At 65.6% G+C, this 56,734-nt stretch carries 51 protein-coding genes (1 of these 51 cut by a window edge); 15 read left to right on the top strand and 36 right to left on the bottom strand.

Annotation, left to right across the window (positions count from 1 at the left end; all coding sequences use genetic code 11):
• Positions 1-159: 159 nt before the first annotated feature.
• From ACWCIA_RS19090 to ACWCIA_RS19155, 14 genes are all read right to left on the bottom strand, one after another.
• Positions 160-2,922 carry a M16 family metallopeptidase gene (locus ACWCIA_RS19090; RefSeq protein WP_454165822.1) on the bottom strand — a complete coding sequence of 921 codons (2,763 nt, stop codon included), beginning with the start codon at positions 2,920-2,922 and terminating at the stop codon, positions 160-162.
• A 158-nt stretch (positions 2,923-3,080) separates the two neighbouring features.
• Entirely contained in the window at positions 3,081-4,655 is a 1,575-nt protein-coding gene (locus ACWCIA_RS19095; RefSeq protein ID WP_454165824.1) for a tetratricopeptide repeat protein, read from the bottom strand.
• 6 nt (positions 4,656-4,661) lie between these two features.
• Positions 4,662-6,914 carry a putative bifunctional diguanylate cyclase/phosphodiesterase gene (locus tag ACWCIA_RS19100; RefSeq protein ID WP_454165826.1) on the bottom strand — a complete coding sequence of 751 codons (2,253 nt, stop codon included), beginning with the start codon at positions 6,912-6,914 and terminating at the stop codon, positions 4,662-4,664.
• A 7-nt stretch (positions 6,915-6,921) separates the two neighbouring features.
• Positions 6,922-9,075, bottom strand: a complete 2,154-nt coding sequence (locus ACWCIA_RS19105; RefSeq protein WP_454165827.1) for an HDOD domain-containing protein — start codon at positions 9,073-9,075, stop codon at positions 6,922-6,924.
• A 268-nt stretch (positions 9,076-9,343) separates the two neighbouring features.
• Entirely contained in the window at positions 9,344-10,621 is a 1,278-nt protein-coding gene (locus tag ACWCIA_RS19110; RefSeq protein ID WP_454165829.1) for a multidrug effflux MFS transporter, read from the bottom strand.
• An 8-nt stretch (positions 10,622-10,629) separates the two neighbouring features.
• On the bottom strand, positions 10,630-11,853 hold the full coding sequence (locus ACWCIA_RS19115) for a THUMP domain-containing class I SAM-dependent RNA methyltransferase (protein WP_454165831.1): 1,224 nt from the start codon (positions 11,851-11,853) through the stop codon (positions 10,630-10,632).
• 201 nt (positions 11,854-12,054) lie between these two features.
• On the bottom strand, positions 12,055-12,468 hold the full coding sequence (locus ACWCIA_RS19120) for a CopD family protein (RefSeq protein WP_454165832.1): 414 nt from the start codon (positions 12,466-12,468) through the stop codon (positions 12,055-12,057).
• Between the two features lie 13 nt (positions 12,469-12,481).
• Positions 12,482-13,747, bottom strand: a complete 1,266-nt coding sequence (locus ACWCIA_RS19125) for a glutamate-5-semialdehyde dehydrogenase (protein ID WP_454165834.1) — start codon at positions 13,745-13,747, stop codon at positions 12,482-12,484.
• 209 nt (positions 13,748-13,956) lie between these two features.
• Positions 13,957-14,970: a DNA polymerase III subunit delta gene (holA, locus tag ACWCIA_RS19130; protein WP_454165835.1), complete on the bottom strand. Its 1,014-nt coding sequence runs from the start codon at positions 14,968-14,970 to the stop codon at positions 13,957-13,959.
• 18 nt (positions 14,971-14,988) lie between these two features.
• The gene (locus ACWCIA_RS19135; protein WP_454165837.1) at positions 14,989-15,552 is read right to left on the bottom strand and encodes an LPS-assembly lipoprotein LptE; all 564 of its coding nucleotides are present in this window, start codon (positions 15,550-15,552) and stop codon (positions 14,989-14,991) included.
• 3 nt (positions 15,553-15,555) lie between these two features.
• Positions 15,556-18,198: a leucine--tRNA ligase gene (gene leuS, locus ACWCIA_RS19140; protein WP_454165839.1), complete on the bottom strand. Its 2,643-nt coding sequence runs from the start codon at positions 18,196-18,198 to the stop codon at positions 15,556-15,558.
• Between the two features lie 322 nt (positions 18,199-18,520).
• A complete protein-coding gene (locus ACWCIA_RS19145) occupies positions 18,521-18,847 on the bottom strand; it encodes a barstar family protein (RefSeq protein ID WP_454165841.1) in 327 nt (108 codons plus the stop codon).
• A 2-nt stretch (positions 18,848-18,849) separates the two neighbouring features.
• Positions 18,850-19,671: a 4-hydroxy-tetrahydrodipicolinate reductase gene (dapB, locus tag ACWCIA_RS19150; RefSeq protein WP_454165842.1), complete on the bottom strand. Its 822-nt coding sequence runs from the start codon at positions 19,669-19,671 to the stop codon at positions 18,850-18,852.
• Between the two features lie 5 nt (positions 19,672-19,676).
• Complete coding sequence (locus ACWCIA_RS19155; RefSeq protein ID WP_454165843.1) at positions 19,677-20,297, bottom strand: outer membrane protein assembly factor BamE; 621 nt, start codon at positions 20,295-20,297, stop codon at positions 19,677-19,679.
• Between the two features lie 79 nt (positions 20,298-20,376).
• Between ACWCIA_RS19155 and fur the strand changes: the two genes are divergently transcribed.
• A complete protein-coding gene (gene fur / locus ACWCIA_RS19160) occupies positions 20,377-20,811 on the top strand; it encodes a ferric iron uptake transcriptional regulator (protein WP_454165845.1) in 435 nt (144 codons plus the stop codon).
• Positions 20,812-21,038: 227 nt separating this feature from the next.
• Here the strand turns inward: fur and hrcA are convergent, their stop codons facing one another.
• Entirely contained in the window at positions 21,039-22,061 is a 1,023-nt protein-coding gene (gene hrcA, locus ACWCIA_RS19165) for a heat-inducible transcriptional repressor HrcA (RefSeq protein WP_454165847.1), read from the bottom strand.
• A 77-nt stretch (positions 22,062-22,138) separates the two neighbouring features.
• Complete coding sequence (locus tag ACWCIA_RS19170) at positions 22,139-22,855, bottom strand: HAD family hydrolase (RefSeq protein WP_454165849.1); 717 nt, start codon at positions 22,853-22,855, stop codon at positions 22,139-22,141.
• Positions 22,856-23,096: 241 nt separating this feature from the next.
• On the opposite strand from ACWCIA_RS19170, the gene ACWCIA_RS19175 reads away from it, so the two are divergent.
• Together ACWCIA_RS19175 and ACWCIA_RS19180 are read left to right on the top strand one after the other, a co-directional pair.
• Positions 23,097-23,684 (top strand): hypothetical protein, encoded by a 588-nt coding sequence (locus tag ACWCIA_RS19175; RefSeq protein ID WP_454165851.1) that lies wholly within the window; start codon positions 23,097-23,099, stop codon positions 23,682-23,684.
• A 14-nt stretch (positions 23,685-23,698) separates the two neighbouring features.
• Positions 23,699-24,346, top strand: a complete 648-nt coding sequence (locus ACWCIA_RS19180) for a hypothetical protein (protein WP_454165853.1) — start codon at positions 23,699-23,701, stop codon at positions 24,344-24,346.
• Between the two features lie 194 nt (positions 24,347-24,540).
• On the opposite strand, the gene ACWCIA_RS19185 is transcribed toward ACWCIA_RS19180, so the two are convergent.
• The 5 genes from ACWCIA_RS19185 to ACWCIA_RS19205 form a co-directional block, all read right to left on the bottom strand.
• Positions 24,541-24,717 carry a hypothetical protein gene (locus ACWCIA_RS19185; protein WP_454165854.1) on the bottom strand — a complete coding sequence of 59 codons (177 nt, stop codon included), beginning with the start codon at positions 24,715-24,717 and terminating at the stop codon, positions 24,541-24,543.
• Between the two features lie 350 nt (positions 24,718-25,067).
• Entirely contained in the window at positions 25,068-25,844 is a 777-nt protein-coding gene (rsmA, locus tag ACWCIA_RS19190; protein ID WP_454165856.1) for a 16S rRNA (adenine(1518)-N(6)/adenine(1519)-N(6))-dimethyltransferase RsmA, read from the bottom strand.
• Positions 25,845-25,865: 21 nt separating this feature from the next.
• Positions 25,866-26,918 (bottom strand): 4-hydroxythreonine-4-phosphate dehydrogenase PdxA, encoded by a 1,053-nt coding sequence (gene pdxA / locus ACWCIA_RS19195; RefSeq protein WP_454165858.1) that lies wholly within the window; start codon positions 26,916-26,918, stop codon positions 25,866-25,868.
• A gap of 4 nt (positions 26,919-26,922) precedes the next feature.
• Positions 26,923-28,344 carry a peptidylprolyl isomerase gene (locus ACWCIA_RS19200; protein WP_454165860.1) on the bottom strand — a complete coding sequence of 474 codons (1,422 nt, stop codon included), beginning with the start codon at positions 28,342-28,344 and terminating at the stop codon, positions 26,923-26,925.
• 44 nt (positions 28,345-28,388) lie between these two features.
• Entirely contained in the window at positions 28,389-30,605 is a 2,217-nt protein-coding gene (locus ACWCIA_RS19205; protein WP_454165862.1) for an LPS-assembly protein LptD, read from the bottom strand.
• Between the two features lie 95 nt (positions 30,606-30,700).
• Here ACWCIA_RS19205 and ACWCIA_RS19210 point away from each other — a divergent pair, with 95 nt between their 5' ends.
• From ACWCIA_RS19210 to ACWCIA_RS19230, 5 genes are all read left to right on the top strand, one after another.
• Positions 30,701-31,759 (top strand): aminoglycoside phosphotransferase family protein, encoded by a 1,059-nt coding sequence (locus tag ACWCIA_RS19210; RefSeq protein ID WP_454165864.1) that lies wholly within the window; start codon positions 30,701-30,703, stop codon positions 31,757-31,759.
• A gap of 20 nt (positions 31,760-31,779) precedes the next feature.
• On the top strand, positions 31,780-32,499 hold the full coding sequence (gene murU, locus ACWCIA_RS19215) for an N-acetylmuramate alpha-1-phosphate uridylyltransferase MurU (RefSeq protein WP_454165866.1): 720 nt from the start codon (positions 31,780-31,782) through the stop codon (positions 32,497-32,499).
• Positions 32,496-33,824, top strand: a complete 1,329-nt coding sequence (gene pepP / locus ACWCIA_RS19220; protein ID WP_454165868.1) for a Xaa-Pro aminopeptidase — start codon at positions 32,496-32,498, stop codon at positions 33,822-33,824. Before murU ends, pepP begins: the two co-directional genes overlap by 4 nt.
• Positions 33,825-33,837: 13 nt before the next feature.
• Positions 33,838-35,031 carry an FAD-dependent monooxygenase gene (locus tag ACWCIA_RS19225; protein WP_454165870.1) on the top strand — a complete coding sequence of 398 codons (1,194 nt, stop codon included), beginning with the start codon at positions 33,838-33,840 and terminating at the stop codon, positions 35,029-35,031.
• Positions 35,032-35,294: 263 nt separating this feature from the next.
• Positions 35,295-35,873, top strand: coding sequence for a hypothetical protein (locus ACWCIA_RS19230; protein WP_454165872.1), 579 nt, complete (start codon positions 35,295-35,297; stop codon positions 35,871-35,873).
• A 172-nt stretch (positions 35,874-36,045) separates the two neighbouring features.
• Here the strand turns inward: ACWCIA_RS19230 and ACWCIA_RS19235 are convergent, their stop codons facing one another.
• Genes ACWCIA_RS19235 through ACWCIA_RS19245 form a run of 3 tightly spaced genes read right to left on the bottom strand, consistent with a single transcriptional unit; the run spans position 36,046 to position 39,009 of the window.
• Positions 36,046-37,515, bottom strand: a complete 1,470-nt coding sequence (locus ACWCIA_RS19235) for an NAD(P)(+) transhydrogenase (Re/Si-specific) subunit beta (RefSeq protein ID WP_454165873.1) — start codon at positions 37,513-37,515, stop codon at positions 36,046-36,048.
• Complete coding sequence (locus tag ACWCIA_RS19240) at positions 37,512-37,856, bottom strand: NAD(P) transhydrogenase subunit alpha (RefSeq protein ID WP_454165875.1); 345 nt, start codon at positions 37,854-37,856, stop codon at positions 37,512-37,514. The genes ACWCIA_RS19235 and ACWCIA_RS19240 overlap by 4 nt, the downstream gene beginning before the upstream one ends.
• Before the next feature lie 13 nt (positions 37,857-37,869).
• Positions 37,870-39,009, bottom strand: a complete 1,140-nt coding sequence (locus ACWCIA_RS19245; RefSeq protein WP_454165877.1) for a Re/Si-specific NAD(P)(+) transhydrogenase subunit alpha — start codon at positions 39,007-39,009, stop codon at positions 37,870-37,872.
• Between the two features lie 246 nt (positions 39,010-39,255).
• Between ACWCIA_RS19245 and ACWCIA_RS19250 the strand changes: the two genes are divergently transcribed.
• The 3 genes from ACWCIA_RS19250 (at position 39,256) to ACWCIA_RS19260 (ending at position 42,962) form a co-directional block, all read left to right on the top strand.
• Positions 39,256-39,753, top strand: coding sequence for an NUDIX hydrolase (locus tag ACWCIA_RS19250; protein WP_454165879.1), 498 nt, complete (start codon positions 39,256-39,258; stop codon positions 39,751-39,753).
• A 1-nt stretch (position 39,754) separates the two neighbouring features.
• Positions 39,755-40,858 (top strand): tRNA 2-thiouridine(34) synthase MnmA, encoded by a 1,104-nt coding sequence (gene mnmA / locus ACWCIA_RS19255; RefSeq protein ID WP_454165880.1) that lies wholly within the window; start codon positions 39,755-39,757, stop codon positions 40,856-40,858.
• A 388-nt stretch (positions 40,859-41,246) separates the two neighbouring features.
• A complete protein-coding gene (locus ACWCIA_RS19260) occupies positions 41,247-42,962 on the top strand; it encodes a methyl-accepting chemotaxis protein (RefSeq protein ID WP_454165882.1) in 1,716 nt (571 codons plus the stop codon).
• Positions 42,963-43,014: 52 nt separating this feature from the next.
• On the opposite strand, the gene ACWCIA_RS19265 is transcribed toward ACWCIA_RS19260, so the two are convergent.
• Complete coding sequence (locus ACWCIA_RS19265; RefSeq protein ID WP_454165883.1) at positions 43,015-44,826, bottom strand: sensor domain-containing phosphodiesterase; 1,812 nt, start codon at positions 44,824-44,826, stop codon at positions 43,015-43,017.
• A 233-nt stretch (positions 44,827-45,059) separates the two neighbouring features.
• Between ACWCIA_RS19265 and ACWCIA_RS19270 the strand changes: the two genes are divergently transcribed.
• On the top strand, positions 45,060-45,776 hold the full coding sequence (locus ACWCIA_RS19270; protein ID WP_454165884.1) for a helix-turn-helix domain-containing protein: 717 nt from the start codon (positions 45,060-45,062) through the stop codon (positions 45,774-45,776).
• Here the strand turns inward: ACWCIA_RS19270 and ACWCIA_RS19275 are convergent.
• From ACWCIA_RS19275 to ACWCIA_RS19285, 3 genes are read right to left on the bottom strand one after another with little or no spacing between them, the layout of a single operon-like run.
• The gene (locus ACWCIA_RS19275) at positions 45,763-46,161 is read right to left on the bottom strand and encodes an ANTAR domain-containing response regulator (RefSeq protein ID WP_454165885.1); all 399 of its coding nucleotides are present in this window, start codon (positions 46,159-46,161) and stop codon (positions 45,763-45,765) included. The two genes, ACWCIA_RS19270 and ACWCIA_RS19275, sit on opposite strands and share 14 nt — an antisense overlap.
• Positions 46,162-46,216: 55 nt before the next feature.
• On the bottom strand, positions 46,217-46,993 hold the full coding sequence (locus ACWCIA_RS19280; RefSeq protein WP_454165887.1) for a 5'-3' exonuclease: 777 nt from the start codon (positions 46,991-46,993) through the stop codon (positions 46,217-46,219).
• Positions 46,994-46,997: 4 nt separating this feature from the next.
• Positions 46,998-47,669 carry a glutathione S-transferase gene (locus ACWCIA_RS19285; RefSeq protein ID WP_454165889.1) on the bottom strand — a complete coding sequence of 224 codons (672 nt, stop codon included), beginning with the start codon at positions 47,667-47,669 and terminating at the stop codon, positions 46,998-47,000.
• A gap of 135 nt (positions 47,670-47,804) precedes the next feature.
• On the opposite strand from ACWCIA_RS19285, the gene ACWCIA_RS19290 reads away from it, so the two are divergent.
• Entirely contained in the window at positions 47,805-48,674 is an 870-nt protein-coding gene (locus tag ACWCIA_RS19290) for a DUF72 domain-containing protein (RefSeq protein WP_454165890.1), read from the top strand.
• Between the two features lie 60 nt (positions 48,675-48,734).
• Here ACWCIA_RS19290 and ACWCIA_RS19295 read toward each other — a convergent pair whose 3' ends face one another.
• From ACWCIA_RS19295 to ACWCIA_RS19315, 5 genes are all read right to left on the bottom strand, one after another.
• Positions 48,735-49,274 carry an REP-associated tyrosine transposase gene (locus ACWCIA_RS19295; protein WP_454165892.1) on the bottom strand — a complete coding sequence of 180 codons (540 nt, stop codon included), beginning with the start codon at positions 49,272-49,274 and terminating at the stop codon, positions 48,735-48,737.
• A gap of 130 nt (positions 49,275-49,404) precedes the next feature.
• Complete coding sequence (locus tag ACWCIA_RS19300; RefSeq protein WP_454165894.1) at positions 49,405-49,944, bottom strand: REP-associated tyrosine transposase; 540 nt, start codon at positions 49,942-49,944, stop codon at positions 49,405-49,407.
• An 82-nt stretch (positions 49,945-50,026) separates the two neighbouring features.
• A complete protein-coding gene (locus ACWCIA_RS19305) occupies positions 50,027-50,290 on the bottom strand; it encodes a DUF6587 family protein (RefSeq protein WP_454165896.1) in 264 nt (87 codons plus the stop codon).
• A gap of 1 nt (position 50,291) precedes the next feature.
• Positions 50,292-52,172, bottom strand: a complete 1,881-nt coding sequence (gene feoB / locus ACWCIA_RS19310) for a ferrous iron transporter B (RefSeq protein WP_454165898.1) — start codon at positions 52,170-52,172, stop codon at positions 50,292-50,294.
• 3 nt (positions 52,173-52,175) lie between these two features.
• Complete coding sequence (locus tag ACWCIA_RS19315; protein WP_454165900.1) at positions 52,176-52,433, bottom strand: FeoA family protein; 258 nt, start codon at positions 52,431-52,433, stop codon at positions 52,176-52,178.
• 197 nt (positions 52,434-52,630) lie between these two features.
• Between ACWCIA_RS19315 and ACWCIA_RS19320 the strand changes: the two genes are divergently transcribed.
• Both ACWCIA_RS19320 and bfr read left to right on the top strand, forming a co-directional pair.
• The gene (locus tag ACWCIA_RS19320; RefSeq protein WP_454165902.1) at positions 52,631-52,843 is read left to right on the top strand and encodes a (2Fe-2S)-binding protein; all 213 of its coding nucleotides are present in this window, start codon (positions 52,631-52,633) and stop codon (positions 52,841-52,843) included.
• Between the two features lie 106 nt (positions 52,844-52,949).
• Positions 52,950-53,420 carry a bacterioferritin gene (gene bfr, locus ACWCIA_RS19325; protein ID WP_454165903.1) on the top strand — a complete coding sequence of 157 codons (471 nt, stop codon included), beginning with the start codon at positions 52,950-52,952 and terminating at the stop codon, positions 53,418-53,420.
• A gap of 171 nt (positions 53,421-53,591) precedes the next feature.
• On the opposite strand, the gene ACWCIA_RS19330 is transcribed toward bfr, so the two are convergent.
• The 3 genes from ACWCIA_RS19330 to ACWCIA_RS19340 form a co-directional block, all read right to left on the bottom strand.
• Positions 53,592-55,232 (bottom strand): CehA/McbA family metallohydrolase, encoded by a 1,641-nt coding sequence (locus ACWCIA_RS19330; protein ID WP_454165905.1) that lies wholly within the window; start codon positions 55,230-55,232, stop codon positions 53,592-53,594.
• 112 nt (positions 55,233-55,344) lie between these two features.
• Positions 55,345-56,415 carry a sugar-transfer associated ATP-grasp domain-containing protein gene (locus ACWCIA_RS19335; protein WP_454165907.1) on the bottom strand — a complete coding sequence of 357 codons (1,071 nt, stop codon included), beginning with the start codon at positions 56,413-56,415 and terminating at the stop codon, positions 55,345-55,347.
• 108 nt (positions 56,416-56,523) lie between these two features.
• On the bottom strand, positions 56,524-56,734 hold the final stretch of the coding sequence (locus ACWCIA_RS19340) for an outer envelope protein (RefSeq protein ID WP_454165909.1). 662 nt of this gene lie beyond the right edge of the window; 211 of the gene's 873 nt are visible here — the last part of the coding sequence; its start codon lies off the right edge, out of view — the gene reads right to left on this strand; it ends in the stop codon at positions 56,524-56,526.

Consider the following 56,734-nt stretch of genomic DNA (forward strand, 5'->3'; position numbering starts at 1 on the left):
GAGTCTGGAGGACATTTGGGAACTCTCTTTCCAGGGCATCGCACACTCCATTTGTTGGCTGTGCAATGATCATAAAAGTGTTACCTATGTCTCTAGACAGGTGTTACCTATGTCTCTGTGCTAAACAGAGAGCCCACCCTACAACATCAACATCAGGGCTTACCTCACCGGCTTGCCATCCTGATCCAGCACCACGACCTCTCCCCAGCCCAGCGCACGGATCCCCGCCTCCACCTTGCGCAGGTCGCCGATCACCATCCAGGTCACCTCGTCCGGCTTGACGAACTTGCCCGCCGCCTGGCCCAGCTGGGCCGGGGTCAGGGCCTTCAGGTTGGCCGAATACCCGCTCCAGTAGTTCTCCGGCAGGCCCAGGTTGACGCTGGCCAGCGCCGCGCCCTCGAGCGCGCCCAGGGTTTCGAAACGGCCGGCCAGGCGCGAGGTCATGTTGCGCATGATGCTCTCGTACTCGGTCCCCACCAGCGGACGCTCGCCCGCGACGCCTTTGACTTCCTTCGCCACTTCGCGCATCGCCTCGATCGTCTTGTCGGTCTGCACCGGCGCGATCGTCATGAAGCTGCGCTGGCCGCGCACCTCGGTGAGGCGCGCGCTGGTGCCGTAGCTCCAGTGTTTATCCAGGCGCAGGTTGCGGTTCAGGCGCGAGGTCGCGATGCCGCCGAAGTTGTGCATCACCGGCTCGATGGCCAGGTCTTCCGGCTGGCCGTAGGGCAGCGACAGGTGGGCGGCGACGATGGTCGATTGCGGCGCGTCCGGCTTGTCGATCAAATACACCTTGCGGCCGGGAGCAGCGGCGGCAGCGGCGCGCATCTGCTTGGCGGGCGCGGTGCCGGCCGCCCACTTGCCGAACGAGGCTTCCAGCGCCGGCAGCAGCTTGTCCATCGTGGTGTCGCCGGCGACGATCAGGGTCGCGCTGCCCGGCTTGAACCAGGTCGCGTGCCAGTTGGCGAGATCCTCGCGGCTGATGCCCTGCACGCTGGCCGTCGTACCGCTGGCCGGCTTGCCGTAGGCGTGCTCCTGGCCGTACAGCAGGCCCGGGACCAGGCGCGTGGCCAGGCTGGTTGGCTGCGCCTTTTCCTGGCCGATCTGGGCCACGCGGCGGCCCTTCTGCAACGTGAACTGGTCTTGCGGGAAGCTCGGCGCCAGCGCGGCATCGGCCATGATGGCCAGCGAGGGCGCGAGGTTGGCCGACGTCGCCTGCAGGCGCACCAGCGACTGGTCGGCGCCCGTACCGGTCGACAGGCGCGCGCCGAGGTTTTCCAGCGCGTCCGACAGCGCAAAGGCGTCGCGCGTCTTCGTGCCCTTGTCCAGCAGGTCGAGCGCCAGCGAGGCGGCGCCCGCCTTGGCCAGGGTGTCGGAAGCGACGCCGGCATCCACGGCCAGCGTCGCGTTGACGATCGGCGCCGTGTGGCGCTCGAGCAGGATCACTTGTAAACCGTTCTTCAGCTGGGCGCGCTGCATCGCCGGGAACTTCACGTCCGGCGCGTCGCCCAGGCCTGGGAGCACCTTGCGGTCGAGCGTCGACTTGACGGCGGCCAGTTTGGCGAACGGACGCACGGTCATCGTGTAGTGGTGGGCGCGCAGCCAGCGGTTGCCGGCGGCTTTTACTTCAGCCGCATCGGCCTTCGCCAGCTGCTCCAGGCGCGTCAGGTAGGCGTCGGGCGAGCCGCCATAGGTCTGGCTCTCGGCCAGCACGTCCGACCGGCCGCCGAAGCCGCCCAGGCGTTCCAGGCTGCGCGAGAAGTCGGACAGGGTGCGGGTTTTGACGCGCGCCAGTTCGGCGTTGGTCGGGCCCTTCTCCAGCAGCTCGGCGACGATGGCGTCCATTTCGCGTTCCACCGCCAGCGGATCGGTGCCCGGCTTGACGGTGACGACGATGTTGAAGGTGCCGCCCAGCTCCGCATCATTCACGTAGGTGCTGACACTCGTGGCGAAGTTCTTCTCGTAGACCAGGCGCTTGTCCAGGCGTGCGCTCTTCGAGCCGGCCAGCACTTCGGCCAGCAGGGACAGGCGCGGGGTGTCGGCGTCCTTCCATGCCGCCACGTGCCAGCTGCGGTAGATGCGCACCTGCGGCACGTGGTCTTCCATCTCGTCGCGGATGTTGCGGTCCAGGGTCGGGATCCACTGATCGGTGCGCGGCAGCGGCGGGCCCGGCGGGATCGCGCCGAAGTACTTGGTGACCAGCTCGAGCGCCTTTTCCGGCGTGATGTCGCCGGCCAGCGAGATCACCGCGTTGTTCGGGCCGTAGTACGTCCGGTACCACTCGCGGATGTCTTCCAGCGAGGCGGCCGACAAATCTTCCATGCTGCCGATGGTCGACCACGAATACGGGTGCGAGTACGGGTACATCTTGGCGCCGATCTCGTTGCGCACGCGGCCATAGGGCTGGTTTTCTCCTTGCCGCTTTTCGTTCTGCACCACGCCGCGCTCGCGCTCGAGCATCTCCTTCGAGATGTAGTTGCCGAGGAAGCCCATGCGGTCCGATTCGAGGAACAGGGTGCGTTCCAGCGCCGACACCGGCACGTCCTCGAAGAAGTTGGTGCGGTCGGTGTTGGTGGTGCCGTTGCGGTTGTTCGCGCCGAGGTCGTCCATCGCCTCGCGGAAGCCGTGCGGGTAGTTCTCGGAGCCGTTGAAGAAGAAGTGCTCGAACAGGTGGGCGAAGCCGGTCTTGCCGCGTTTTTCGTTGCGCGAGCCGACGTGGTACCACATGTTCACGCCGACCACCGGCACGCTGTGGTCCTCGTGCACGACCAGGGTCAGGCCGTTCGGCAGCACGAATTTCTTGTAGTCGATGGTGTAGGCCTTGCGGTCGAACGCAGGGGCCTTGGCGGCAGGGGCGGCGTGCGCGGGCAGCGCGGCGGTCGAGGCGAAGGCGAGCGCCAGCGCGGCGAGCAGGGGTTTGTTCATGGGTCTCCGGGGGAATGGTGTAGTTGTTGTGCGCGGTATTTTAACCGTGGGGTGCCGAGATCAGGATGGGTTTTGGATATGCATACGAGCGCCGACTGCGAGGGACGTAGGGTGGACGGGTCTCCCGTCCACGCGTTCAACCAGCTCCAGAACAGCCCTTAAGCCGCTTCCCGCATCAACCCCTGCACCTGCGCCAGCTGCTCCGCCGTCATCCTCCCCGCCACCCGCTTCAGGTACGGCCCCGCCGCCGGCACGCCGCTCGCCGCCGCGCGCGCCAGCCACTCGTAGGCCTCGATGAAATCGCGCATGGCGCCCTGCCCGGTCGCGTACATCACCCCGAGGTTGAACTGCGCCCGTGCGTGGCCCTGGCGCGCCGCGCACAGGTACCAGAAGTGAGCCGCCTCGTAGTCGCGCTCGGCGCCGTGGGCGCTGTCGTAGCGTAGGCCGAGCGCGAACTGGGCCAGCGCGTGGCCGGCGTCGGCCGCTTTGCGGTACCAGCGGGTCGCTTCGACCGGGTCGACCGTGTCGGCGCGGTCGAGCAGGGTCGCCACCATGTGCTGGGCCGGCACGTAGTCCTGCTCGGCCGCGCGCAGGTACCAGCCGAGTGCGCGCGCCGCGTCCTGGCGCACCCCGGCGCCGTTCTCGTAGCGCAGTCCCAGGTCGAACTGGGCGCGCAGGTGGCCCTGCTCGGCCGCCTTCTCGTACCAGGCGACGGCCTGCGCCGGATCCTGCTCGACGCCGCTGCCCACATCGAAGAGCTGCGCCAGGTGGTACTGCGCCGCCGGCAGACCCTGGTTCGCCGCTTGCCGGTACCAGTGCGCGGCCTGCACCGGATCGCGCTCGACGCCCTGGCCGTGCTCGTAGCGCAGCCCGAGGTTGTCCTGGGCGCCGGCGTGACCGCGCTCGGCCGCGCGGCGGAACCAGGTCAGGGCCTGCGCTTCGTCGCGCGCCACGCCGTGGCCGCTGTCGAGGATCAGGGCGAGGTTGAATTGGGAACTGGCGTGGCCCTGGGCGCCGGCGCGCTCGTACCAGGCGATCGCCTGGCGGCTGTCCTGTTCGAGGTCCTGTCCCTTGTCATAGCGCAGCGCCAGGTTGAACTGGGCCGGCGCATGGCCTTGCGTGGCGGCGCGGCGCAGCCAGTCGAGCGCCTGGGCGGGATCGCGCTCGACGCCCTGTCCGCTGTCGTAACGCAGCGCCAGTGCGAACTGGGCGCGCGCATAGCCCTGCTCGGCCGCACGCCGGTACCAGCCCAGCGCCGCATCGAGGTCTTGTGCCACGCCCTTGCCGCCGTCGTACATCATGCCGAGGTTGTGCTGGGCGCCGGGGTCGCCCTGTTCGGCCGCCTGGCGGAACCAGTGCAGCGCCTGGCCGACGTCGGCCGGCACGCCCTGGCCTTTGGCATACAGCCAGCCGAGGTTGTACTGGGCCGGGGCATAGCCCTGTTCGGCCGCCATGGCATACCAGCGGATCGCCTGCTCGGGGTCCTGGGCCACGCCCTGTCCCTTCTGGTACATGACGCCGAGGTTGTACTGGGCCTGGGTGTAGCCGGCGGTGGCGGCCTTGCGGTACCAGGCCACGGCCGTTTCCTCGTCGCGCGCCACGCCCTGCCCGTTCGCATACATGAAGCCCAGGCTGTGCTGGGCGCTGGCGATGCCGCGCTCGGCCAGGCCCTTGATGCGCAGGTACTCGGCCGTGTGGCGTTCGCCCGTGGCGGGCGCGCTTGCGCTATGCACGATGGATCAGGCGCGAAGCGCGTGCACCACCGGCCGCGCGGGAGCCGAAGCCGGCACCGAAGCCGGCACGGAAGCTGGCACCGACGCGGCCTGGGCACGCAGCACGCCGATAAAGCTCGACAGCGAAATCGGGCGGTAAAACAGGTAGCCCTGCATCGTCTCGCAGCCGTTGGCGCGCAGGTAGTCGGCCTGCGTCTCGGTCTCGACGCCTTCGGCCACCAGGTTCAGGTTCAGGCCGCGCGCGATCGAGATGATCGCCAGGATCACCGGATAGTGGCCCTCGGCGTCGTGGATCTCCTGCACGAAGGACTGGTCGATCTTCATCGTGTGGATCGGGAAGCGGTGCAGGTAAGACAGCGACGAATAGCCGGTGCCGAAATCGTCGATCGCCACCGACACGCCGAGCTGGCACAGTTTGTTGAGCTGCTCGATCGCGTACTGCGGATTGCGGATGCAGATGTTCTCGGTGATTTCGACCTCGATCTGGCCGGGCGAGATCCCGTAGCGCACCAGCGCCCCGCGCATCTTCTCGAAGAAGTCGCCGCGGTCGAGGTATTGCGGCGACAGGTTGAGCGACAGTTTCACCTCCTGCCCACCGGCCAGGTTCCACTGCAGCATGTCGCGGCACAGGGCGCCGATCATCCAGTCCGAGATCGGCAGCATCAGGCCGTTCTCTTCCGCGAAGGGCAGGAATTCGCCGGCCGACAGCAGCCCGCGCGTCGGATGGTTCCAGCGCATCAGCGCTTCGGCCCCGACGATGCGCCCGCTGGTCGAATCGATCTGCGGCTGGTAGTACATCTCCAGCTCGTTGTGCTCGAGCGCGCGGCGCAGCGCATGCTCCAGCGCGATCTTCTGGTGCGACACGTCGAGCATCGAGTCGTGATAAAAACTGTGGCCGTTCTTGCCCAGGGCCTTCACCTGGTACATCGCGATGTCGGCATGGCGCAGCAGCTCGTCGATCGATTCGCCATCGCCGGGATAGATCGCGATGCCGATCGAGGCCGAGATGTGCACTTCGTGGCCGTCGAGGTCGAACGGGCGCTGCAGGCTCTCGAGGAACTTGTCGGCGATCAGGCGCGCGTCGTCGCGGTCGCGCAGCTCCGGCAGCACGATCGTGAATTCGTCGCCGCCCTGGCGCGCGATGGTGTCGCCGCGGCGCAGGCAATCCTTCAGGCGCACGGCGGCCTGCTGCAGCAGCTCGTCGCCCTTCACATGGCCGAGCGTGTCGTTCACCAGCTTGAAGCGGTCGAGGTCGATGAACATCACGGCCAGTTCGGTCTGCTTGCGCTTGGCCTGGATCACGGCAAGACCCAGGCGGTCCTTGAACAGGATCCGGTTCGGCAGGTCGGTCAGGATGTCGTGGTAGGCCTGGTAGGAGATGACCTCCTCGGCGCGCTTGCGGTCAGTGATGTCGCGCGCGACGCCATAGGTGCCGAAGAACTCGAGTTTTCTCACTTCGCCGTCGGGCACGTGCATGCCGATCGAGTTCAGCGAGATCGTCATCAGCGTGTTGTTGAAGGTGCGCTCGCCGCTATTGCTCTTGGCGCCCCTGCACTTGAGGCGCAGTTCGACGTTGCGCGAGGCGCGCTCGTCGACGCGGCGCTCGTTGAAGACATAGCGCGCGCGTTCCAGGTCTTCGTCGTGCACCAGGATCGAGTAATGCTTGCCGATCAGCTCATCGCGCGAGAATCCCAGCAGCTGGTAGGCGCGGTCGTTGACGAAGGTGAAGCGGCCTTCGTGGTTCAGCGTGTAGATGATGTCCGGCGAGCTGTCGACCAGGTAGCGGTACATCTTCTCGGAGTTCTCGAGCTGGTTCGCGATGCGCATGTTGGCGGAGGCCAGGCGGCGCTGCTCGAGCGCGTTGCCGACCGTTTTCAGCAGTTCTTCGCGGCTGTAGGGCTTGCGCAGGTAGTCGTAGGCGCCGCGTTTCAGGGCGCCGATGGCGGCCTCGATTCCCACTTCGCCGCTCATCACGATCACGTCGGCGCCGACTCCGCGCTCGTTCATGAAGTCCATGATCTCGTGGCCGCCGATGTCGGGCAGGCGCAGGTCGAGCAGGACCAGGTCGAAGCGGAAGCGCGACAGGTGGGCGATGGCCTCGGTGCCGGAGCTGGCCGTGGTCAGGTGGAAGCCGCGGTCGCGCAGCAGCTCGTAGAGGGAAGACAGCAGGCGCGGCTCGTCGTCGACCAGCAGCAGGTGTGGCTGGTCTTCGGTATCGGCATGCCAGGCGGGATCGCCACCGGCGCAGTACTCGTTCATGATGACCTTAAGCAGAACCGATTGCGCGCACCGGGATCGCCGGGGCAACGCTGGCGCCGGACCAGGCCGGCAGCAGGATTTCAAATGCAGTGCCACCGCGGCCGCTGCGGCAGGCGATCTGGCCGCCCAGCTTTTTCACCAGGCCGTGCACGATCGACAGGCCGAGGCCGCGATGGGCGCCGTCCTTGGTGCTGCGCACCACCGAGAACAGGTTGTTCATCACGTCCGGCGACAGGCCCGGGCCGGTGTCGGTCACGGCCAGTTCCAGGTACAGCTTGCGCTCGCGGTGGACGATGCCGCGGTTGACGATCTCGATGCGCCCGCCGCCGCTGGAAGCCAGCGCCTCGACCGCGTTCTTGACGAGGTTCACCAGGATCTGCTTGAGCAGGTCGGCTTCGCCCTCGACCAGGCGCGCTTCCTCGTTCATGCTGGTGGCGATCTGCACGCTGGCCGGCACGAACTGGCCGGCGCGGAACAGGCGCACCACGTCGTCGACGACCTTGGCCACGTCGAGCGGACGCGGGCCGCTGGCTTCGGGCTTGAGCTCGGCCAGGCTGCCGATCAGCTGGCCGACGCGGTCGATCTCTTCGTTCAGGACCGACATTTCGGTGGCGACCGGTTCCTGGCGCGCGAGTTTACTGTCGAGGACACTCAGGTAGTTCTTGATGATCGACAGCGGGTTGTTCACCTCGTGCACCACGCGGCGCGACGCTTCGCGGTATTCCTCGGCGACGCTGGCCAGCTGGCGCCGCGCGTTGCCCTTCTCGAACAGCGCGGTCTCCAGGGCGCTCGCCGCCTGTGCGCCGAAGGACTGCATGAAGCGCTCGCGCTTCTGGCAATCGGCCAGCTGCCAGCTGGCGATGCCGCCGACCATCACGCCCAGGCAACGCCCGCCCGCCACCAGCGGCAGGCAGACCATGCTCTCGGTGCCGAGCATGCGCAGCAGCTGCTCTTCGGGCAGGGCCAGGGGGGCGGAATCGCGCCGGATGTAGGCCGTGCGGCGCTGCTGCACCGCTTCGGCAACCTGCCCTCCCTTACCCAATGGGATCGCGAACTCGGCGATGCGCACGCTGGGGCCGCCGGGGGCGCCGACCAGCATCTGGCCGGTCGGGTTCTCGAGCAGGATCACGGTATTGTCGAAATCGAACAGGATGCGCGCCGAGCGCGTCATCGATTCGAGCAGGCCGCCTTCTCCCTGCTGGCGGGCGAAGGTCTGGCCGACCTCGGACACCAGCACCAGGTTGCGCACCTCTTCCTGCAGGCGCTGCTGGACCGGGTCGAGGGCCGGCGCGGCAAAGGCCGGCGGAGTCGGGATGTCGTCGGCGCCGGCCAGGTCGATGCCGAGGTGGACGGCGGCCTTGTCGACCTGGCGCGCGCTCGACGTCAGCATGGCATCGAGCTCGCTTTCTTCGATGCCGCACAGCGCGGCGGCGTCGAGCAGCGCCTGGCTGTCGTCGGCATGGCAGGCCATCACATGGGCCAGGCGCACGATGCGGATCAAAGGATGCGCCGCTTCCAGGCGCTCGCTCGACTCGTGGTGGTACAGCACCGCGTCGGCCAGGAAGGAATCGAGCTGCCAGCGCTCGACCAGCCAGGCGCCGGCTTCGGCGTGCGTGATCTGCAGCGTGCGCTGCTCGACCGCGCACAGGTCTTCGTCGTCGCGCGCGGTGAAGTTAAAAGCGTATTCCTTCGGCGCGGTGGCCAGCAGGGCCAGGCGCCCGACGTTGTGCAGCAGGCCGCCGAGATAGGCTTCTTCAACGTGCGGATAGTCCATGCGGCGCGCGATGTCGCGCGCGAGCACCGCGGCGGCCAGCGAGCGCTTCCAGAAGGCGCGCAGGTCGGTGCTGCCGGAATGCGGGAAGCTGTTAAAGGTCTGGAACACCGAGTCGCTGATCACCAGCGTCTTGATCATGTCGGTGCCAAGCGCGACGAGCGACTGCTCGAGGTTCACGCCGCGGCCGTTGCGGTGGTAGGCCGAGCTGCTGGCGGTGGCCAGCAGCTTGCCGGTGATACCGGCGTCGTTCGCGATCAGGGCGGCCAGCTCCGGCATGCCGAGGTCGTCGGCCTGCAGGTGCCCGAGCAGCTTGATGAGTATCTGCGGCATCGCCGGCAAACGGGCGATCAGCAGACGATTGCGGATATCCTGGTCTGGTTGGTGCATTGTCTCAAGCGAGGACGCCACTGAACGAGGTTGTGGGGTGGCGTCCCCTCGGGGCTACCACGACATGACATTCATGCAATCTTTGGAACAGAGACTGCTTCCCGCTTCTGTTCCATTGTAAAAAAGTCGTCTTAGCATATATACATTTCTGATCGGGAACAATACTTTCAATCAAAAGTATGTTTCACACCAGAAGATTGATGCATATAGGGTACGTTTTATTGCATAAAAGACATATCAGACGTATAACATAACCCGTCGTTCTTGCTCAAGCGCCCCGTGCCTTCATGCGGCGGTACTGGCGCGCGATCAGCCACAAGCCCAGCGACATCACGGCGAACCCGGCCTGCCCCAGGGCCAAGGCCAGCACCGAGTGCGACAGCATCGGCGCGATGATGCCGGCCACGATAGCCCCCATCAGGGTCGTGATGAAGGACTGGCAGGAGGCGGCGGTGCCGCGGATGTGCGGGAACAGGTCGAGCGCGAGCAGCGTCGCGCCCGGCGAAATGAGCGAGCTGCCGAAGGTGAAGACGAACATCGGCAGCACGGTCCACGGCAGCGCCGGCGGCTGCAGGAGGTGGTAGCCGACGTTGAAGGCGACGGCGCTGAGCATGAAGCCGAAACCGATCCAGATCTGGCGCGGGAAACTGAATTTGCCGGCCATCCGGTTGGCCGCCATCGAACCGAGGAAGATGCCGCTCACGGTGGGCACGAACAGCCAGGCGAACTGCGAGGGCCCGAGCCCCAGGTGCACCGGCAGCAGCACCGGCGAAGCGGTAATGTACAGGAACAGCCCGGCGAAGTTGAGCGCCGTGATGCCGGCCTTCATGTGGAACAGGAAGGAGCTGAAGATGGCGCCATAGCTCTGCGCCAGGAAGCGCGGATTGAAGGGCTGGCGCTCCGTTTTCGGCACGGTTTCCGGCAGGTGCTGCCAGCACACCCAGCCCAGCACTACCGTATAGCCGAACAGCGCGAGGAAGATCGCGCGCCAGTCGAACCAGGTGACGATCCAGCCGCCCAGCACGGGCGCCAGCGCCGGCGCGATCGAGAAGATCATCGTCACCATCGACAGCAGCCTCGCCGCCGGCGCGTCGGAATACAGGTCGCGGATGATGGCGCGCCCGACCACCACGCCGGCCCCGGCCGAGACCCCCTGCATGATCCGGAACACCCACAGGTAATGCACGGTCGAGGCGGCCGCGCAGCCCAGGGTGCCGATCGCGAAGACGACCAGGGCGACCAGGATCACGTTGCGCCGCCCGAAGGCGTCCGACAGCGCGCCGTGCCACAGCACCATGCCGGAGAAGGCCAGCATGTAGGCGGTGAGCGTCTGCTGCACCTCGATCGAGGACGCCGCGAGGCTGGACTGGATCTGCGGGAAGGCCGGCAGGTAGGCGTCGATCGAGAACGGGCCGAGCATCGACAGCGCGGCCAGCAGCGTGGCCAGCCCGCCCGCCGACAGCATGACGATCTTGTGCGGCGCCGGCAGCGGCACCGGGATCACGGGGTCTTTCGGCAGCTGGTCGGGTTCGGTCGGAGGCAGCATGGCGGTGTTTACTCCGCGCCCGGTGCCGAATCCTGCTTCGGTTTCGCTTCCTCGCGGCGGTTGTAGCCGGCCACCATGTCGAAGCGGAACAGGCGGCACTCCAGGGCGCCGTTGAAGAACGGCGTCTTGCGCGCTTCCTTCAAACGCAGCAGCTTGGGCAGCGACAGGTCGGCCGTGAACAGGAACACGGTCCAGCCGGCGAAACGCTGCTTGAGCGTGGTGCCCAGCGCCGAGTAGAAACTCACCGCCATCTCGTCCTGCGGCACGGTCGAGTCGCCGCGCACGCCGATGCGCTCGCCGTACGGAGGATTGGTCAGCAGGATGCCGGGGCCCGGGACCGGCGGGCTCACGTGCTGGGCCTCGATCTGCTTCAGGGGCACGTCGAACAGGATGCCGGCGATCTTCAGGTTGTGGCGGGTCATCGCGACCATGTCGCCCGAGATGTCGGAACCGAAGATGGTCGGCTCGCTCGGCAGCGGATTGGCCTTGATCGCGGCCTTCATCTCCTGCCAGGCTTCGCGCTCGAAGTCGGCGAACTGCTCGAAGGCGAAACGACGGCGCGCGCCCGGCGGAATGCCCTGCACCATTTGCGCCGCCTCGATCAGGATCGTGCCCGAGCCGCACATCGGGTCGAACAGGGGGACGCCCGGCTTCCAGCCCGACACGCGCAGCATGCCGGCAGCCAGGTTCTCGCGCAGCGGCGCGTCGCCCGTTTCTTCGCGCCAGCCGCGCTTGAACAGCGCTTCGCCCGAGGTGTCGAGGTAGATGATGAAGTTGCGCTGGTCGAGGAAGCCGACGATGCGCATGTCCGGCTCGCGCGTGTCGACCGAGGGACGCTTGTTGAACTGGTCGCGGAAGCGGTCGCAGATCGCGTCCTTGATTTTCAGCGTCGTGAATTCCAGGCTTTTCAGGGGCGACTTCACGGCGGTGACGTCGACGCGGATCGTGTGGTCCACGCTGAACCAGTCTTCCCAGGGCTGCTCGAGCACGAGGTCGTAGATGTCGTTCTCGTTCATGTAGCTGCGCTGGCCCATGCGCATGAGCACGCGCGACGCGATGCGCGAGTGCAGGTTGATGCGGTAGGAATCGACCAGCGTGCCCGAGCAGTGCACGCCGCCCGGCACCTGGTTGTGGACCTTCAGCGTGGGGCTGTGCGCCTGGGCGATTTCAGTCAGTTCTTCGGCCAGCGCCGCTTCCATGCCGCGCGGGCAGGGGCAAAAATAGGAGGTCATGGGGGTACCCTTTGTCCGTTAGTAAAAAATAATGAGGCCGAAAGCGCCTGCGCTTTCGGCCAAGGTGTTCGATTGTTTGCGGCCCGAGTGTCGAGCCGGCGATGTTCAAATGGTGAGTCCGCGCGGGCACAAGTGCCCACCCTACGTAGGGTGGACGGCTTTGCCGTCCACGCGTTCAACGCACGCTCGCACGCCGCGCTATCAGAACGGCTTCACCACCACCAGAATCACGATCAGCGCCAGCAACACGACCGGCACTTCGTTAAACCAGCGGAACCACGTATGGCTGCGTTTATTCACGCCCGCCTCGAATTTCTTGAGGATCGAGCCGCAGGCATGATGGTAGCCGATCGCCAGCACCACCAGCGCCAGTTTCGCGTGCAGCCAGCCGCCCCGGATGCCGAAGCCCATCCACAGCCAGACGCCCAGCAGCACCGCCGGCACCGCCAGGATCGTCGTGAAGCGGAACAGCCGGCGCGCCATGCCCAGCAGGCGGGCGGTCGCGCCCTGCTCGGTTTCCTGGGCCAGGTTCACGAAGATGCGCGGCAGGTAGAACAGGCCGGCGAACCAGGAGGCGATGAAGATGATGTGGAAGGCTTTGATCCAGAGGTACATGGGTTCCTTGTGCTTAGCTGCGGATTTCGCCGTGACCGAACACGACGTATTTGAGTGAAGTCAGCCCTTCCAGCCCGACCGGCCCGCGCGCGTGCAGCTTGTCGTTCGAGATGCCGATCTCGGCGCCCAGGCCGTATTCGAAACCGTCGGCGAAGCGGGTCGAGGCGTTCACCATCACCGAAGCCGAATCGACTTCGCGCAGGAAGCGCAGCGCCGCGCTGTAGTCTTCGGTGACGATCGCCTCCGTATGCTTCGACGAATAGCGGTCGATGTGGTCCATCGCTTCCTCGATGCCGGCGACGACCTTCACGGCCAGGATCGGCGCCAGGTATTCGGTGCTCCAGTCTTCCTCGACGGCGGCGCTCAGATGCGGGTAGCCGGCAAGGATCGCGCGCGCTTCCTCGTCGGCGCGCAGCTCGACATCCTTGGTCTTGTAGAGCTCGGCCAGCTGGGGCAGCACCGTCGGCGCGATCGCGCGCGACACCAACAGGGTCTCCATCGTGTTGCAGGTGCCGTAGCGGTGGCATTTGGCGTTGAACGCAATCGGCAGCGCTTTCGCCAGGTCCGCCTTGTCGTCGATGTAGACGTGGCAGATGCCGTCGAGGTGCTTGATCATCGGGACCGTCGCTTCCTCGATCAGGCGCGCGATCAGGCCCTTGCCGCCGCGCGGCACGATCACATCGACGTATTGCGGCATCGTGATCAGGGTGCCGACGGCGGCGCGGTCGACCGTGTCGACCACCTGCACGCTTTCCACCGGCAGGCCGGCCTTCTGCAGGCCTTCGGTGACCAGCTTGGCCAGGGCGCGGTTGCAGTGGATCGCTTCCGAGCCGCCGCGCAGGATGGCCGCGTTGCCGCTCTTGATGCACAGGCCGGCGGCGTCCACCGTCACATTCGGGCGCGCTTCATAGATGATGCCGATCACGCCGAGCGGCACGCGCATCTGGCCGACCTGAATCCCGCTCGGGCGCGACTTCATGTTCGAGAGCTCGCCGATGGGGTCGGGCAGCGCGGCGATCTGGCGCAGGCCGTCGACCATGGTCGCGATCGCGCTTGGCGACAGGGCGAGGCGGTCGAGCAGCGCCGGGGCCAGGCCGGCGTCACGGGCGGCGTCGAGGTCGCGCGCGTTGGCGTTCGAGAGCGCGGCGGCATCGCGTTCGATGGCCTCGGCAATCAGCAGCAGGGCACGGTTGCGGGTGGCGCCATCGGCCCGCGCCATCGCGCGCGAGGCCGCGCGGGCGTTGCGGCCCAGCGTGTGCATGTAATCGGTGATGTCCATCGTGTCGGTTCCAGTTGCGTTAAGCATGTAGCGTGATGCGTTTTCGACGTGCAGATGTGCAGATGTGCGTTGGAACGTCTCCCGTAGGGTGGGCATGTGTGGTGCTGGCATCTAGCCAGCCCCACTGCCCACGCGGATGGTGCGAGCCTCTTGCAGAGCACCTGCAGGTCCAGGAACCGGTGCATACCGGCACAGGCCAACGACTCAACCTACCCCGCCACCTTCAACGCCAGCTGCAACATCGCATCCCACGCATCCCCGGCAAAGGCCCTGGCCCGCAATCCCTTGACCATCTTGTCCACCTGCGCCGCCTCCTGCAGGGCCGCTTCCAGCGTGGCCAGGGACACGCGCCGCAGCGCCGGTTCCATCATCCGCTCGCGCGGACCCCAGATCCGGTATTCCTTCATGAGCGCCCCGAGCGGCCGCCCCTGCGCCATCCCGGCTTTCAATTTTAACAGCGTGCGGATTTCTTCGGAGACGGCCCACAAGACCAGCGGCAGCGCCTCCCCTTCCCCCTTCAGGCCGTCGAGCATGCGCGCCAGGCGCGCCGGGTCTCCGGCCAGCATCGCTTCCGACAATTTGAAAACGTCGTAGCGCGCCACGTTCAGCACGGCGTCCTGCACCTGCTCGAAACTCAGCTTGCCCGGCTCGTGCAGCAGGCCCAGTTTCTGGATTTCCTGGTGCGCCGCCAGCAGGTTGCCTTCCACCCGGTCCGCGATGAAATCGAGCGCGCTGCGGTCCGCGCTCTGCCCCTGGGCGCCCAGGCGCATCCCGATCCAGCCGGGCAGCTGCGCGCGCTCGACGTTCGGGATCTCGATGTAGACCGCCGCCTGCTGCAGCGAGGCGACCCACGAGGCCTTGGCGGTCTGCCAGTCGAGCTTGGGCAGGGTGATGAGGGTCAGGTTGTCCGGGCTGAGGTCCTTGGCGTAGGCCTGCAGGGCGGCGCTGCCGTCCTTGCCCGGCTTGCCGCTCGGGATGCGCAGCTCGATCAGCTTCTTGTCGCCGAACAGGGACAGCGCCTGGTTGGCCGCCAGCAGTTCGCCCCACTTGAAGGTACGCTCGACGGTGAGGACGTCGCGTTCGGTATGGCCGGCCGCGCGCGCCGCGCGGCGGATTTTATCGGCCGCCTCCAGCGCCAGCAGGTGCTCGTCGCTGGTGATGACGTACAGCGGCGCCAGCCCTTTTGCCAGATGGGGCTCGAGCGCCTCGGGCCGTAATTGCATCGCTACTCCCTGGCCCGCTTATTGGGCAGGCCGGGCTGCCGGCGTCGCAGCCGGCTGCGCCGACAGCGCCCCGGCCGGCTTCACGGCCGCCAGGCGGCGCATGATCTGCTGCACCAGGTCGGACTGCATGTCGCGGTACAGCAGCTCTTCCTCGCCTTCCTTCGCCAGCACCGCTTCTTCGCTGAAGGTCAGGTTGCGGCGCAGGGTGATCTCGGTCGGGCCGAGCATCAGGTTGCCCCTGGCGTCGCGCAGCTGGAACACCAGCGTATAGCTCAGCAGGTACTCGCGCACGCGGCCCAGGTTGTTCAGCGACAGGATGGCCTTGTTCCGCCCTTCCGACAGCACCTCGAAGCGGGCCTCGGCGCCTTCCTGGGTCGGCATGATGACGACCCGGTCGCCGGCGCGCAGGTTGCGCTTGAGCTCATTGCCCAGCGGAGAGGTGTCCGGGAAGGCCAGGAAAATGCTCGCGAACGGCATGTTGTAGGCATCGGTCGAGCCGCGCAGCTTGAAGCCGCAGGCCGACACGGCCGCCGCCAGCAGCAGCGCGCCGGCCGCGCGTACCAGGAGAGTAGATACGCGCATGGCTTACACCACAATGTTGATGAGTTTGCCGGGCACGACGATGACCTTCTTCGGCGTGCCTTCCACGAACTTCTGCACCGCTTCCGATGCCAGCGCGGCCGCTTCGACCGCCGCCTTGTCGGCATCCTTCGGCACCTTGACGGAACCGCGCAGCTTGCCGTTCACCTGGATCATCATCTCGATCTCGGCCTGCTCCAGCGCCGCCGGGTCGACTTCCGGCCACTGCACGTCGAGGATGTCGCCGTACACCTTCGCATAGCCCAGGTCCTGCCACAGGGCGTGGGTGATGTGCGGCGCCACCGGATTGAGCATGCGCAGGAAGATCGACAGGCCTTCCGCGATCACCGCGTCGCCGGCCACGCCTTCGGCCAGCTTGCTTTGCTCCAGCGTGTTGAGCATCTTCATGCAGGCCGAGACCACGGTGTTGTACTGGATGCGTTTCAGGTCGTAGTCGGCCTGCTGCAGCAGCTTATGCACTTCGCGGCGCAGGGTCTTGTGGGATTCGTCGAGCGATCCCTGCTGCTGGCCGCCCAGCGCCGCCGCGATGCGCTCGCGCTGCGCGTAGCCGAAGGCCCAGACGCGGCGCAGGAAGCGGCTTGCGCCTTCGACGCCGCTGTCCGACCACTCCAGGGTCTGCTCCGGCGGCGAGGCGAACATCGTGAACAGGCGCGCGGTGTCGGCGCCGTACTGCTCGATCTGCGCCTGCGGGTCGATGCCGTTGTTCTTCGACTTCGACATCTTCTCGGTGCCGCCGATTTCGACCGGCTGGCCATCGGCCTTCAGGGTCGCGCTCTGCGGGCGGCCCTTGTCGTCGAAGACGAGTTCCACGTCGGCCGGGTTGAACCAGGTTTTTTTACCGGCCGCGTCTTCGCGGTAGTAGGTCTCGTTGAGGACCATGCCTTGCGTGAGCAGGTTGACGAAGGGCTCGTCGAACTTCACCAGGCCGAAGTCGCGCATGACCTTGGTCCAGAAGCGCGCATACAGCAGGTGCATGACGGCGTGCTCGATGCCGCCGATGTACTGGTCCATCGGCATCCAGTAATCGTTGCGCGCGTCGACCATGGCGTCGTTCGAACCCGGCGAGGTATAGCGCATGTAGTACCAGGACGAGTCGATGAAGGTGTCCATCGTGTCGGTCTCGCGGCGCGCGGGCTTGCCGCACTTCGGGCAATCGCACTTCAGGAAGGCCTCGTCCTTGCCCAGCGGGTTGCCGGTGCCGTCCGGGACCAGGTGCTCGGGCAGCACGACCGGCAGGTCGGCTTCCGGCACCGGCACCACGCCGCATTCGGCGCAGTGGATCATCGGGATCGGCGTGCCCCAGTAGCGCTGGCGCGAGATGCCCCAGTCGCGCAGGCGGAAGGTGACCTTCTTGTCGCCCAGGCCCTTTTCGGCCAGGTCGCCCGCGACCGCGTTCACGGCGGCGATGTAATCGAGGCCGTCGTACTTGCCCGAGTTGATGACGCGGCCGTTTTCCTTGTCGCCGTACCACTCCTGCCAGCCGTCGAGCGAGAATGCCTGGCCTTCGACTTCGACCACCTGCTTGATGGGCAGATCGTATTTTTTCGCGAACGCAAAATCGCGCTCGTCATGGCCCGGCACGCCCATCACGGCGCCGTCGCCATAGGTGATCAGGACGTAGTTGCCGACCCAGACCGGCAGCTGCTCGCCCGACACCGGGTGCGTCACGAACAGGCCGGTCGGCATGCCCTTCTTTTCCATCGTCGCCATGTCGGCTTCGATGACGGAACCGAGCTTGCATTCGGCGATGAAGGCGGCCAGCTCCGGATTGTTCCTGGCCGCGTGCTGGGCCAGCGCGTGTTCCGGCGCCACGGCGCAGAAGGTCACGCCCATCAGGGTGTCGGCGCGGGTGGTGAAGACGTACAGCTTGCCTTCGTTGATCAGTTCACCGGCGTCGTCCATCACCACGTGCGGAAAGGCGAAGCGCACACCGGTCGACTTGCCGATCCAGTTGGTCTGCATGGTGCGCACGCGCTCCGGCCAGCCCGGCAGCTTGTTGTCGACGAAGTCGAGCAGCTCCTCGGCGTAATCGGTGATGCGCACGTAGTACATCGGGATCTCGCGCTTTTCGATCGGCGCGCCGGAACGCCAGCCCTTGCCGTCGACGACCTGCTCGTTGGCGAGCACGGTCTGGTCGATCGGGTCCCAGTTCACGGTGCCGGTCTTCTGGTAGATGATGCCTTTCTCGAGCATCTTCAGGAACATCCACTGGTTCCACTTGTAGTATTCCGGCTTGCAGGCGGTCATCTCGCGCGACCAGTCGATGGCCAGGCCCATCGACTCCATCTGCCCGCGCATGTGCGCGATGTTCGAATAGGTCCACTCGGCCGGCGGTACGTTGTTCGCCATCGCGGCGTTCTCGGCCGGCATGCCGAAGGCATCCCAGCCCATCGGCATCAGCACGTTGTAGCCGTTCATCCGCAGGTAGCGGTACATCACGTCATTGATCGTATAGTTGCGCACATGGCCCATGTGCAGCTTGCCGGATGGATAAGGCAGCATCGAGCAGGCGTAGTACTTGCCCTTAGGGAAACGTGGATCGTGTTCGACGGCTTTATAGGCATCGATCGACTTCCAGTACGCCTGTGCGGCCTGTTCAACTTCGGCGGGACTATATTTATCTTGCATGATGTTCTGCGGACGGAATTTTGGAGGGTGGAGCAGAACATTATACTGGTTCATCTTGCACTGCGGCGAAGCGGGGCAGGATGAGGCGATAAGGGGCTGACTGGACGCCTTTTGCCGGCGCAAGCCAGAGGCGCTGACCGTAGGGTGGGCTGGAAACGCGTCAGTCTCCTGGCAGAATTCCTGGACGCCTTGGCGCGTACCGAACAGGAAGCCGAGCGCCGCCGGGCGCAGCGGCAGCGCCGGCATCACGTAGTGGGAATGGAAAGCAGGTCCGCCGCGCCCGGGTCCGATGAGGACGCCATGCCGGGCGGACGCAAATGATTTAACGAAGAACCAGTTCCAAGGCCGGCTTTTCGCCGTAGTCTTCGTAGCGCTCGTTGATGCCGCCGACGCAGAACACGATCTCGTCGACCAGGTCCGGCAGGCGGCCGCGCAGGCCGGCGCTGTCGGTGATGACGATTTCCAGCACCTCGTCCGGCTGCAGGCGGAACTTGGTCATGTTCTCGTCGTCGCGCAGGTAGCTCAGGCAGTCGACCCAGGTGTCGATGGTGTCGCCCGTCGCCGTGTGAAAGCCGAATGCGCGGCGGCTCTCGGCCAGGAAGCTCGCTTCGTTGACGATCGCCGCGCCGTTCAGTTCTGCCACTGCCATGGTTATCCTTTCACGCCCGTTTTCAGGCCGAGCACGTCCTGCATGTCGTACAGGCCGTTCGCCTTGTCGGCGATGAAGCGCGCGCCGCGCAGGGCGCCGTGGGCGTAGGTGACGCGGCTGCTCGATTTATGGGTGATCTCGATGCGCTCGCCGATGCCGGCAAACAGGACCGTGTGGTCGCCCACGATGTCGCCGCCGCGCACGGTGGCGAAACCGATGGTCGAGGGATCGCGCTCGCCGGTCACGCCTTCGCGGCCGTAGACGGCGCATTCCTTCAGGTCGCGCCCCAGGGCGTCGGCAATGACTTCGCCCATTTTCAAGGCGGTGCCCGATGGCGCATCGACCTTGTGGCGGTGGTGCGCTTCGATGATTTCGATGTCGTAGCCTTCGGCCAGGCTCTTCGCGGCCATTTCCAGCAGCTTGAGGGTGATGTTCACGCCCACGCTCATGTTCGGCGCGAACACGACGGCCGTTTTTTCGGCGGCCGCCTGGATCGCGGCCTTGCCGGCGTCGTCGAAACCGGTGGTGCCGATGACGATCTTGACGCCGTTCGCGGCGCAATACTTCAGGTGCTCGAGCGTGCCTTCCGGACGCGTGAAGTCGATCAGGCAGTCGGCGCCGGCCAGAGCGCGCGCGAGGTCGGACTCGATGGCGACGCCGGTCAGCTGGCCCGAAAAGGCGCCGGCATCCTGGCCGATGAAGGGCGACGCCGCCACGTCGAGGGCGCCGGACAGCTGGGCGTCGGGGGCGGCGGCGATCGCTTCGATCAGCATGCGGCCCATGCGCCCGCTGGCGCCGGCAACCGCGATTTTCATGTGATTCATAGCAATTACGGGGTGGTCGTGGACGTTGCTGGCTGTGCCGCCGTGGTCGGCTCGATCGGACGGACGGGCGCGGCGGCTGCCTTCTTCGAGGTCTTGATCGGGCCGGCGATGCGCGCGATGTATTCGCGTTCGGTCGGCAGGTTGCCGCCGTCGAAGCGCTCGACCACGCCGTCCTTGAAATACACGGTGACGCGGCTGGTGGTCAGTTCGCCGTTGCCGCGCGCGAGATAGAACGGGTAGTCCCAGCGGTCGGCGTGGAACATGTCGGTCAGCAGCGGCGTACCCAGCAGGAAGCGCACCTGGTCGCGGGTCTGGCCCACTTTCAGCTGGCTCAGCATTTCCTGCGAGACGAAGTTACCCTGCTGAATGTCCGGACGGTAAGGCGAGAAGATCCAGAGGAACTTCTGCAGCTTGGTGACCTGGGTCGTTTGCGCACCCGCATTGGCCAGCGCGGCCGACTTGTCGGCATCGGCTTCCACGGCTTGCGCGGACGTGCTCACCGGCGCGGCGGGCCGGGTCTGGTTGCGCCAGGATGCGCAGCCCGACAGCAGCAGCGTGCATGCAAGGCCTGCGGCAAGCGTCGCGCGGGCATAGGAACGATGAACAACGGCATCAATGACGCGCATAAGTAACCTCAAAACGTATTAGGCGGAGCTTCCAAAACGCTATATCATAAAGCACTCCGCCCATCTACGAGTAACAAACATGAGTAACAAACCGACCGACCTGAAGGCGAGCGGCCTGAAGGCGACTTTGCCTCGCCTGAAAATCCTCGAAATTTTCCAGAACAGCGAAGTGCGCCACCTGACGGCGGAAGACGTCTATAAAATCCTGCTGGCCGAGAACATGGACGTCGGCCTGGCGACCGTCTATCGGGTGCTGACCCAGTTCGAGCAGGCCGGCCTGCTCAACCGCAACCACTTCGAAACCGGCAAGGCGATTTATGAGCTGAACGCCGGTTCGCATCACGACCACTTGGTCTGCCTCGACTGCGGCCATGTCGAAGAATTCTTCGACGAGGAAATCGAATCGCGCCAGCACAAGGTCGCCGTCGAACGCGGCTTCAAGATCGCCGAGCACGCGCTGGCGATCTACGGCAATTGCGTCAAGCCGGCTTGCCCGCATCGGGGTAATAACTGATCGGGTTACTTCGCAATGAAGAACGGCGCCGAGGGCGCCGTTTTTTGTTGCTGCATAGTTGTAGGGTGGGCACCCCGTGCCCACGCGGAACGGTGAATGGCGGTAGCGTCAGCCACGGTATTGCGTTAACGCCCGTTTAAAAACACCCCGAAGAATACAAGCGTTAACGATGCACGGCGATCCAGTCAACAATGATCACCATTCCGCGTGGGCACGGGGTGCCCACCCTACGAATGACTCAGCGCATTCGACAGCAGCTTGGCCGTGATATCCACGATCGGGATCACGCGCTCGTAGGCCATGCGGGTCGGGCCGATCACGCCGAGGGTGCCGACGATCTTGCCGTTGACCTCGTAAGGTGCGGTGACCACGCTCATTTCGTCCATCGGCACCAGTTTCGATTCGCCGCCGATAAAAATCTGCACGCCGCCGGCCTTGCTCGACACGTCGAGCAGCTGCATCAGCCCGGTCTTTTGCTCGAACATCTCGAACAGCTGGCGCAGCGAACTCATGTTCGAGGACAGGTCGGACACCGACAGCAGGTTGCGTTCGCCGGAAATGACCATGCCGTCGCCCTGCTCGGCCATCGCCTCGGTGCCGGCTTCCACGGCCGTCTGCATCAGGCCGCCGATGTCGTCGCGCAGCTGGCGCAGTTCGCTGCCCAGGCGCCGGCGCACTTCGTCGAAGGTCAGGCCGGCGTAATTCTGGTTCAGGTAATTGGCCGACTGCACCAGTTGCGCCGGGGTGTAGTCGACCTCGGTCAGCAGCAGGCGGTTCTGCACGTCGCCGCGCGGGTCGACGATCACCAATAAAATGCGGCGCTCGGACAGGCGCAGGAATTCGATCTGCTGGAACACGGATTCGCGGCGCGGGCTCTGCACCACGCCGGCGAACTGCGTCAGGGACGACAGCATCTGCGCCGCGCTGGCAATGGTCTTTTGCGGTTGCTGGCAGGCCAGGCGCATGCGCTCGGGATCGACGCCGTGCTGTCCGTCCAGGTGCTGGACCGTCAGCAGGGTGTCGACGAACAGGCGGTAGCCGCGCGGCGTGGGCACGCGGCCGGCCGAGGTGTGGGGACTGGCGACGTAGCCCATTTCCTCGAGGTCGGCCATGATGTTGCGGATCGTGGCCGGGGACAGGTCGAGGCCCGAGATCTTCGAGAGCGCGCGCGACCCGACCGGCTGGCCATCGGCGATGTAGCGCTCGACCAGGGCTTTCAGGAGGGTTTGGGCACGGGGTTCAAGTTGCATGGGGAAGAAAACGGGCAGAATGGTTCTGTACCTATTATGCACGTTCGCCCGCGCTCTGTGCGCTCAGAGCGCCGCTCTCAGGCGTGTTCGCGCTTGAGCCAGGCAAGCAAGGCATCGAAGTCCGACACGATCGCATCCGGCTCGATGCCCTCCTCCAGGTGGCGCCGGCTGGCGGTGCGGTTCATCCAGACGCCCCGCATCCCGGCGCGCTGGGCGCCCTGCACGTCGAGCACCAGGTCGTCCCCGACATACACCGCCTCGTGGGGCGCCACGCCGAGCGCGTCGAGGGCGGCATGGAAGATCGCCGGGTCCGGCTTGGCGCGCCCGAAGGCCGGCGCCGACACCGAGGCGTGGAAATGGTGGGCCAGGCCGATCGTCTGCAGGTCGGCGTTGCCGTTCGTGACCGATCCGATCAGCACCCGCCCTTTCAGGCGCAGCAGGCCCGGCAGCACGTCGTCGTAAGGAATCACGGCATTGCGCGCGGCGAAGAATTCGATCATGGCCAGCTCGACTTTGGCCGCGTCCTCGCCGGCCTGTTCGAAGGCCGCCACCAGGCCGGCACGCCGCAGCGCGCCCAGGTCGAGCTGGAACTCGGGTTTTCTCGCCAGGAGCTCCAGGCGGGCCTGGCGCAGGCTGTCGATGGTGAAGCGCTCCGCCACCCGCGGCACGTTGTTGGCAAGCCACGCGAACAGGGTCTGCTCGGCCTGCAGGATCACGGGAGCGATGGGCCACAAGGTGTCGTCGAGGTCGAACAGGACGGCTTTGGGCCAGGGGCGGCGGTGGGAGGGCGTCATCGTGAGTGCGTTGAGGGGACCACCCAAGTGGGGGCGACCCAAGCATAGCGAGGCCAGCGGCGAAATGCAAACGCGCCCGGCTAGCGGACGGCCCCTGCGTGGAGAGGCGCGTTACACCGTGATACAAAGCGCAAAGAGCCCGGGCCTTGTCAAATGCTCTAAAATGATGGGCAAACTTCTACCGTGCGGCGTGGCGCACCCGCTTGCGCGCCAGCCCCTTCCCTTTTTATTTGGAGAAATGATGATTCGTTCCCCCCTGCGTGCCGGCATCGCGCTGGCATGCGCGCTGGGCCTGTCCGCCTGCGGCGGCGGCGACGGCGATATATATGTCGGCGGCCAGGCGACCGGTGTCACCAAGGCCGGCCTGGTGCTGACGCTCAATGGCGGCTCCGACCTCGAAGTCCCCACGTCCGGCTCTTTCCTCTTCAAGGACCTCGTGGAAACGGATTCGCGCTATGACGTCAAGGTCAAGAGCGTTCCGCCGAACGTCGAAAAAATCGAAGACTGCGTGGTGACCAACGGCACCGGCCGCGCCGTCTTCAACGTCTCCAACGTGTTTGTTACCTGCACGATCCGCAAATGGGACCTGGGCGGCTCGATCGTCGGCCTGGGCAACCGGACCGGCCTCGTGCTCGTCAACGGTACCGACCGTGTCGAGATCCCGGCGAATGCCACCGAATTCAAGATGGCCAAGGTATCGGAAGAATCGCCCTACGGCGTGACCGTGCTGCCGACGCCGGGCGGACCGAACTGTACCGTGGAAAACGGCAGCCGTGAAAAAATGCCATCGAGCAATGTCACGGACATCGTCGTACGCTGCACCCCATGATTCTGGAGGCTAATTTGAAGAAATCGACCCTGGCGCTGTCGGCGCTGACCCTGGCGCTGGCCGCCGGCCTGAGCGCCTGCGGCGGCGGCACCTCGACCTACACGATCGGCGGCGTCGTCACCGGCCTGGAGTATCCGGGACTGGTGCTGTCGAACAATGGCGAAGACCTGCCGATCGCGCAAGCCGGCTACGACGAAACGACGAACACGGCGACTGGCGTCGTCACGCGCACGCCGAAAAACGTCACCTACGCCTTCAAGAACCAGGTCGACTACGGCGATCCCTACGACGTCACCATCAAGGCTTCGCCTCCGCACCAGGTCTGCGTGCAGAACGGCGGCACCACCGATACGGCAGGCCGCCTGTCCACCATCAACGCCGTCATTTCCTGCGCGCTGGTCAGCAACACGATCGGCGGCACGGTGAGCGGCCTGACGGCAGAGGGACTCAAGCTGACCAACGGCAGCGCCAGTGCCCCTTTGACCGTGGCTGCGAATGCCACCAGCTTTATCTTCCCGGAAGAGGTGGTGTACAACCAGACTTATGGCGTGACGGTAGTGGAAGAGCCTGCTGGTCTCAATTGCAGTGTCACTAACGGTGCAGGCACCATGCAAGACGATCCGGTCAACAACATTGCCGTCGTCTGCACGCCGGAAGCCTAGGGACAGATATTCGCCACACGCATGTCGACCATTCCAAAAGAAAATTAGACTTATATGTTGTGGCGCAGCATAATGCTTCTGTCTCCTCCAACTCTCCTCAGAAAAGAATTGGATTTAGCCCGCCCGCAACGGCGGGCTTTTTTTTGCCCGCGTTTTCATTCCGTTGCCGGCAGAGCGCTTCAGCCGCCTCTGGTTCAGGCCGACAGGCGCTTGGCGCTGACCTTCACCACGGCCACTTTTTCGCTGCCGACCGCCACCATCGCATCGGCGCGCACTTGCGCCTTGTAGCTCTCGGCACTCGCATAGGTGCTGACGCCCACGACCAGTGCGGCAACGACGAACAGGGCTTCCATGTGTTTGAGGATGTTCATTTCAGTACTCCCTTGGGTGAGTGTTGTGCCCTGCGCCGAGTGCGTTTGGGCTTTCGATGGGAGTACTTTAGCAACCGGGTCGGAGGGCTTCCATCGGGTTGCGACGAACTGCAAAAAGCGCGCGATGAAGCGCGCGGAGGGGCGATATACCGTGTTTACGCACGATGGTGCGGTGCGTCACGGATGAGGTAGGGGCGTTATCTATCCGTAGGGTGGACTCCCGAGTCCACGCGTATGCAATAAATGAGCAGATGCGGCGTCAATCCGATCCGGCGACGTGGAGGTTCCCTGAAACGCTGCGACACGCATAAGTACGACCGCGTGGACTCGGGAGTCCACCCTACAAACCCTTACACCGGCTTGAGGATATTCGCCAGCGCCACGTATTGTTCCAGGCTGACCGTCTCCGGGCGGCTGCCCGGATCGATGCCGGCGTCGACCAGCTGCTGTTCGGTGAACATGCCGGCCACGCAGTTGCGGATCACCTTGCGGCGCTGGGAGAAGGCCTTCTGCACCACCGCTTCCAGGGTCGGGCCGTCGGCGGCGAGCGGGCGCCGGGTCGGGACCATGCGCACGATGGCCGAGTCGACTTGCGGCGGCGGGTCGAAGGCGGTCGGCGGCACGATGAACAGCAGCGCCATGTCGTAGCGCCATTGCAGCATCACCGACAGGCGGCCATAGGCCTTGGTGCCCGGCTCGGCCACCATGCGCTCGACCACTTCCTTTTGCAGCATGAAGTGCTGGTCCTCGACCAGGTGCGCGAACTCGGCCAGGTGGAACAGCAGCGGGCTCGAGATGTTGTACGGCAGGTTGCCGACCACGCGCAGCTTTTTCCCTTCCGCTACCGGAATCGACGCGTAATCGAATTTCAGGGCGTCGCCGGAATGGATGGTGAGCTTTTCGCGCGGATAGGATTTTTCCAGGCGCGCCACCAGGTCGCGGTCGAGTTCGACCACGTGCATGTGGTCCAGTTGCTTGAGCAGCAGCGCCGTCATCGCCGCCAGGCCCGGCCCGATCTCGACCATCGTTTCGCCGCGGCGCGGCTCGATGGCGTCGATGATGCTGTTCAGGACATGGTCGTCGGTCAGGAAGTTCTGGCCGAAGCGCTTGCGTGCGACGTGTTTCATTGGTGCTTTCGTTGAATAGGTTTAGGCAGCGGCGGCGCGACTGGCCGTGACCATGTGCACGGCGGCGCGGATCGCCTCTTCCATGCTGCCGCAGTCGGCCAGGCCGAGGCCGCGCGCGGCCAGGTCGAGCGCCGTGCCGTGGTCGACCGAGGTGCGGATCAGCGGCAGGCCGAGCGTGACGTTGATGCCGCGCCCGAAGGTCGCGTGCTTGAGCACGGGCAGCCCCTGGTCGTGGTACATCGCCAGCACGCAGTCCGCGTCCTGCAGGTATTTCGGCTGGAACAGGGTGTCGGCCGGATAAGGCCCGCGGGCGTCGATGCCGCGTGCGCGGGCGCTTGCCAGCGCCGGCTCGATGACCTCGATCTCCTCGCGTCCGAGGTAGCCATTCTCTCCCGCATGCGGGTTCAGGCCGGTCACCAGGATGCGCGGCGCGGCGATGCCGAATTTGGAACGCAGGTCGGCGTGCAGGATGTCGAGCACCTGCGCCAGGCCGTCCATCGTGATCGCGGCCGGCACGTCCTTCAGCGGCAGGTGGGTGGTTGCCAGCGCCACCCGCAGATAGGCTTGATCGTTGGCCGGCTGGCCCGCCAGCATCATCACGACGCGAGGCGTGCCGGTCTTCTCGGCCAGGTATTCGGTATGGCCGGAAAACGCGATGCCGGCGTCGTTGATCGTGCTTTTTTGCAGGGGCGCGGTGACGATGGCGTCGAACCAGCCTGCGCCCACGCCCTCGATCGCCAGGTCGAGCGTGGCCAGCACGGCGCGGCCGTTCTGGGCGTCGAGCCGGCCGGGCACCACGTGGGCGGCGAGCGGCACGTCGATCACGGCCAGGCGCTCGCGGCCGAAGTGCGGCAGGCCGCCGTTCCTCAGCGCCTGGGTCGACAGGGCCGACAGGCGGATGGCAGGGTCGATCAGGCTGGCAGTCAGCGCCAGGAAGGCGGCGTCGCCGACCAGCACGCAGTTGGCGGCCTCGCGCAGGGCCCAGGCCGCGCGGATGGCGATTTCGGGGCCGATGCCGGCAGGCTCGCCGACCGTCAGCGCCAGTGTCGGACGTGCGCCGAGCGGTGCCGCCACGGGATTACCCTTCCTCGCGGAACTCGACGTAGGCACGGTCGCGCACCTGGCGCGCCCAGTCCTCGAAGGCTTCGCCGAGCTTGCGCTCGCGGATCACCTGGCGCGCCTGCAGGCGCTCGCGGTCCTTCGACACGTCCTGGCGCTTGCGTTCCAGGACCTGGATCAGGTGGAAGCCGAAAGGCGTCTCGACCACGTCCGACACCTGGCCCGGCTGCAGGGCATCCATCGCGGCCGTGAATTCCGGCACGACGTCTTCCGGCTCCAGCCAGCCGAGGTCGCCGCCCTTGGCGGCCGAGCCGTCGACGCTGTTCTGGCGCGCCATGTCTTCGAAGGTGGCCGCCTTGCTGTCGATCCTGGCCTTGATCTCGGCCAGCTTGCGCTTGGCTTCCGCAGCCGGCAGGGTCGGCGTGGCCTTGAGCAGGATGTGGCGCGCGCGGGTCTGCTGCACCACCGCCTCGGTGGATTCCGTCTTGGCCAGGCTGCGCTTGTCGGCCATCTTGAGGATGTAGAAGCCGGTATTGGTCTTGATGACAGGGGTGACCTGCCCTGGGCTCAGCTTGCGCAGTTCGTTCGCGAACAGCGGCGGCAGGCGGTCCGCATCGCGCCAGCCGATGGCGCCGCCCTTCAGGGCGTCGGGCGCGTCGGAATAGGTGGTGGCCATCTTGGCGAAGTCGGCGCCGGTGCGCAGCTGGCGCATCACTTCCTCGGCGCGCGCGCGGCGTGCGGCGATCTGCTCGGGCGTGGCATTGGCCGGGATGCCGACGAAGATCTGCGACAGGTCCATCTCGACCTTCTCGGCGGCGGCGGCCTTCTCGGCGGCGAGGTAGGTGTCGACCTCGGCATCGGAGACCTGGATCTTGCTGTCGACCTCGTGCTCGCGCAGGCGCTGCATCATGATCTCGTTGCGGATCTCTTCGCGGAACTGGGCGAAGGTCATGCCTTCCTTTTCCATCTGGTTGCGCATGTCCTGGACCGACATCTTCTGGCCCTCGGCGATGCGGGCGATGGCGGCGTCGAGCTGGCGGTCGTCGACGCGCACGCCCATCTCGCGCGCGAGCTGCAGCTGGGCGCGCTCGACGATCATAGCTTCCAGCACCTGGCGCTCGAGGTCGGCCTGGGACGGCAGCTGGGCGTTCTGGGCGCGCAGGCGGGCCACGATCTGGCCGACGCGGTTGCGCAGTTCGTTGGTCGTGATGACTTCGTCGTTGACGACCACCTTGATGGAATCGATGACGTTGGCGCTGCTCGACGCCGGCGGCAGGAAACCGCTTCCGGGGGCAGCGGCTTGCGCCGGTGCCGACGCAGGCTTGGCGGCGGGTTGCGCTGCGGCGGCGGCAGGCGCCGTCTGTCCAATGGCGGCATTCGCCGTGAGCGCGCACAGCAGCGCCGCTGCGAGCTTAAGGTGATGCAAACGGGTAGTACGCATAATCTGGGGGGCACTCATTCAGGTCAAAAATCATCCATGTCCGGTCAAGGACGGCCGACGTTGCTGTTCAACCGCGTATAGCCGGGAATACTCTTGTAAAACGAATCCAGCGGGTTGCCAAGGCCCAGGCGCGACAGGCCGTTGAGCTCGAGCTGGAAGAAAATCGGCGTCGAGGTCGTCTGGGCGGTCGTGACGAAGCGCTGCGCGCCCATCCGGAACACCCAGCAGTCGGCCTTGTACTCGAGCCCGACCAGGCTCTCGAGCACCTTGTGGTCGCGCAGCGAATAGCTGACGCGGCCGACGCCGTACCAGCGTTTCGTCAGCGGCCACTGGCCCGACACGTCGGCATTGCGGAAACTGTCGCGCACATAGCGATACTCCGCGTTGAGCACTTTCATCGGTCCCGGAGTCCAGCGCACGCCATGGCTCTGGGCGTACACGCTTTCGCCGGTCGCGTCATATTGTACGCTGCTGTCGAAGTTCCAGTTATCGATAATGCGGCCCGATGCCGCCAGCAGCAGGTCGGAACGGCCGCGGCCGTCCTGGACGCGGCCGACGCGCGGCTCGTCCAGGTAGAAGCGCTGGCCGACCACCATGCGCAGGCGCTCGGCGCCGTCCTGCTCGATGTAGCGCGACACGACGGCCGCAGTCAGCTGGTTGGCGTCGGAAATGCGGTCGGGCCCGACGAAGCGGTTCTCGCTGAACAGCTGGGCATAGCTGAAGCCGGTCTCGAAGGTATCGAAGATCGGGAACTGGTCCTGGTTCTTGTAGGGCGTGCGCACGTAGAACAGGCGCGGCTCGAGGGTTTGCGTGACGGCCTTGCCGAACAGCGAGGCATCGCGCTCGAACACCATGCCGCTGTCGACCGAGAAGATCGGCAGCGTGCGCGACAGGCTGGTCGGCCCGCGCGCATTGGTGTCCATCGAATACTTCGTCGAGTGCAGCATCAGCTTCGGGGTGACGTAGTAGCCCGGGCGGATGAACGGATAGCTGACCTGGCCGACGGCGACCAGGCGGTTGCCGTTGTCGAAAGTCGGGTGGTCGAAACGGGTGGCGTCGGCGTCGAAGGCCCAGTCGAAACCCTTCACGTCGTAGCGGCCGGCATGGAACAGTACCTGCGGCAGGCGCGCATAGGGCTTCGGGATCGCCAGCGCCGGATTGGCCACCGCCGCCGGTTCCTGCAGGATCTGGTAGCCCTGGGCGCGCGCCATCAGGTTCCAGTACGGCGTGGCGTAACTCGTGTACAGCTCGCGGATCAGCTGGCGCTCGGCGCTGATCGACACCGTGCGCGAGAAGTCGCTCATGTATTCGTCGTCCGAGGCCCCGTTGACGTTCCAGCCATAGGTCCAGCCCGGCGCCAGCGTCTGGTTGTGGATGGAATTGACGAGCCAGCGGTCGGTCTTGGTGACGCGGTCGTTGCGCAGGAATTCGAGGTGGGTCTGGCCGCCGTAGGGCCCGCGCGCGGTCTCGCCGATATAGCGGGCCGTGGCGCCCAGCTGCAGGCCGCGGTCGAACATCAGGCGCGGGAAGACCGTCAAATCGCGGTTCGGCGCGATGTTGAAGTAATACGGCAGCATCACCTCGGAATCGCCCTTCGAGCCGAAACCGATCGTCGGCGGCAGCCAGCCCGAGCGGCGCTCGCCCGACAGCGAGAACGACATGCCCGGCGTGGCCAGGATCGGCACGTTCTTGAAATAGATGACGGTCTTGCCGGCGGTGCCGATGTCGCGCCCCTGGTCGAGGCGCAGGGTGCTCGATTTCAGGTACCAGTCCGGGTTGGTTCCTTCGCAGGTGCTGTAGGTGCCGTCCAGCACCAGCGCCTGGTTCTCGCCGAGGAAGTCGATGCGGTCGGCGCGGCCTTGCGCGTTATTCGTCTGCAGCTTGTACTGCGGATTGAGCAGCCAGCCGCGCTGGGTCGACAGGTTCAACTGCAGCGAGTCGCCCTGGTAGCGGTCGCCGAAACGCCACATCTGCACATTGCCGCTGGCCGTGACTTCATCTTCGACGAGGCGGTAGCAGGCGGTGTCGGCGGTCAGTTTCGACTGGCCGCGGGTGATCTCGACGTTGCGGTTGAGATTGATTTCACGGTCCGGGCGGCCGTCGATTTCCTCCGCACTGACTGTAATCGGAAGATCTTGTTCGTCGGCAGGAGACGTGGCCGGCGCAACTTGCGCATGCAACGGCCCCGAGGCCACGGTGACGAGGGCGGACAAGGCAAATGCCCGCCGCCGCGGGAATGGTAGGGCCGTAAACCAGCTCATGGAATCTTGGGCTGCACCATAAAGGGCGATTTTTTGGATTGAATCCCTTATTATATGGGAATTGTCCCTCTCAACCGGTTTCCCCTGGTCGCTTCATGTCTTCTTTGTATCAAAACACCCCCACTTCCGCCGAGCAGGATGCACGCCTGGCCTTGCTGACCGAATGGCTGGGCACACTCGACCTGGTGGACCTCGGTTCGCGCCGCCCCGCGTCGTCCGATGCGAGCTTCCGCCGTTATTTCCGCCTCGATGTGGCGCCGGCGCTACGCGCCAAACTCGGCGACACGCTGATCGCGATGGACGCCCCGCCCGAGCGTGAAAACGTGCCGGCCTTTATCCACGTGGCAGGCCTGCTGCAGGAAGCCGGCGTCACCGTGCCGGCCATCGTCGCGCGCGACGTCGAGCGCGGCTTCCTGCTGCTGTCGGACCTCGGCACCACGACCTACCTTGCCCGCCTCGATGCCGACAACGCCGCCTTCATGTACTCGGATGCGGTGGACGCCCTGATCAAGTTCCAGCTCAACAGCCGGCCGGGCGTGCTGCCCGAGTTCGACCGCGCCTTCGTGCTGCGCGAGATGAACCTGTTCCCGGAGTGGTACATCAACCGCCACCTGGGCGTGACCCTGGACGACAAACAGCAGGCGCAACTCGATAAAGTGTTCGAGGCCATCACCGCCAACGTGCTGTCCCAGCAGCAGGTGTTCATGCACCGCGATTTCCACTCGCGCAACCTGATGTTCCTCGACCAGGGCAACCCGGGCGTGCTCGACTTCCAGGACGCCGTCTACGGCCCCGTCACCTACGACCTCGGTTCGCTGCTGCGCGACGCCTACATCCAGTGGGACGAAGAGATCGTGCTGGACTGGGTGGTGCGCTACTGGCAGAGCGCCAAGCAGGTCGGCCTGCCGGTCAACCCGGACATCGACGCCTTCTACCGCGACTTCGAGTTCATGGCCCTGCAGCGCCACCTGAAGATCCTGGGTATCTTCTGCCGCCTGAACTACCGCGACAACAAGGCCATCTACATGGGCGACCTGCCGACCGTGATGGACTACGTGCGCAAGACCGCCAACCGCTACACCGAACTCAAGCCCCTGCTGCGTTTGCTCGACTCGTTCGAGGACAAGGCGCCGCAGGTCGGCTATACCTTCTGAGCGTTTTTTCCGAGAAGCCCATGAAAGCCATGATTTTCGCCGCCGGCCGCGGCGAGCGCATGCGTCCGCTGACGGACACCTGCCCGAAACCCCTGCTCAAGGTGCGCGGCCGTCCGCTCATCACCTGGCACGTGCTGAACCTGGTGCGCGCCGGCCTCACCGAGATCGTCATCAACCACTCGCACCTCGGCCACATGATCGAGGAAGAGCTGGGCGACGGCAGCCAATTCGGTGCGCGCATCGTCTACTCGCACGAGCCGACCCCGCTGGAAACGGCCGGCGGCATCGTCAACGCGCTGCACCTGCTGGGCGACGAGCCCTTCCTGGCGGTGTCGGGCGACATCTACGCGCCCTACTTCGATTTCGCGCAGGCGAAGGACGCCCTGCCCGACAACGACGCCGTCGGCCAGCCGATCCCGGTCGACCAGCGCGACATCGCCTGGCTCTACCTGACCCCGAACCCCTGGCACAACCCGAACGGCGACTTCGGCCTGGACATGTACACGCTGGCCAACGAGGGCGACCCGAAGTGGAACTTCGCCGGCATCGGCGTCTACCGCCCGGAGATGTTCGACGGGATCCGCGCCGGCGAATTCCTCAAGTTCGGTCCCCTGATGCGCAAGTTCATCGAGCAAAAACGCGTCGGCGGCGAGATCTACCACGGCCCCTGGGTCAACGTCGGCACGGTCGAGCAACTGGAAGAGCTGAACGCGCCGCTGGCAAGGAAGGCCGGCGCTTGAGTCCCCACGCCGCCCGCCGCGCCCGCCTGCTTGCCGGCATGGAGCCGGGCGCGGTGGCGGTGCTGCTCACCGCGCCCGAAGTCGCGCGCAACGGCGACAGCGACTACCCCTACCGGCACGACAGCTATTTCTATTACCTGAGCGGTTTTACGGAGCCGGAAAGCGCGCTGGTGCTGGTGGCGGCGCGCGGCGAGGCGCCCGCCCGTTCCATCCTGTTCTGCCGCGAGAAGGATGTCGAGCGCGAGATCTGGGACGGCTTCCGCCATGGCCCGGCCGCGGCACGCGAGCGCTTCGGCGTCGACGAAGCGTATCCCGTGTCCGAACTCGATGCGCAGATGGCCTGCCTGCTGGCCGACGCGCCCAGCCTGTACTACGCGACGGCGCACGATGCCGCATTGGATGCCCGGGTGGCCGGCTGGCTCAAGGCGGTACGCGCCCGCTCGCGCAGCGGCGTGAGTGCGCCCGCGCACACCCAGCACCTGCTGTCCCTCATCGACGAGATGCGCCTGCTGAAGGACGACACCGAGCAGGCGCTGATGCAGCGCGCCGCCACCATCTCCGGCCAGGCCCACGCGCGCGCCATGCGCGCGGCCAGGCCCGGCATGTTCGAATACGAGCTCGAAGCCGAACTGCTCTACGAATTCCGCAGGAACGGCGCCCAGTTCCCCGCCTATACCCCGATCGTGGCCTCGGGCAGCCATGCCTGCGTCCTGCACTACAGCGCCAACGACGCGCAGACGCGTGACGGCGACCTGGTGCTGATCGACGCCGGCTGCGAATTCGACAGCTACGCGGCCGACATCACCCGCACCTTCCCCGTCAACGGACGTTTCACCGAACCGCAGAAGTGCTTGTATGAGCTGGTGCTCGCCGCCCAGGCGGCGGCGCTGGCCGCGATCGTGCCGGGCCGGCCCTACAGCGACGTGCATGAAGCGGCGCTGCGGGTGCTGTCCGAGGGCATGCTGGCGCACGGCCTGCTCGACCCGGCCAAGGTCGGCAGCGTCGACGACGTGCTGGCCGAGCGCGCCTATACTCCCTTCTACATGCACGGTACCGGCCACTGGCTGGGACTGGACGTGCACGACACGGGCAGCTACCGCGACCTGGCGCTCGAAGGCAAGCCCTCGCGCCTGCTGGTGCCGGGGATGGCGCTGACGGTCGAACCGGGCATCTACGTGCGCCCGGCGCCAGGCGTGCCGGAACGCTTCTGGAACATCGGCATCCGCATCGAGGACGACGTCATCGTCGGCGACCAGGGTGCGCGCGTGCTCACCGATGCCGCGCCGAAGACGGTGGCGGACATCGAAGCGCTGATGAAGAGGTGAGGAAGGAATGAGCATGGAACAGCACAAGGACAGCGGTGGAGACATGCGCGACGTCGCCATCTGCGGCGCCGGGCCGGTCGGCCTGGCCCTGGCGGCGCTGCTGGTGCGGCGCGGCGTCGAGGGGCGGCGCATCGCGCTGATCGACGCGCGCGCGCTCGGCCAGGCCATTTCCGACCCGCGCTCGATCGCGCTGGCCTGGGGCAGCCGCCAGCTGCTGGAGGAAGTCGGCGCCTGGCCAATTCCTTCGACGCCGATCCACACGATCCACGTTTCGCGCCGCGGCCACCTCGGGCGCAGCCTGCTCGACCGCGAAGAGCACGGGCTCGAAGCGCTGGGTTATGTGACGCGCTACGGCGACGTGGTCGATACGCTGTCGCGCGCCGTCGACCGCGCCGGCATCGAGGTGATCCGCCCGGCGCGCGTCGCCACGCTCGACGAAAACGGCGAACATGTGACGCTGGGACTGGACGATGGACGCACGCTGAAGGCCCAGGTCGTGGTCGGCGCCGAAGGCGGCGTGTTCGGCGTCCAGGAGGACAAGGCACGCACTCGCGACTACGGCCAGAGCGCCGTGATCGCGCGCGTCAGCGCCAGCCAGCCGATTCCGCACCGCGCCTTTGAACGTTTTACGGACGAAGGGCCGCTGGCGCTGCTGCCCCAGGATGGCGTCGATGGCCATGGCTATGCGCTGGTCTGGTGCGTGCGTCCCGAGCGCGCCGAGGCGCTGCAGGCGATGGAGGACGAACGCTTCCTGCGCGAGCTGGACGAGGCTTTCGGCGCCCGCCTTGGGCGTTTTACCAAGGTGTCGGCGCGCTTCGCCTACCCGCTCGGCCTCAACGCCGAACCGCGCGCCACCACCCGCACGGTCGCCATCGGCAATGCGGCGCAAACCCTGCACCCGGTGGCGGGGCAAGGCCTGAACCTGGGCCTGCGCGACGCCGCCGTGCTGGCGAGATTGCTGGCGCGCTGCGCCGGACCGGAAGGCGTCACGCGCTTCCTCGACGAGCGCGCGCAGGACCGGCAAATGACGATTGCGCTGACCGACGCGATGGCGCGCGCCTTTGTCGGCAGCGGGCCGCTGCAGTCGGTGCTCGGGCTCGGGCTGGCCACGCTCGACGCCGTGAAACCGGCGCGCACGCTGCTGGGGGAGCTCATGATGTACGGGCGGCGTGGCGGGTCGGCGTTGTTGCCGCATCGGCAGGGGTAAGCCCGGTTTTGTAGGGTGGGCAACGTCATTGAAGGCTCCGGCTTCAATGACCCTACGCTGTTGGCTGAACTATTCCGACCCGTCTCGATTTTCACGTTGCACAGCGTGAGCACAGGTTGTCATGACGCGGACTCTGCACCGCGTGGGCTCGAGAGCCCACCCTACAACGGCGACACTCCACGGTAGATCAATGGGCGTCAATTTTTCTTGACACTCGCGAGAGCGTCAATTAATCTTGACTTACTACTACCGAGGAGACCGTCATGACCACTGCCACGACCAGCCAGCCCAGCCCCCTGTCCAGCGAGCAGCGCCAGAGCCTGCAGCGCGCGATCGAGTCGACCGTCGTCGCCCACGCCGGGCTGTCCGACGCGCCCGACGACGATGCGGAGAATGCCCTGCGCCTGGCAGCAAGCAGCAGCGCCGGGCTGCAGATTTGCGAAGCCCTGCAGAAGGAGGCGGTGCAGAATGCGCGCCGCGCGGGCCGGTCGTGGGCCGAGCTGGGCGCGCTGATGGGCATCACGCGGCAGGCGGCGCAGCAGCGCTTCGCGCCTTCGGCATCGAAGGAATGGTTCGTCCAGGAGTGGATCGCCACGTTCGAAGGCCACGAGCTCATGGTGCGCAACTCGTGGAACGGCGGCATCCGGCTGTTCGTGGACGGCCAGCAGGTCGCGGAAAACCGTCAGCTGTTCGCCTTCGGCAAGGACAAGGCCCTGCTGTCGGTAGCGGTGCCGCGCGAAAAAGGCGAGCCCTTCGTGGTCGAAGTCTACGCCTATGCGATCTTCTCGGTCAGCGTGAAGATCGTGGTCGACGGCAAACAGGTCGGCGGCGAGGTATTTTGACAGCTGCCTCATGAACGAGGAGCAGCCGCATACTGTAGGGTGGACGGCTGTACCCGTCGGCGGGCATGTCCGAAACTTGCGCGCCGTCCACGCGTTCAAACACCAGGGGCAAGGCCACGGCTTTTCATCGTTCGCTTGAGCGCGTGGACGGCAGAGCCGTCCACCCTACAAGTCAGTCCACCGCCTTCACCATCGACTCGATCACCTTCTTCGCGTCGCCGAACACCATCATCGTGTTCGGCATGTAGAACAGGTCATTGTCCAGGCCCGCATAGCCCGAGGCCATCGAGCGCTTGTTCACGATGATGCTTTTCGCGCGGTAGGCTTCGAGGATGGGCATGCCGGCGATCGGCGATTTCGGGTCCTTGGCGGCCGGATTGACGACGTCGTTCGCGCCCAGCACCAGCACGACATCCGTCTGGCCGAATTCGCCGTTGATGTCTTCCATCTCGGCCACCTGGTCGTAGGGCACCTCGGCCTCGGCCAGCAGCACGTTCATGTGGCCCGGCATGCGGCCCGCCACCGGGTGGATCGCATAGCGCACGTTGACCCCGTGCTCGGTGAGTTTATCCACCAGTTCCTTGACCGAGTGCTGGGCGCGCGCCACCGCCAGGCCGTAGCCCGGCACGATGATCACCGATTCGGCATTCTGCAAAATAAAGGCCGCGTCCTCGGCGGAACCCGATTTGACCGGGCGCTGCTCCTGCGCGGCGCCGCCGGCCGCTGCCGCTTCTCCGCCAAAGCCGCCCAGGATCACGTTGAAGAAGGAGCGGTTCATCGCCTTGCACATGATGTACGAGAGGATGGCGCCCGACGAGCCCACCAGCGAGCCGGCGATGATCAGCATCGAGTTGTTCAGCGAGAAGCCGATGCCGGCCGCGGCCCAGCCCGAGTAGGAGTTAAGCATCGACACCACCACCGGCATGTCGGCGCCGCCGATCGGGATGATGATCAACACGCCCAGGATGAACGAGAGCGCCGCCATGATGACGAAGGGCGTCCAGGCCGGCTCGACGGCATCCGAAAAGCAGAACACGAGCCCCAAGGCGATGATCGCGATCGCAATCATCAGGTTCAGGATGTGCTGGCCTTTGAAACGTACCGGCGCGCCCTGGAACAGGCGGAATTTGTACTTGCCGGAGAGCTTGCCGAAGGCGATCACGGAGCCGGAGAAGGTCACCGCGCCGACAAAGGTGCCGATGAAGAGTTCCAGCCGGTTCCCGAAGGGCAGCGCGCCGCCGCGCTCGGCGATATTGAAGGCCCAGGGCTCGGAGACGGCCGCCACCGCGATGCAGACGGCTGCCAGGCCGATCAGCGAGTGCATCGCCGCCACCAGTTCCGGCATCTTGGTCATCTCGACCTTTTTCGCGGCATAGGCGCCGATCACGCCGCCGACCACCACGCCCAGCAGCACCAGGGTAAAACCCATGCCCTGGACGTCGCCGCTGCGCTGGGCGAATTCGGCCTGCAATTTGAGGATCAGGGCGATGGTGGTGGCCACCGCGATCGCCATGCCGGCCATGCCGAAGGTATTGCCCATGCGCGCAGACGAAGGCGAGGACAGCCCCTTCAAGGCCTGGATGAAGCAGACCGACGCCACCAGGTAGAGCAGCGTGACCATGTTCATGCTGATGTAGTTCATGCGCCCTCCTTCGTTGCGGCCGGCTGGGCGGAAGCCGCATCGGCGGACCGTTTCGGCTCCTTCTTCTTGAACATCTCCAGCATGCGCTGGGTGACGAGGAAGCCGCCGAACACGTTCACGGCCGCCAGCGCGACGGCGAGCGTGCCCATGGCCTGGCCCAGCACGCCTTCGGTGAGGCCGGCGGCCAGCATGGCGCCGACGATGATGATGGCGGAGATCGCGTTGGTCACCGCCATCAGCGGCGTGTGCAGCGCCGGCGTGACGGTCCAGACGACGTGGTAGCCGACGTAGATCGCCAGCACGAAGATGATCAGGTTGATGATGGTGTGGCTGATGTCCATGCCCGTCTCCTTGTTATGTGCGCACGGCGGTGCGCTGTGCCTCGCCGCGCAGTGCCTCGCCTTCATGGCAGAGCAGCGTGGCGCGCACGATCTCGTCCTCGCGGTCGATGAAGAACTGGTCGTCCTTGTCGAAGACGAGCTTCAGGAAATCGAGCACGTTGCGCGCATACAGGGCCGAGGCGTCGGCCGCCACCAGCGCCGCCAGGTTCGGCTCGCCGATGATGTAGACGCCGTGCTTCACCACGGTCTTGCCGAGTTCCGTGAGCGGGCAGTTGCCGCCCTGCTCGATCGCCATGTCGACGATGACGGAGCCCGGCTTCATGGCGCGCACGGTTTCCTCGCGGATGAGCGTCGGCGCCGCGCGTCCGGGAATCAGGGCGGTGGTGATGATGATGTCGGCCAGCTTGGCGCGCTCGTGGACGAGCTCTCCCTGGCGCCGCATCCAGTCGGCCGGCATCTGGCGCGCGTAGCCGCCGACGCCCTGCGCGATTTCGCGTTCCTCGTCGGTGAGGAAGGGCACGTCGATGAACTTGGCGCCGAGCGATTCGACTTGTTCCTTGACCGGCGGGCGCACGTCGGACGCCTCGATCACCGCGCCCAGGCGCTTCGCCGTGGCGATCGCCTGCAGGCCGGCCACGCCCACGCCCATGATCAACACGCGCGCCGCCTTCACGGTGCCGGCGGCCGTCATCAGCATCGGCATGAAGCGTTGATAGGTGTTCGCCGCCAGCATCACGGCCTTGTAGCCGGCGATGTTGGCCTGGCTCGACAGCACGTCCATCGACTGCGCGCGCGTGATGCGCGGCGCGGCCTCCAGCGCGAAGGCGGTCAGGCGGCTGCCGGCCATGGCGGCGATGTTGTCGTTATCAAAAGGATTGAGCATGCCGACCAGGACCGTGCCGGGACGCATGCGGGCGCGCTCAGACTCGTTCGGGGCGCGCACTTTCAGGACCATGTCGCAGGCAAAGGCGTCCTCAAGGCTGCCGACCGTGGCGCCGGCGGCGGCGTACGCCTCGTCGGTGACCGCCGCATGCAGGCCGGCGCCGGCCTGGACGACGACCTGGTGCTTGCCCGCGAGTTTTTTCACTGTTTCCGGAGTTGCCGCTACGCGGGTCTCGCCCGGCCGTGTTTCGGCCGGAATGCCGATTCTCATGCATTCCTCCTTGCTTTTAGTGTTGTGTTCACAATCTAACACGTAAACATAGCTCTTTTGCTAGTAAAAATGACAGGAAGAGCCAGCGCCAGATTGTGCGGCGAATTCGATACAGATGAGACAAGATGACAAGGTTTTTTGTATCAAATCAAGACATCTGCTGCTTTTTTGCTGCATTGCACACGTACCTTCGAGCAACGCTTTGCAGGTGGCTGTAGAATATCGGCTCATTTGTCGAGGACGCGCATGACCCATACCTTCAGACCGTCAGTCACCGTTGCCGCAATCATCGAACGCGATGGCCGTTTCCTGCTGATCGAGGAAGAGACGAGCGAAGGCATCAAGCTGAACCAGCCGGCCGGCCACCTCGACGAAAACGAGTCGCTGGTGCAGGCGGTCGTGCGCGAAGCGATGGAAGAAACGGCCCACGAATTCATCCCCACCGGCCTGGTCGGGATGTACATGTCGCGCTACTACTCGAAGTCGCGCAATGCCGACATCACCTACCTGCGCTTCACCTTCTGCGGCACCGCCGGCAGGCACTACGACCAGCCGCTCGACGACGGCATCCTGCGCACCCTGTGGATGACGCGCGACGAGATCGCCGCATCGAGCGAGCGCCACCGCAGCCCGATCGTGCTGCAGTGCGTGGACGACTACCTGGCCGGCAAGCGCACCGAACTCGGCCTGCTGTACACCCACCCGTCGGTGTTCGAAGACGGGCTAGAAACCAACCGGACGTAACATGAGCAAGAAAAAAGTCGTGATCGGGATGTCGGGCGGAGTCGACTCCTCGGTCGCGGCGTGGATGTTGAAGGAACAGGGCTACGACGTGGTCGGCCTGTTCATGAAGAACTGGGAAGACGACGACGATTCCGAATACTGCTCGTCGCGCCAGGACTGGATCGACGCGGCCAGCGTGGCCGACGTGGTCGGGGTCGACATCGAGGCCGTCAATTTCGCCGCCGAATACAAGGACCGCGTGTTCGCGGAATTCCTGCGCGAATACCAGGCCGGCCGCACGCCGAATCCGGACGTGCTGTGCAACGCCGAGATCAAGTTCAAGGCCTTCCTCGACCATGCGATGAAGCTCGGCGCCGATTTAATAGCAACCGGGCATTATGCCCGGGTGCGAGAGACGCCGGCCGGCAAATTCGAGCTGCTGAAAGCGTTCGACGCAACGAAAGATCAGAGTTATTTCCTGCACCGCCTGAACCAGGCGCAGCTGTCAAAATCGCTGTTCCCGCTGGGCGAGATCCCGAAGACCGAAGTGCGCAAGATCGCGGAAAAGCTCGCATTGCCGAATGCGGCCAAGAAGGATTCGACCGGCATCTGCTTTATCGGCGAGCGCCCCTTCCGCGACTTCCTGAACCGCTACCTGTCGCACAAGCCGGGTCCGATCAAGCTCGACAACGGGCAGACCGTGGGCGAGCACATCGGCCTGTCGTTCTACACGCTGGGCCAGCGCAAAGGCATCGGCATCGGCGGCCTGAAATCGCACAAGAATGCCGACGGCACCAGCGAGCCGTGGTTCGTGGCGCGCAAGGACATCGCGAACAACACGTTGTACATCGTGCAGGGCCACGACCATCCGTGGCTGCTGTCGAGCCGCCTGGAAGCCGGGCAGGCCAGCTGGGTCGCGGGCGAAGCCCCGAGCGGCCTGCTGTCGGCCAAGACCCGCTACCGCCAGCAGGACGTGGCCTGCAGCGTGGCGGCCGACGGCCTGGACCGCTTCGCGCTCGACTTTACCGACCCGCAATGGGCGGTCACTCCAGGCCAGTCGGCCGTGCTGTACGACGGCGACATCTGCCTCGGCGGCGGCATCATCGACGGCGCCGTCGGCGTTTGATTCCTTTCGGCGGAGCCAGCCGGCTCCGCCTCTCCTTTCCCGTTCCGCTTTAACAATTGTGTAGTCTCGGTCCTACATGGGCATGACATGTCACGTCCGCGGCGAACAACAGCCTCTATCAGGACAAGACGTATGCACGGCTCATCGCGCCATTTTTGATGACTTATTGGTCAGCAAAACGTAGTCCTACTCCTACAAACAACACTTTGTTGTTATCTCGATCAGTAACCCACAGGTTTTTCACAATTACTTCGGTTTTTTAACCTTCGGCTATTGATTTTGGGTAATACCCAACCTTACTCTATGTTGCCACGAGGCAAAACGTAAAGACGGGTGCTATTTCAGACGCCGGTCAGGCTCACACCATCAACAAGACAAACTCAACGATATGAACCTTGCAAACCTGCGCGTCAGGACCCGGCTGTTCGCCGGTTTCGGCATCATCTGCGCCTTCCTCCTCGTTATCGTCCTGTTCGGCAGCACCATGCTCAGCCGGATCAATGCCGGCACCGGCGTCATCGTCAACAACTACATGCCGAAAATCGAGGCCTCGCACGAGGTGCTTACCCAGGTCAACGCCATCTCGGTCGCCCTGCGCAACATGATGCTCAACGCCGATCCCGCCGACCGCCAGGCCCAGGCCGCCGATATCGAAAAAGCACGCGCGGCCATCGGCGAGGTCAATGCAAAGCTCAAGCAGACCATCGTCAGCGAAGAAGGCAAGGCCCTGCTGCGCCAGAACGAGGAATTCAATACCCGGGCCATCGCCGCGCAGAACGAACTGCTGCGCCGCATCGCCGCCGACGATATCGCCGGCGCGTCGGCTTACCTGACCGCAGAATACCGTCCGCTGCTGACCGACTATCGCAAGGCCCTGAACGCCCAGATCAAGCTGCAGAAAGACCTGGCGGACAAGGCCGTGGCCGAGGCGCAGGCCACCTACGACAACACGGTCGCCACGCTATACGGGCTGAGCGCCGCCATCCTGCTGCTGGCAGCCTTCATCGCCTGGCGTACGACCGCCTCGATCACCGTCCCGGTGGCCCGTGCGCTGGCCATTGCCGAGACGGTTGCGGCCGGCGATCTCACCAGCCGGATCGAGGTCGACTCGACCGACGAACTGGGCCAGCTGCTGGCTGCGCTGAAGAAGATGAACACCAGCCTGGTCGAGACCGTTTCGACGGTGCGCGACGGCACCGACCTGATCGCCTCGGCCTCCTCGCAGGTCGCCGCCGGCAGCCTCGACCTCTCGGCACGCACCGAGCAGCAGGCCAGCGCCCTGGAGGAAACGGCGTCCTCGATGGAAGAGCTGACCTCGACCGTCAAGCAGAATGCCGACAACGCGCTGCAAGCCAGCACCCTGGCCGACGCAGCCTCGCAGGTGGCCGAGCGCGGCGGCGAAGTCGTGAAACAGGTGGTCGGCACGATGGACGCCATCCATGCCTCCTCGGCCCGCATCGCCGACATCATCGGCGTCATCGACGGCATCGCCTTCCAGACCAATATCCTGGCGCTGAATGCGGCCGTCGAAGCGGCGCGCGCCGGCGAGCAGGGCCGCGGCTTTGCGGTCGTCGCTTCCGAAGTGCGCAACCTGGCCCAGCGCTCGGCCGCCGCAGCCAAGGACATCAAAGGCCTGATCAACGACTCGAACGCCAAGGTCGACGACGGCAGCCGCCTGGTCAATGAAGCCGGCGACACGATGCAGGAAATCGTCGAGAGCATCCGCCGCGTCACCGACATCATGGGCGAGATCAGCTCGGCCAGCCGCGAGCAGAGCGCCGGCATCGAGCAGATCAACCAGGCCATCGCCCAGATGGACGAGGGCACCCAGCAAAATGCGGCCCTGGTCGAGGAAACCTCGGCCGCCGCCGACGCCATGCGCACCCAGGCGGCAACGTTGGCGACGACGGTAGCCGTGTTCCGCACCGGCGCCGATAGCCAGCCGGCGAGCGCCGCCCCTGCCCTGGCCAAAGCTGCCAAACCGGCAGCCCGCCTGGCGCCGCCGGCCAAACGCGCGGCGACCCGCGCCCCAGCCGCACCGCAAGCGCGCGAGCGCAAGGCGGAAGCGGCGACGGCCGGCGCCGACGGCTGGGAAGAGTTTTAATCGGTGGAGAATGCAGGGTGAACGGCTTTACCGCCTGCCCTGCCGAGATTTTTCAGGCGCAGACCGCATCCAACCGGCGCGCCGCGCGCGGACGCGGCAGCGTCCATTCCGCACATACCCAGCGCTCGAAATCCTCGGGCGCCATCGGGCGGGCGTAGAGGTAGCCCTGCACCTGGTCGCAGCCGGCGCCGCGCAGGAAGCAGGCTTCGCCGGCCGTCTCCACCCCTTCCGCCACCACCAGCTGGCCGAGGTCGTGCGCGAGCTTGATCATCGTCGACACCAGTGCGCGCTTGCGCTCGTCCTGGTCGAGGCCGCGGATGAAACTCTGGTCGATCTTGACCACCTGCGCCGGCACGCTCTGCAGGTAGGCCAGGCTGCTGTAGCCGGTGCCGAAATCGTCGATCGCCAGCTGCACGCCACCCGCGGCTAGGCCGTCGAGGGTGGCGGCGGCGAGCTGGCGGTTGCTCATCAGGGCGCTTTCGGTGATTTCGATGGCCAGCGCGCTGGCGGGCAGCCCGTGCTCGCGCAGGCGCGCCAGCACCCAGGCGCAGAAATCCGGCTCCAGCAGGTTCACCGCCGACACATTCACCGCCACCTGCTGCGCCAGCCCGGCGCGCTGCCAGGCGGCGAGTTGGCGCAGCGCGCGCTCGATCACCCAGCGCGTCGTCCTGCGTGCCAGCAGGGTCTGTTCGATGACCGGAAAGAATTCGCCCGGCGAGACCTCGCCCAGCTCCGGATGGCGCCAGCGCAGCAGCGCTTCGGCGCCGACGCAGCGCCCGGTCGCCAATTCGACCTTCGGCTGGTAGACCAGGCGCAGCTGGCTGTCGTCCTCGAGCGCGGCGCCGAAGGCGTTCACCAGACGGAAGCGCCGCATGTAGCCGAGGTTCTGCTCGACCGAAAAGACGCGCACGCGCCGGGCGCCTTCGGTCGCGTCGAGCGCCGCGCTGTACAGGTCGCGCAGCATGTCGGCCGGCCGGGTGGTCCCGACGGTCAGCGGCACCACGCCGACCGTGGCGGTGGTGACGAAGCGCGAGGTCGTGTTCACGGCGCGCAGGTCGAGCCAGGCGCCCAGCCAATCGTTGAAGCGCCCGAGGTCGGTCCCCGGTTCGGCCAGGAAGGCGAACTGGGTCGTGCCCACGTGGTAGAGCTTGCGCGCCGGTCCGAGCGCGGCGCGCAGCATGCGCGTCGCCTCGGTCACGATGTCGTCCAGGTAGACCGCGCCCATCGCACGCACGGCGTTGCTCAGCTGCTCGGGGGTGGCCAGGTTCACCAGTGCGGCCAGGCGTTCCTCTCCCTGGGGACGGTCGATCGCCAGGTCGGCCATGTCGTCGAGGAACTGGGTGCGGTTCGGGATGCCGCTGACCGGGTCGATGCGGCCGATCGCATGCTGCAGTTCGACTTGCGCCATCACCATCGCGGCCAGGTCGGCCAGGGCGGCGCGCTCGGCCTCGGTGACGGTGCGCGGCTCGGTGCCGAGCACGCACATCGCGCCCAGGCAGTAGCCGTCGCGCGTCATCAGCGGCGCGCCGGCATAGAAGCGCACCCCGCCGGCGGCCAGGTGGCTGTCGCAATAATAGGGATCGTCCAGCAGGTCAGGAATCACCAGCGTGCTGCCGGTGTCGGCCACCTGCGCGCACGGCGCCTTCTCGCGCGGGATCGCGCAGTGGTCGACGCCGACGCGCGACTTGAACCACTGGCGGTCGGTATCGGTCAGCGAAACCGCCGCGATCGGCAGCTTGAACAGCTGGGCCGCCATGCGCGTGATACGGTCGAACGCCTCGTTCGGCGGCGTATCGAGCAGGTCGAGCTTGCGCAGTGCGTCGAGGCGAGCTGCTTCCAGCTGGGCCGGCGGTTGATGACTCATGGTGTCCTTGTACTGCCGGCGCTGAGCCGATCACAAAAATGATGAAAATGACGAATAGGCGCCATTTTGATCGTCAAATTTCCACGAGTCAACTAAGTTTTAAGAAAATAACGGGATTTAGTCGCGCAATGTGAACGGATAGGTATTCTGGCAATTCTGCAATCCTCAAATTCGGCATTTGTATGCCGATTCCAGTAGAATGCCGCTCACTTATTGCTTTCGTAAAAAATATCATGCATGCGTCCCGTCCCGAGGAATCGGACGACCCTGTCCTGACGACGCGCGAAGCGTCCGAACTGCTGGGAATCGCGGTCAGCACGGCCCAGCTCTGGATCGAAAACGGTACGCTGCCGGCCTGGAAGACGCCGGGTGGCCATCGCCGCGTGCGCCTGAGCGACGTCAGCGCCCTGTTGCGCGAACGCGCCGGCTTGCCGCCTCTGGCGCAGCCGCACGATGCCCCGTCGCAGGCGCCCGGGGTCCGGCCCGTCCAGGAACCTGTGCGCCTGGCTGCCCTGCAGGCGACGCGCCTGCTCGAGAGCCCGGCAGAAGCCGTGTTCGACCGCCTGACCTGGCTCGCCACCGAGGTGACCGGGTGCCCGATCGCCTTGTTGACCCTGGTGACGGCGCGGCGCCAGTGGTTCAAGTCGCGGGTCGGGATCGCGTTGGCGGGATCGCCGCGCGAAGACGCCTTCTGCAGCCACACGATCGCGCAGGAAGGGCCGTTGATGGTGCCCGATGCGCAGCTCGACAGCCGCTTCCGCGACAGCGCATTGGTAAAAGGCGAGCCGCACGTGCGCTTCTATGCCGGTTTTCCGCTGGCCGGCCGCGGCGGCCACCACCTTGGGGCGCTGTGCGTGATGGACCGCGAGCCGCGCCGCCTGCGCGAACGCGAGCTGCGCGCGCTGGGCGAACTGGCGGCCATCGCGGCCGAGGAAATCAGGCGTCGTTAGGGTTCGAAGACTGCTGGCGGCGTACCGCGGCCAGCACGGTATTGCGGATGGTTTTCAGCACGGTGTCGGCCTTGAACGGTTTCACGATAAAACCGTGTACGCCGCGCCCCACCGCCGCCTCGATGGTGGGCGCATCGAAGGTGCCGGAGACCATGAAGATGAAGCTCTTCGGCAGCGCCGCGCGCAGCTGCTCGACGATGTCGCTGCCGTCCTCGACCTGCTCGCGCGCGATGCACACGATCTGCGGGCGGAATTTGGCGGCCAGCAGCAGTGCCCCCTGGCCGGTATGGGTCTGGCCGACGACCTCGTAGCCGCCGTCCTGCAGCACCGTGTTCAGCAGGCCGCGCGAGATTGCGTTCGAATCAACCAGGATTGCCTTGAGCATGGCCCTGTCCTTTCGCTTGTCATAATCAATGTCATGGTGCATTTCAAGGCGAGTCTCAAGGTGACTCGTAGGCCAGCATCTTCCACGTCACGCCCAGGCGCACGTCGGTTTTCAGCTCCACCAGCTGGCGCGACAGGTAGAGGATATCGCGCTCGGCGCGCAGGCGCTCCCCCAGCGGCGTCTTCAGGATGCCGGCGCCGGCCATGACGGCATCCAGGCTGCCGTAGGCGCCGAGCAGGCGCGCGGCCGTCTTCATGCCGATCTTAGACACGCCCGGCACGCCGTCGGTGGCGTCGCCCATCAGCGCAAGTAGATCGTGCAGCTGCTCGGGGGCGACGCCGAACTTGTTGCGCACCCAGGCGTCGTCGTGCCACTCGTTCTTGAAATGGTCCCACACCAGGGCGCCATGCGCGATCAGCGTGTGCAGGTCCTTGTCGGTGGTGGCGACGATCGCTTCTCCCCGGTTTTCCTGCAGCCAGCGCATCACGCAGGTGGCCAGCACGTCGTCGGCCTCGACGCCCGGCACCACCACGACGGGCACGCCGGCGCCCTGCAGGCGCGCCTGGAATTCGGGCAGCGCCGCGCGCAGTTCGGAAGGCATCGGGTCGCGGTGTTCGCGGTAGCGCGGATACAGGGCGTGGCGCCAGGTCTCGCCGCCGTGGTCGAAGGCGGCCAGCACGTGGGTCGGCGCATGCGCCTCGAGCAGGTTGCGAAACGACGAGAACGCGTGGCGCAGGGCGATGCCGGCCTTCAGGTCGGAGTCGGGCTCCGGGCTGGCCTCGTACACCCGGCGCACGATGTTCAGGCCGTCGATCGCAAGCAGCTTGGGCATCGTTTTACCTGGCGAAGTCGTACCGGCCGCCGCGTTCGAGCGCGCGCGCATAGGCCGGCCGCGCGTGGATGCGCTGCAGGAAATCGGACAGGCGCGGGTAGCGCGCATCGAGCCCCCCGCGCGAGGCGGCCGCCTCCAGCGGGAAGCTCATCTGGATGTCGGCGGCGGTGAGGTCGTCGCCCGCGAACCAGTCGCGTCCCGCCAGTTCGGACTCCAGGTAGTCGAGCTGGTTCTTGATGTTCGGGTTGACGAAGCTGCCCTTGACCTTGCGCGCGATGCTGCGGGCGATCGGTTTCGCGAAGAAGGGCATGGGGCCATTCTCGATGCGGTCGAAGACGAGCTTCATCAGGAGCGGCGGCATCGCAGAGCCTTCGGCGAAGTGCAGGAAGAAGGTGTACTGGCGTTTTTCCGGCGTGCCCGCGGGCGGCATCAAGCGCCCGTTGCCGTAGCGTTCGAGCAGGTACTCGATGATCGCACCCGATTCGGCGACGACCACGTCGCCGTCGCTGATGACCGGCGACTTGCCCAGCGGGTGCACGGCCTTCAGTTCGGGCGGGGCCAGCATCGTCTTCGGGTCGCGCTGGTATTTTTTGATCTCGTATTCCAGGCCCAGCTCTTCGAGCAGCCAGAGGATGCGCTGCGAGCGCGAATTGTTCAGGTGGTGGACGGTGATCATGGAGGCGGCAAAGAGGCCATTCGAGGCGAAGGAGCGTTAGCTTAGCACTGTTAGGGCATTCCAAAAAGACATGGGCACGGCGGGACAGTACGGCAGCGCACCGAGCCGCCCGGCCGCCGTCTCTATGATGGACGCATGGGCACGATCCACATCGGCATCTCCGGCTGGCGCTACGCGCCCTGGCGCGGCAAGTTCTATCCTGGCGGGCTGGCCCAGGCGCGCGAGCTCGACTACGCCGCGCGCCAGCTGCCCACCATCGAGATCAACGGCTCGTTCTACTCGCTGCAGCGCCCCGAGAGCTATGCCAGCTGGTACCGCGCGACGCCGCCGGGCTTCCTGTTCGCGGTCAAGGGCAACCGCTTCATTACCCACATGCTCAAATTGAACGAGGTCGAGGGTCCGCTGGCGAACGTGCTGGCCTCGGGCGTGTTCGAACTGCGCGAGAAGCTCGGCCCCTTCCTGTGGCAGTTCCCGCCCATGGTCCGTTTCGATCCCGAGCGCTTCGAGCGTTTTTTCCGCCTGCTGCCCCGGGATACCGAAGCGGCGCTGGCGCTCGCCAGCCGCTACCAGCCGCGCATGGAGGGTAAAGTCTCGCTGGCCATGGATGCGAAACGCCCGATGCGCCACGCCGTCGAGATCCGCCACGAGAGTTTCCGAGACCCGCGTTTCATCGACCTGCTGCGCGAGTACAACGTCGCCCTGGTCGCCGCCGACACCGCGGGCCGCTGGCCCTACATCGAGGACGTGACCGCCGATTTCGTCTACATCCGCCTGCACGGCGACAAGGAACTGTATGCCAGCGGCTACGACGACGAGGCCATCGCCCTGTGGGCCTCGCGCATCCGCGCCTGGAGCACGGGCGGGCAACCGGAGGACGGGTGCCGGGTGTCTCCGCAGGCGCCACCGAGCTTGCCCAGCCGCGACGTCTACTGCTACTTCGACAACGACATCAAGGTGCACGCGCCTTATGACGCCCAGCGCCTGATCGCCGCGCTCGGGGCGTAGGGTGGGGGAATTGAGGCCAGTGGCCTCAATTCCAATCCCACGCGTACGGCGGCGAACCACCTACTCCCAATCCAACTCCGCAATGTCCGGCGACCCCGCCCAATCACCCGCATACATCCCATCGCGCACATAACGATGAAACGTCGAATGCGGCCAATCCCTGACCCGCCGTACCATCCCATGCTTGACCGGATTGAAATGAATGTAATCGACACGCTGCTCCATATCGAACGCATCGCGCACCTGGTGCTCCCAGAAGCGCCGCTGCCAGATCGTCGATTCGCCCCGGTTTCTCGCCGCATTGGTCATGCGTTTCGGATCATGCAGGCTGCTCCTGCAGGCGCTCACGACATCGCGCTTGATCTCCGACCAGCGCGTCGGATAATCGCCGTCGCCATCCGGCAAAGTCCAGATGCAGTGCATGTGATCGGGCAGCAGCACCCAGGCGTCGATGACGAAGGGGCGGGTCAGGCGTACGGTGTGGATGGCCTCGTGCAGGGCGGCGCGGAAAACCGGGAGGCAGAAGATGGGGCGGCGCTGGTAGGCGACGACGGTGAAGAAGTAGGTCGTGCCCGTGAACTGGCGGCGGTAGCGGGACATGGTACGGCATCGTAAGTCCGGCGGGTCGAATGGCAGATGCGTTACCTCAATCGGGCATGCGGGGGCAGCGGAATGTGATGAAGCGTTAGCATGTGCCGGCGGTAAAACGCGTGGAGTCGGGGACTCCACCCTACCCCATCGACATTTTTACGATGGCTTCCGACCCGTGCCAATCCAATGCATACGTCCCTTCCCGCACGTGACGATGAAAGGTCGAATGCGGCCAGTCCTGCACCCGCTCGACCTGTCCGTGCTTGACCGGGTCGAAGTGGATGTAGTCCATGTGCCGCTCGAAGTCGGCCTGGTCGTGGATCGGGTGTTCCCAGAACTGGCGCTGCCAGAGGGTGACTTCGCGCCGGTGGTGGGGCGATGGCGCGGCGAAGGCGGATTCCTGCAGGCGGCGCCCGACGTCGCTGGCGACATAACGCTTCAGGGCCAGCCAGCGCGCCGCGTAGTCGACATCGCCGTCCGGCAGCGTCCACATGCAGTGCATGTGATCGGGCAGGATCACCCAGGCGTCGACCACGAAGGGCCTGGTCTCGCGCACGAACTGGACCGCCTTGGCCAGGCTGGTGCGGATGACGGGGTTGCAGAAGATGGGACGCCGCCCGTGGGCGACGATCGTGAAGAAGAAGGTAGAGCCGGTCAGGGAAGGACGATAGCGCGACATAATGCGGCATCGTAGTGCGGCAGCGCGCGTCGGCGGATGTGGTAGGTCAATCGGAACGCATCGGGCGCCGATTCCGGCGACATCAGCGCTTCTCGTGCAGCTTGATCACCCGGTGCTTGCTGCCCTCGGGCGCGGTCGGCTCGGCCGGGGTATCGCAGGTATTGCAGCTGTTGCAGCCGCTGCCGCACCTCCCTCCCGTGTCGAGCCAGCGCACCAGCTTCGAGTCGGCCCCGCCGCTCGACAAGCGGTTGACGATGCGGATGCGCCAGGCGGCCGGCAGGTACTTCGCGCCGACGTACATGGCGGCGACCAGCACGGCCAGCGCGACGACGAGCTCCTGCCACATCTCAGCCCCCGCCCAGCGCCAGCGCGACGCGGTAGGTGATGAAGGAGGCGACATAGGCCAGCGCGAACATGTAGCCGGCCATCATCCACGCATATTTGGCGCTGCCGGTTTCGCGGCGCACCACCGACAGGGTCGACAGGCACTGCGGCGCGTAGACGTACCAGGCCAGCAGCGACAGGGCGGTGGCGATCGACCAGGAACCGGCGATCAGCGGGCCCAGGGTGTTGGCGACGTCGTCGCCGGAGCCGGCCAGCGCGTACACGGTGCCCAGGGCGCCGACCGCCACTTCGCGCGCGGCCATGCCCGGCACCAGGGCGATGCAGATCTGCCAGCCGAAGCCGATCGGCTCGAAGATCACCGCCAGGGCGCGGCCCAGCATGCCGGCGACGCTGTAGTAGATCGGCGGCTGGGTGGCGCCGTCCGGCGCCCCCGGGAAGCTCGACAGGAACCAGACCAGCACCATCAGGGTCAGGATCAGGGTGCCGACGCGGCGCAGGAAGATCATCGCGCGTTCCCACAGGCCGATGACCAGCGTCTGCAGGTGCGGCCAGTGGTAAGCGGGCAGTTCCATCATCAGCGGATGCTGGGCGCTGCCGCTGCGGCGCTTCATGTACCAGGCCACGCCCATGGCGCTGACGATGCCCAGCGCATACAGCACGAACAGCACCAGGCCCTGCAGGTTGAAGATGCCGACTTCGCGGTCGGGAATGAAGGCGGCGATGATCAGGGCGTACACCGGCAGGCGGGCCGAGCAGGTCATCAGTGGCGCAATCATGATCGTCACCAGGCGGTCGCGCGGATTCTGGATGGTGCGCGCGGCCATCACGCCGGGAATGGCGCAGGCGAACGAGGACAGCAACGGGATGAAGGCGCGGCCGGACAGCCCCACGCCGCCCATCATGCGGTCGAGCAGGAAAGCGGCGCGCGGCAGGTAGCCGATGTCCTCGAGGATGAGGATGAAGAAGAACAGGATCAGAATCTGCGGCAGGAACACGAGCACGCCGCCGACGCCGGCGATGATGCCGTCCACGAGCAGGCTGCGCAGCGGCCCTTCCGACATGGCGCTGCCGATCCAGCTGCCGATGCCTTCCACGGTGCCGGTGATCAGGTCCATCGGCGCCTCGGCCCAGCTGAACACGGCCTGGAAGATCACGAACATCATGACGGCCAGCAGGACCGGGCCGATGACAGGGTGCAGCACCACGTTGTCGATTTTTTCGGACAGGTTGCCCTTGTCGTGCGCGTAACTGGTGCAGGCGTCGAGGATGCGGCGTACCTCGCGCTGGGTCTGCTCGACCGGCACCGCGTCGATAGCGGCCAGCGGTTGCGGCGCGACCTGGCTGTCGAGCGGCATGCGGTCGAGGGCTTCCAGCAGCGCCGCCTCGCCGCCGGCCTGGATGGCGATGGTTTCCACCACCGGCATGCCCAGTTCCTGCGACAGTTTATGTGTATCGATCTCGATGCCGCGCTTCTTGGCGACGTCGACCATGTTCAGGGCCAGCACCATCGGCAGCCCGAGGCGCTGGATTTCCAGCACCAGGCGCAGGTTCAGGCGCAGGTTGGTTGCGTTGACGACGCAGACGATGGCGTCCGGGGCCTTTTCGCCGGCGCGCAGGCCGGCGACGACGTCGCGCGTGATCGCTTCGTCCGGGGTCTGGGCCGACAGGCTGTAGGCGCCTGGCAGGTCGAGCACGCGCAGCGCCCGTCCGGCGGGGGAAGTAAAACTGCCTTCCTTGCGTTCGATGGTGACGCCGGCGTAGTTCGCGACCTTCTGGCGCGCGCCGGTCAGGCGGTTGAACAGTGCGGTCTTGCCGCAGTTCGGGTTACCCAGCAATGCGATCAGGGGCGAGCGCGTCGCCACCTGTTGTTCCATGACACCCATCGATTATTCCGGCTGGATTGAGACGAGCGCTGCTTCGAATTTGCGCAGCGCGAAGGTCGACTCGCCGACCTTGACGGCGACCGGGCCGCCCGGCAGGCCGCGCTTGAGCATGCGGATGCGCTCGCCCGGCACGAAGCCGAGCTCCATCAGGCGGCGCGGCACGTCGGCGCCGCCCTGCGCGGTCGGCGCGAGGTGGATCACGGTGGCACTCTGCCCGACCTTCAGGGTATCGAGTGTGGTCAAAGTTGGGGCTAGGGTCATGGCGGCAGTCCGTTGAGGTAGCGGTGATGTAGCGCTGATGAGACAGATACGAGCATCATAAACCTAAATGCGAATTATTTCTATTTGCAGGACGATTACGCGACAAAACCGCTTGCGTTCATCGAAAAGTTTCCGCAGAATAGAACACGAATGAGAACGATTCTCATTGATATTGCGATAACTCAAGGACTGCTTCGATGATCGTCTGTGTCTGCAACAACATCTCCGACCGTGAAATCCGCCAGGCCGTCGACCTCGGCATTACTTCGATCGCCGCCCTGCGCGCGGAGCTCGGCCTGGGCACCGACTGCGGCAAGTGCATCAGCTACGCCCGCGAAGTGCTGCACGAAGCCCTCGACAGCAAGACCGTCGTGACCGAACTGAGCTTCCGCGCCTCGCAGCTGGCCTGATCCCTCCCCATACGGGCGCAGCCATTTCGGCGTGCGCCCCGGCGTCCTTTTTTGTTTTGTTATGATGTCGGGAACGCACACCCGCACACCAACAACAAGGCACATCATGAAGGGCGATCCCAACGTCATCCGGCTGCTCAACGCACAGCTGACCAACGAACTCACCGCAGTCAACCAGTACTTCCTGCACGCGCGGATGTACCGCCACTGGGGTTTCTTCAAGCTCGGCAAGAAGGAATACGACGAGTCGATCGGCGAAATGAAGCACGCCGACAAGCTGATCGACCGCATCCTGATGCTCGACGGCCTGCCGAACCTGCAAGCCCTGCACAAGCTGCTGATCGGCGAGAACACCGAGGAAATGCTGGCCGCCGACCTGAAGCTCGAGCGCGCCGCCCAGCTGACCGTCAAGGAAGGCATCGCCGCCTGCGAAGCCGCCGCCGACTACGTCTCGCGCGACCTGCTGCTGCTCATCCTCGAAGACACCGAAGAGCATATCGAATGGCTGGAGACCCAGCTTGACCTGATCGTGAAGGTCGGGATCCAGAATTACCTGCAGAGCCAGATGGTGGAGTAATGGCCGTTGACGGCCATTACGCGTAGGGTGGGCACCCCGTGCCCACGCGAAATGATGATCATTGTTAGCGGTTGATACTGCACAGAGTTAACTTGTCGGCCAGGACTAACTGGATGCTGTGATCGGTGTTAACACTGCTCACAGTTCCGCGTGGGCACGGGGGTGCCCACCCTACTCCTGCATCACCCACACCGGCGCCGACCACAGCACGTTGCCGTCCGCCTGCGTCACCTTCGCATAATAAAAATGCGCGCCAATGGATGGCGTAAAAGTCACGCTCGCCTCGCTCGCCATCTGCGTCACGTTCCCTCCCCGCCCCGGCACGCCTTCCATGATCGCTACTGAAGCCACCTGCTTGCCGCTGCTGCTCGCAAAATTCGCGGTCAAGGTCAGCGGCCCGCTATTCGTAAACCGTTCGCCCATCAGCCGCCCGTTGGCGGTGAGCACCAGCTGCGAGCCCTTGTCCATGGTCGCGAACACGCGGCGCGCCTTCAATGCCTCGATGAAGCTGGCCTGGCTCAGGGGCACGCCGTTCGGGATCAGCACGCCCGTGCGGTTGGTGTAGGCCGAGCCCCAGTTCGCGCAGTGGTTGTCCTGGTTGGTGCTGAAGGCAACGTGAAAGCCCGCCTCAAGCGCCTTGTTGCAGGCCATCTCGAAATTGCTGCGCCGGGTTTCTCCCTCCTTGTCGTTGGTCGAGAACGCGGTGCTGTTAACGACTTCGCACAAGGCCATGGCCTCGTCGCCGTCCGGGGTGTAGCCGAGCGCGGCGCCGCCGATGCTGAACTGGCCGCTGGTCGACGGGTGATTGAATTGTCCCACCCAGCCGCGCTGGCGCATCAGGGTGTAGAGCGCCGCGTAATCGCTGCGCGGCGTGTCGAGGTCGGCCAGCAGCTCGCCCTTCGCGTTCTTTTCCCAGCCCAGCAACTGGTCGCTATTAAAAATGTTGATGTGGCCGCCCTTGTTGATGACGCCCCACTCCATCCCGTACACGGCCAGGAAATCCGGGTGCGCCGCATTGAAACCGGCTGCGGTGGTCAGCCCCTTGCGGTAGAGCGCCTTGGCGGTGGCCGGATCGGCTTCGACTTGCGTGCCGTCTGAGCCGTCGAACATGTGGTTGTGCTCGGAGGTGACGAGGATATCGAGGCCGTGCTGGCGGGCATAGGCAAAAGCGGCGTCCGGCCCATATTTGGCGCTCAGGGGTTCCTTGGCACCCTTGCAGTCGGACAGTTCGGCGCCGCCGTCGCTGTGGTTCGTTTGGCTGTGCAGGTTGCCGAAATAAATCGTGTACGGGAGCGCTGCGGTGGCCGGCGCCGCAGCCAGTGGCGCGCGGTGGACGGGGAGCGGCGCGAAACGCGGCAAGGCGGGCGACTGGGGCGGGCCGATTTCGATTTGCCAGCCCTGCTCGTGCTGGTCCTGGGGCGGCAGGTTGGAAGACGCATCGCGGCTGCCGGCGCGCAGGCGCACCTGATAGATGCCGGCACCGAGCCTGCCCGCATCGAGCCCCGACCAGGGCACCGCCACCGACACCGGCCCCTGCGGCATGGGCGTGCTGCCCTGCCAGCGCCGCACGACCAGCCCGCGCGGGTGGATGATTTCCAGCTGCCAGTCGACGATTTGCGGCACGCTTGCGTTCGGGAAGTCGAACGCCAGGGTAAAGGTGCGCGCCTCGGACATACCGGGACTGGCGGCCCGGTAAGGCGCATGCAGGGTGGCTTCGAATTCGCTGTGTTCGTCCGGTGCGGCAACCGCGCCGGGGGCGCAGCACAGAGGGAACAAGGCGAGGCGGAATGGGGGGAGGATGGAGGTCTGCATGATGCAATTGTTGCAATTGCATCATCGTAGGAACTTGCGCTAGCGCCCTTTTAAGTTGGCAATATTTATACCTTTTTTGACAAAAGGACAGCGTGGCGCGCCGGTGCTGCGTTCATGCGGCGCGCATCCAGCGGTCGATGTGTTTCAGGGGCAAATTCAGGCGTGCACAGCCGATCTGGTCCGGACGCACGTTGAGCTCGATCATGCGCGGCCCGTCCACGGCGATCGCCACGTCGACCCCGGCCAGGTTCACATGCGGAAACGCGCGCAGCGCCTGCATGGCGATGTCCTGGCACTCTCGCCAGTAGGGCAATTGCACGCCGCTGATGCGTCCGCCTGTATCCGGGTGCGCGTCCATGGTCTCGAGCGGATTCTTCGCATTCGCCGCATGGGTGAGCACGCCCGTCTCCAGCTCGACCGGGCAGAAAATGCCGCCCTGGCTGGTGTTGTCGACCATGCTGCCCTTGCGCCCCACGCGCAGGAAAGCGCCGGCGATGCGGCATTCGCCACGCGCCTGGTAGAGCCAGATGCGCAGGGTATTCACGGAATTGGCATGGATGCTTGATAACACCGGGTGCTGGTGCAGGTAATGCTCGACGATATAGCCTTCGCTGTGCTGGCGCACGCCTTCCCACCAGTCGGCAATCACGGTTTCGCTACCCGTGACCGGATGGCGGAACACCGGCCTGCCTTCCTTTTCTCCGATCTCGAAGGCGGCGAAGCCGGCGCCGCCATAGCCCTCGACGAGCTTGAAGCACACTTTCTTGCCCATCAATTCGCGGCACAAGGTTTCGAGGTCAGTTATACCGCGCAGCGGCTGGCCGTCGGCGCGGGCGCCGCGCTGCGGGTGCAGGTAGCCGATGAATTCGGGCGTCGGCACGCCGACCAGTTGCAGGATCGCCTTTTCGATCACCTTGTGCTGCGAGCTCTTCTGGTAGCCCGGGCGGTTCCAGCGGTCGATGAAAGCGTTGTATTCCTTGCGGTTGACGTGGGCCCACTTGTCGGCGAAGGGCACCGAGGGGCGCCACCAGCGCGCCTGCAGATAATAGCCGGGGCCGATGCCGCGCAACAGGAACAAGGCGCCCATCTCCAGCGACTGGCGCCAGAACGGCAGATAGGCGTGACCGCCCTTCCCGGAGCGCAGGTGCGCCCAGGCACGCTTGATATCTTTTACGACTTGCATTCGAATCCTCTCACCGGCCCAGCACGTCTGGCACTGCTTAAAAAATTGTCGAAGTATTATGCCATTCCTGCACGCAATACCCCGGCACGGTAGAGGATCCGGAGCGGATCAGAAGTGGTATTCGGCGCGGACCATCGGCGTGCTTGCGCGCTGGCCGCGTCCGCCCGTCGTGGCGCGGGTATTGCCGAACTTGTTGTTCCAGAACTGGTACTCGAGGCCGACGCGGAAGCGGTTCTTCGGCTGGCCGAAGTGGAAGCCCAGGTCGTACATCAGCGCCATGTCGATATTCGTTTCGGCGCCGGTGGCGAGACCGACTTCG

The sequence above is a fragment of the Massilia sp. SYSU DXS3249 genome (assembly GCF_053668055.1).

Coding starts and splice junctions, on each gene's coding strand:
- ACWCIA_RS19090 (WP_454165822.1), bottom strand. CDS start 2,922: ATGAACAAACCCCTGCTCGCCGCGCTGGCGCTCGCCTTCGCCTCGACC.
- ACWCIA_RS19100 (WP_454165826.1), bottom strand. CDS start 6,914: ATGAACGAGTACTGCGCCGGTGGCGATCCCGCCTGGCATGCCGATACC.
- ACWCIA_RS19105 (WP_454165827.1), bottom strand. CDS start 9,075: ATGCACCAACCAGACCAGGATATCCGCAATCGTCTGCTGATCGCCCGT.
- ACWCIA_RS19110 (WP_454165829.1), bottom strand. CDS start 10,621: ATGCTGCCTCCGACCGAACCCGACCAGCTGCCGAAAGACCCCGTGATC.
- ACWCIA_RS19115 (WP_454165831.1), bottom strand. CDS start 11,853: ATGACCTCCTATTTTTGCCCCTGCCCGCGCGGCATGGAAGCGGCGCTG.
- ACWCIA_RS19120 (WP_454165832.1), bottom strand. CDS start 12,468: ATGTACCTCTGGATCAAAGCCTTCCACATCATCTTCATCGCCTCCTGG.
- ACWCIA_RS19125 (WP_454165834.1), bottom strand. CDS start 13,747: ATGGACATCACCGATTACATGCACACGCTGGGCCGCAACGCCCGCGCG.
- holA (WP_454165835.1), bottom strand. CDS start 14,970: ATGCAATTACGGCCCGAGGCGCTCGAGCCCCATCTGGCAAAAGGGCTG.
- ACWCIA_RS19135 (WP_454165837.1), bottom strand. CDS start 15,552: ATGCGCGTATCTACTCTCCTGGTACGCGCGGCCGGCGCGCTGCTGCTG.
- leuS (WP_454165839.1), bottom strand. CDS start 18,198: ATGCAAGATAAATATAGTCCCGCCGAAGTTGAACAGGCCGCACAGGCG.
- ACWCIA_RS19145 (WP_454165841.1), bottom strand. CDS start 18,847: ATGGCAGTGGCAGAACTGAACGGCGCGGCGATCGTCAACGAAGCGAGC.
- dapB (WP_454165842.1), bottom strand. CDS start 19,671: ATGAATCACATGAAAATCGCGGTTGCCGGCGCCAGCGGGCGCATGGGC.
- ACWCIA_RS19155 (WP_454165843.1), bottom strand. CDS start 20,297: ATGCGCGTCATTGATGCCGTTGTTCATCGTTCCTATGCCCGCGCGACG.
- fur (WP_454165845.1), top strand. CDS start 20,377: ATGAGTAACAAACCGACCGACCTGAAGGCGAGCGGCCTGAAGGCGACT.
- hrcA (WP_454165847.1), bottom strand. CDS start 22,061: ATGCAACTTGAACCCCGTGCCCAAACCCTCCTGAAAGCCCTGGTCGAG.
- ACWCIA_RS19170 (WP_454165849.1), bottom strand. CDS start 22,855: ATGACGCCCTCCCACCGCCGCCCCTGGCCCAAAGCCGTCCTGTTCGAC.
- ACWCIA_RS19175 (WP_454165851.1), top strand. CDS start 23,097: ATGATTCGTTCCCCCCTGCGTGCCGGCATCGCGCTGGCATGCGCGCTG.
- ACWCIA_RS19185 (WP_454165854.1), bottom strand. CDS start 24,717: ATGAACATCCTCAAACACATGGAAGCCCTGTTCGTCGTTGCCGCACTG.
- rsmA (WP_454165856.1), bottom strand. CDS start 25,844: ATGAAACACGTCGCACGCAAGCGCTTCGGCCAGAACTTCCTGACCGAC.
- ACWCIA_RS19200 (WP_454165860.1), bottom strand. CDS start 28,344: ATGCGTACTACCCGTTTGCATCACCTTAAGCTCGCAGCGGCGCTGCTG.
- ACWCIA_RS19205 (WP_454165862.1), bottom strand. CDS start 30,605: ATGAGCTGGTTTACGGCCCTACCATTCCCGCGGCGGCGGGCATTTGCC.
- ACWCIA_RS19210 (WP_454165864.1), top strand. CDS start 30,701: ATGTCTTCTTTGTATCAAAACACCCCCACTTCCGCCGAGCAGGATGCA.
- murU (WP_454165866.1), top strand. CDS start 31,780: ATGAAAGCCATGATTTTCGCCGCCGGCCGCGGCGAGCGCATGCGTCCG.
- ACWCIA_RS19225 (WP_454165870.1), top strand. CDS start 33,838: ATGGAACAGCACAAGGACAGCGGTGGAGACATGCGCGACGTCGCCATC.
- ACWCIA_RS19230 (WP_454165872.1), top strand. CDS start 35,295: ATGACCACTGCCACGACCAGCCAGCCCAGCCCCCTGTCCAGCGAGCAG.
- ACWCIA_RS19235 (WP_454165873.1), bottom strand. CDS start 37,515: ATGAACTACATCAGCATGAACATGGTCACGCTGCTCTACCTGGTGGCG.
- ACWCIA_RS19240 (WP_454165875.1), bottom strand. CDS start 37,856: ATGGACATCAGCCACACCATCATCAACCTGATCATCTTCGTGCTGGCG.
- ACWCIA_RS19245 (WP_454165877.1), bottom strand. CDS start 39,009: ATGAGAATCGGCATTCCGGCCGAAACACGGCCGGGCGAGACCCGCGTA.
- ACWCIA_RS19250 (WP_454165879.1), top strand. CDS start 39,256: ATGACCCATACCTTCAGACCGTCAGTCACCGTTGCCGCAATCATCGAA.
- mnmA (WP_454165880.1), top strand. CDS start 39,755: ATGAGCAAGAAAAAAGTCGTGATCGGGATGTCGGGCGGAGTCGACTCC.
- ACWCIA_RS19260 (WP_454165882.1), top strand. CDS start 41,247: ATGAACCTTGCAAACCTGCGCGTCAGGACCCGGCTGTTCGCCGGTTTC.
- ACWCIA_RS19265 (WP_454165883.1), bottom strand. CDS start 44,826: ATGAGTCATCAACCGCCGGCCCAGCTGGAAGCAGCTCGCCTCGACGCA.
- ACWCIA_RS19270 (WP_454165884.1), top strand. CDS start 45,060: ATGCATGCGTCCCGTCCCGAGGAATCGGACGACCCTGTCCTGACGACG.
- ACWCIA_RS19275 (WP_454165885.1), bottom strand. CDS start 46,161: ATGCTCAAGGCAATCCTGGTTGATTCGAACGCAATCTCGCGCGGCCTG.
- ACWCIA_RS19280 (WP_454165887.1), bottom strand. CDS start 46,993: ATGCCCAAGCTGCTTGCGATCGACGGCCTGAACATCGTGCGCCGGGTG.
- ACWCIA_RS19285 (WP_454165889.1), bottom strand. CDS start 47,669: ATGATCACCGTCCACCACCTGAACAATTCGCGCTCGCAGCGCATCCTC.
- ACWCIA_RS19290 (WP_454165890.1), top strand. CDS start 47,805: ATGGGCACGATCCACATCGGCATCTCCGGCTGGCGCTACGCGCCCTGG.
- ACWCIA_RS19295 (WP_454165892.1), bottom strand. CDS start 49,274: ATGTCCCGCTACCGCCGCCAGTTCACGGGCACGACCTACTTCTTCACC.
- ACWCIA_RS19300 (WP_454165894.1), bottom strand. CDS start 49,944: ATGTCGCGCTATCGTCCTTCCCTGACCGGCTCTACCTTCTTCTTCACG.
- ACWCIA_RS19305 (WP_454165896.1), bottom strand. CDS start 50,290: ATGTGGCAGGAGCTCGTCGTCGCGCTGGCCGTGCTGGTCGCCGCCATG.
- feoB (WP_454165898.1), bottom strand. CDS start 52,172: ATGGGTGTCATGGAACAACAGGTGGCGACGCGCTCGCCCCTGATCGCA.
- ACWCIA_RS19315 (WP_454165900.1), bottom strand. CDS start 52,433: ATGACCCTAGCCCCAACTTTGACCACACTCGATACCCTGAAGGTCGGG.
- ACWCIA_RS19320 (WP_454165902.1), top strand. CDS start 52,631: ATGATCGTCTGTGTCTGCAACAACATCTCCGACCGTGAAATCCGCCAG.
- bfr (WP_454165903.1), top strand. CDS start 52,950: ATGAAGGGCGATCCCAACGTCATCCGGCTGCTCAACGCACAGCTGACC.
- ACWCIA_RS19330 (WP_454165905.1), bottom strand. CDS start 55,232: ATGCAGACCTCCATCCTCCCCCCATTCCGCCTCGCCTTGTTCCCTCTG.
- ACWCIA_RS19335 (WP_454165907.1), bottom strand. CDS start 56,415: ATGCAAGTCGTAAAAGATATCAAGCGTGCCTGGGCGCACCTGCGCTCC.